The 55,916-nt window shown below is 60.5% G+C and carries 54 protein-coding genes and 2 pseudogenes (1 of these 56 running past the window's edge); 26 read left to right on the forward strand and 30 right to left on the reverse strand.

The window, feature by feature from the left end:
- Positions 1-431: 431 nt before the first annotated feature.
- A complete protein-coding gene (locus AC3WP7_RS25980) occupies positions 432-1,067 on the reverse strand; it encodes a type VI secretion system amidase effector protein Tae4 (RefSeq protein ID WP_256579961.1) in 636 nt (211 codons plus the stop codon).
- 155 nt (positions 1,068-1,222) lie between these two features.
- Between AC3WP7_RS25980 and AC3WP7_RS25985 the strand changes: the two are divergent.
- The 3 genes and pseudogenes from AC3WP7_RS25985 (at position 1,223) to AC3WP7_RS25995 (ending at position 3,176) form a co-directional block, all read left to right on the forward strand.
- Positions 1,223-2,386: pseudogene (locus tag AC3WP7_RS25985) on the forward strand (S-type pyocin domain-containing protein).
- A gap of 15 nt (positions 2,387-2,401) precedes the next feature.
- Positions 2,402-2,689, forward strand: a complete 288-nt coding sequence (locus AC3WP7_RS25990) for a colicin E3-like toxin immunity protein (protein ID WP_071496423.1) — start codon at positions 2,402-2,404, stop codon at positions 2,687-2,689.
- 145 nt (positions 2,690-2,834) lie between these two features.
- Complete coding sequence (locus AC3WP7_RS25995) at positions 2,835-3,176, forward strand: hypothetical protein (RefSeq protein WP_306459258.1); 342 nt, start codon at positions 2,835-2,837, stop codon at positions 3,174-3,176.
- 3 nt (positions 3,177-3,179) lie between these two features.
- Here the strand turns inward: AC3WP7_RS25995 and AC3WP7_RS26000 are convergent, their stop codons facing one another.
- The 3 genes from AC3WP7_RS26000 to AC3WP7_RS26010 all read right to left on the reverse strand — a co-directional run bounded on the left by AC3WP7_RS26000 (position 3,180) and on the right by AC3WP7_RS26010 (position 6,291).
- Positions 3,180-3,746, reverse strand: coding sequence for a hypothetical protein (locus AC3WP7_RS26000; RefSeq protein WP_092249296.1), 567 nt, complete (start codon positions 3,744-3,746; stop codon positions 3,180-3,182).
- A 67-nt stretch (positions 3,747-3,813) separates the two neighbouring features.
- Entirely contained in the window at positions 3,814-5,913 is a 2,100-nt protein-coding gene (locus AC3WP7_RS26005; RefSeq protein ID WP_256579959.1) for a hypothetical protein, read from the reverse strand.
- Positions 5,914-5,916: 3 nt separating this feature from the next.
- Entirely contained in the window at positions 5,917-6,291 is a 375-nt protein-coding gene (locus AC3WP7_RS26010) for a c-type cytochrome (RefSeq protein ID WP_071489217.1), read from the reverse strand.
- Between the two features lie 183 nt (positions 6,292-6,474).
- On the opposite strand from AC3WP7_RS26010, the gene AC3WP7_RS26015 reads away from it, so the two are divergent.
- The 3 genes from AC3WP7_RS26015 to AC3WP7_RS26025 all read left to right on the forward strand — a co-directional run bounded on the left by AC3WP7_RS26015 (position 6,475) and on the right by AC3WP7_RS26025 (position 9,904).
- Positions 6,475-6,855, forward strand: coding sequence for a response regulator (locus tag AC3WP7_RS26015; RefSeq protein WP_092249305.1), 381 nt, complete (start codon positions 6,475-6,477; stop codon positions 6,853-6,855).
- A 194-nt stretch (positions 6,856-7,049) separates the two neighbouring features.
- Positions 7,050-7,664, forward strand: coding sequence for a biliverdin-producing heme oxygenase (locus AC3WP7_RS26020; RefSeq protein WP_092249308.1), 615 nt, complete (start codon positions 7,050-7,052; stop codon positions 7,662-7,664).
- The gene (locus tag AC3WP7_RS26025; protein WP_102592570.1) at positions 7,661-9,904 is read left to right on the forward strand and encodes an ATP-binding protein; all 2,244 of its coding nucleotides are present in this window, start codon (positions 7,661-7,663) and stop codon (positions 9,902-9,904) included. The genes AC3WP7_RS26020 and AC3WP7_RS26025 overlap by 4 nt, the downstream gene beginning before the upstream one ends.
- Positions 9,905-9,966: 62 nt before the next feature.
- On the opposite strand, the gene AC3WP7_RS26030 is transcribed toward AC3WP7_RS26025, so the two are convergent.
- Positions 9,967-11,286 (reverse strand): ATP-binding protein, encoded by a 1,320-nt coding sequence (locus tag AC3WP7_RS26030; protein ID WP_102592569.1) that lies wholly within the window; start codon positions 11,284-11,286, stop codon positions 9,967-9,969.
- Positions 11,283-11,993 (reverse strand): response regulator, encoded by a 711-nt coding sequence (locus tag AC3WP7_RS26035; RefSeq protein WP_093128324.1) that lies wholly within the window; start codon positions 11,991-11,993, stop codon positions 11,283-11,285. The genes AC3WP7_RS26030 and AC3WP7_RS26035 overlap by 4 nt, the downstream gene beginning before the upstream one ends.
- Positions 11,994-12,159: 166 nt before the next feature.
- On the opposite strand from AC3WP7_RS26035, the gene AC3WP7_RS26040 reads away from it, so the two are divergent.
- From AC3WP7_RS26040 to AC3WP7_RS26050, 3 genes are all read left to right on the forward strand, one after another.
- A complete protein-coding gene (locus AC3WP7_RS26040) occupies positions 12,160-12,957 on the forward strand; it encodes an MlaA family lipoprotein (RefSeq protein WP_102592568.1) in 798 nt (265 codons plus the stop codon).
- Positions 12,958-13,390: 433 nt separating this feature from the next.
- On the forward strand, positions 13,391-15,283 hold the full coding sequence (locus AC3WP7_RS26045; RefSeq protein ID WP_102592567.1) for an alkaline phosphatase D family protein: 1,893 nt from the start codon (positions 13,391-13,393) through the stop codon (positions 15,281-15,283).
- Between the two features lie 136 nt (positions 15,284-15,419).
- Positions 15,420-16,433, forward strand: coding sequence for a diguanylate cyclase domain-containing protein (locus AC3WP7_RS26050; RefSeq protein WP_092249328.1), 1,014 nt, complete (start codon positions 15,420-15,422; stop codon positions 16,431-16,433).
- Between the two features lie 11 nt (positions 16,434-16,444).
- Here AC3WP7_RS26050 and AC3WP7_RS26055 read toward each other — a convergent pair whose 3' ends face one another.
- Positions 16,445-17,473 carry an amino acid ABC transporter substrate-binding protein gene (locus AC3WP7_RS26055; RefSeq protein WP_102592566.1) on the reverse strand — a complete coding sequence of 343 codons (1,029 nt, stop codon included), beginning with the start codon at positions 17,471-17,473 and terminating at the stop codon, positions 16,445-16,447.
- Positions 17,474-17,617: 144 nt separating this feature from the next.
- Here AC3WP7_RS26055 and AC3WP7_RS26060 point away from each other — a divergent pair, with 144 nt between their 5' ends.
- Both AC3WP7_RS26060 and AC3WP7_RS26065 read left to right on the forward strand, forming a co-directional pair.
- The gene (locus AC3WP7_RS26060) at positions 17,618-18,517 is read left to right on the forward strand and encodes a LysR substrate-binding domain-containing protein (protein ID WP_102592565.1); all 900 of its coding nucleotides are present in this window, start codon (positions 17,618-17,620) and stop codon (positions 18,515-18,517) included.
- Positions 18,518-18,600: 83 nt separating this feature from the next.
- Positions 18,601-19,848, forward strand: a complete 1,248-nt coding sequence (locus tag AC3WP7_RS26065) for a 2-aminoadipate transaminase (protein ID WP_093513863.1) — start codon at positions 18,601-18,603, stop codon at positions 19,846-19,848.
- Here the strand turns inward: AC3WP7_RS26065 and AC3WP7_RS26070 are convergent.
- A pseudogene (locus AC3WP7_RS26070) lies at positions 19,845-19,928 on the reverse strand (hypothetical protein); the annotation flags it as partial. The gene AC3WP7_RS26065 and the pseudogene AC3WP7_RS26070 overlap by 4 nt on opposite strands.
- Positions 19,929-20,181: 253 nt before the next feature.
- Between AC3WP7_RS26070 and AC3WP7_RS26075 the strand changes: the two are divergent.
- A complete protein-coding gene (locus AC3WP7_RS26075; protein ID WP_093128306.1) occupies positions 20,182-20,901 on the forward strand; it encodes a hypothetical protein in 720 nt (239 codons plus the stop codon).
- A 310-nt stretch (positions 20,902-21,211) separates the two neighbouring features.
- Here AC3WP7_RS26075 and ptaA read toward each other — a convergent pair whose 3' ends face one another.
- From ptaA to hmpA, 8 genes are all read right to left on the reverse strand, one after another.
- On the reverse strand, positions 21,212-22,297 hold the full coding sequence (gene ptaA / locus AC3WP7_RS26080) for a pyoverdine biosynthesis transaminase PtaA (protein WP_102592564.1): 1,086 nt from the start codon (positions 22,295-22,297) through the stop codon (positions 21,212-21,214).
- A 144-nt stretch (positions 22,298-22,441) separates the two neighbouring features.
- Complete coding sequence (cyoE, locus tag AC3WP7_RS26085) at positions 22,442-23,329, reverse strand: heme o synthase (RefSeq protein WP_003194050.1); 888 nt, start codon at positions 23,327-23,329, stop codon at positions 22,442-22,444.
- An 11-nt stretch (positions 23,330-23,340) separates the two neighbouring features.
- Positions 23,341-23,682: a cytochrome o ubiquinol oxidase subunit IV gene (gene cyoD / locus AC3WP7_RS26090; protein ID WP_016979640.1), complete on the reverse strand. Its 342-nt coding sequence runs from the start codon at positions 23,680-23,682 to the stop codon at positions 23,341-23,343.
- The gene (locus tag AC3WP7_RS26095) at positions 23,682-24,308 is read right to left on the reverse strand and encodes a cytochrome o ubiquinol oxidase subunit III (RefSeq protein WP_058426759.1); all 627 of its coding nucleotides are present in this window, start codon (positions 24,306-24,308) and stop codon (positions 23,682-23,684) included. The genes cyoD and AC3WP7_RS26095 overlap by 1 nt, the downstream gene beginning before the upstream one ends.
- 3 nt (positions 24,309-24,311) lie before the next feature.
- Positions 24,312-26,330 carry a cytochrome o ubiquinol oxidase subunit I gene (gene cyoB / locus AC3WP7_RS26100; RefSeq protein ID WP_071489204.1) on the reverse strand — a complete coding sequence of 673 codons (2,019 nt, stop codon included), beginning with the start codon at positions 26,328-26,330 and terminating at the stop codon, positions 24,312-24,314.
- A gap of 3 nt (positions 26,331-26,333) precedes the next feature.
- A complete protein-coding gene (cyoA, locus tag AC3WP7_RS26105) occupies positions 26,334-27,275 on the reverse strand; it encodes a ubiquinol oxidase subunit II (protein ID WP_071489203.1) in 942 nt (313 codons plus the stop codon).
- A 791-nt stretch (positions 27,276-28,066) separates the two neighbouring features.
- Positions 28,067-28,573, reverse strand: a complete 507-nt coding sequence (locus AC3WP7_RS26110) for a disulfide bond formation protein B (RefSeq protein WP_058426762.1) — start codon at positions 28,571-28,573, stop codon at positions 28,067-28,069.
- Positions 28,574-28,786: 213 nt separating this feature from the next.
- Positions 28,787-29,968, reverse strand: a complete 1,182-nt coding sequence (gene hmpA, locus AC3WP7_RS26115) for an NO-inducible flavohemoprotein (protein WP_092249340.1) — start codon at positions 29,966-29,968, stop codon at positions 28,787-28,789.
- 147 nt (positions 29,969-30,115) lie between these two features.
- Between hmpA and norR the strand changes: the two genes are divergently transcribed.
- A complete protein-coding gene (gene norR / locus AC3WP7_RS26120; protein WP_093128297.1) occupies positions 30,116-31,639 on the forward strand; it encodes a nitric oxide reductase transcriptional regulator NorR in 1,524 nt (507 codons plus the stop codon).
- Positions 31,640-31,750: 111 nt separating this feature from the next.
- Here norR and AC3WP7_RS26125 read toward each other — a convergent pair whose 3' ends face one another.
- Entirely contained in the window at positions 31,751-32,653 is a 903-nt protein-coding gene (locus AC3WP7_RS26125) for a DMT family transporter (RefSeq protein ID WP_093128295.1), read from the reverse strand.
- A 138-nt stretch (positions 32,654-32,791) separates the two neighbouring features.
- Between AC3WP7_RS26125 and AC3WP7_RS26130 the strand changes: the two genes are divergently transcribed.
- Positions 32,792-33,667, forward strand: coding sequence for a helix-turn-helix domain-containing protein (locus AC3WP7_RS26130; RefSeq protein WP_102592563.1), 876 nt, complete (start codon positions 32,792-32,794; stop codon positions 33,665-33,667).
- Here AC3WP7_RS26130 and AC3WP7_RS26135 read toward each other — a convergent pair.
- The 8 genes from AC3WP7_RS26135 to AC3WP7_RS26170 all read right to left on the reverse strand — a co-directional run bounded on the left by AC3WP7_RS26135 (position 33,664) and on the right by AC3WP7_RS26170 (position 43,886).
- Positions 33,664-36,159 carry a LuxR C-terminal-related transcriptional regulator gene (locus AC3WP7_RS26135; RefSeq protein WP_102592562.1) on the reverse strand — a complete coding sequence of 832 codons (2,496 nt, stop codon included), beginning with the start codon at positions 36,157-36,159 and terminating at the stop codon, positions 33,664-33,666. The two genes, AC3WP7_RS26130 and AC3WP7_RS26135, sit on opposite strands and share 4 nt — an antisense overlap.
- 160 nt (positions 36,160-36,319) lie before the next feature.
- On the reverse strand, positions 36,320-37,678 hold the full coding sequence (locus tag AC3WP7_RS26140) for a DUF1329 domain-containing protein (protein ID WP_071489197.1): 1,359 nt from the start codon (positions 37,676-37,678) through the stop codon (positions 36,320-36,322).
- 26 nt (positions 37,679-37,704) lie between these two features.
- The gene (locus tag AC3WP7_RS26145; protein ID WP_058426769.1) at positions 37,705-39,495 is read right to left on the reverse strand and encodes a DUF1302 domain-containing protein; all 1,791 of its coding nucleotides are present in this window, start codon (positions 39,493-39,495) and stop codon (positions 37,705-37,707) included.
- 471 nt (positions 39,496-39,966) lie between these two features.
- On the reverse strand, positions 39,967-40,887 hold the full coding sequence (locus AC3WP7_RS26150; protein WP_102592561.1) for an SDR family oxidoreductase: 921 nt from the start codon (positions 40,885-40,887) through the stop codon (positions 39,967-39,969).
- A 117-nt stretch (positions 40,888-41,004) separates the two neighbouring features.
- Positions 41,005-41,907, reverse strand: a complete 903-nt coding sequence (locus AC3WP7_RS26155) for an alpha/beta fold hydrolase (protein WP_092249352.1) — start codon at positions 41,905-41,907, stop codon at positions 41,005-41,007.
- On the reverse strand, positions 41,907-42,689 hold the full coding sequence (locus AC3WP7_RS26160) for a class II aldolase/adducin family protein (RefSeq protein ID WP_093513857.1): 783 nt from the start codon (positions 42,687-42,689) through the stop codon (positions 41,907-41,909). Before AC3WP7_RS26160 ends, AC3WP7_RS26155 begins: the two co-directional genes overlap by 1 nt.
- Before the next feature lie 149 nt (positions 42,690-42,838).
- Entirely contained in the window at positions 42,839-43,525 is a 687-nt protein-coding gene (locus AC3WP7_RS26165) for an LrgB family protein (protein ID WP_071489193.1), read from the reverse strand.
- Positions 43,515-43,886: a CidA/LrgA family protein gene (locus AC3WP7_RS26170; protein WP_102592560.1), complete on the reverse strand. Its 372-nt coding sequence runs from the start codon at positions 43,884-43,886 to the stop codon at positions 43,515-43,517. Before AC3WP7_RS26170 ends, AC3WP7_RS26165 begins: the two co-directional genes overlap by 11 nt.
- 98 nt (positions 43,887-43,984) lie before the next feature.
- Between AC3WP7_RS26170 and AC3WP7_RS26175 the strand changes: the two genes are divergently transcribed.
- Complete coding sequence (locus tag AC3WP7_RS26175; RefSeq protein WP_102592559.1) at positions 43,985-44,881, forward strand: LysR family transcriptional regulator; 897 nt, start codon at positions 43,985-43,987, stop codon at positions 44,879-44,881.
- Here AC3WP7_RS26175 and AC3WP7_RS26180 read toward each other — a convergent pair.
- Positions 44,862-45,317, reverse strand: a complete 456-nt coding sequence (locus AC3WP7_RS26180) for a flavodoxin (protein WP_092249360.1) — start codon at positions 45,315-45,317, stop codon at positions 44,862-44,864. The two genes, AC3WP7_RS26175 and AC3WP7_RS26180, sit on opposite strands and share 20 nt — an antisense overlap.
- A gap of 133 nt (positions 45,318-45,450) precedes the next feature.
- Here AC3WP7_RS26180 and AC3WP7_RS26185 point away from each other — a divergent pair, with 133 nt between their 5' ends.
- Both AC3WP7_RS26185 and AC3WP7_RS26190 read left to right on the forward strand, forming a co-directional pair.
- Complete coding sequence (locus AC3WP7_RS26185) at positions 45,451-45,918, forward strand: PAS domain-containing protein (protein ID WP_071489189.1); 468 nt, start codon at positions 45,451-45,453, stop codon at positions 45,916-45,918.
- A gap of 63 nt (positions 45,919-45,981) precedes the next feature.
- Entirely contained in the window at positions 45,982-46,587 is a 606-nt protein-coding gene (locus AC3WP7_RS26190; RefSeq protein WP_071489188.1) for a hypothetical protein, read from the forward strand.
- A gap of 4 nt (positions 46,588-46,591) precedes the next feature.
- Here AC3WP7_RS26190 and AC3WP7_RS26195 read toward each other — a convergent pair whose 3' ends face one another.
- Positions 46,592-47,542, reverse strand: a complete 951-nt coding sequence (locus tag AC3WP7_RS26195) for a MerR family transcriptional regulator (protein ID WP_102592558.1) — start codon at positions 47,540-47,542, stop codon at positions 46,592-46,594.
- Positions 47,543-47,759: 217 nt separating this feature from the next.
- Here AC3WP7_RS26195 and AC3WP7_RS26200 point away from each other — a divergent pair, with 217 nt between their 5' ends.
- From AC3WP7_RS26200 to AC3WP7_RS26225, 6 genes are read left to right on the forward strand one after another with little or no spacing between them, the layout of a single operon-like run.
- A complete protein-coding gene (locus tag AC3WP7_RS26200) occupies positions 47,760-48,320 on the forward strand; it encodes an antibiotic biosynthesis monooxygenase (RefSeq protein ID WP_102592557.1) in 561 nt (186 codons plus the stop codon).
- 57 nt (positions 48,321-48,377) lie between these two features.
- Positions 48,378-49,088 (forward strand): dihydromonapterin reductase, encoded by a 711-nt coding sequence (gene folM, locus AC3WP7_RS26205; protein WP_092249366.1) that lies wholly within the window; start codon positions 48,378-48,380, stop codon positions 49,086-49,088.
- Between the two features lie 20 nt (positions 49,089-49,108).
- A complete protein-coding gene (folE, locus tag AC3WP7_RS26210; RefSeq protein ID WP_024077360.1) occupies positions 49,109-49,669 on the forward strand; it encodes a GTP cyclohydrolase I FolE in 561 nt (186 codons plus the stop codon).
- Between the two features lie 2 nt (positions 49,670-49,671).
- A complete protein-coding gene (gene folX / locus AC3WP7_RS26215) occupies positions 49,672-50,043 on the forward strand; it encodes a dihydroneopterin triphosphate 2'-epimerase (RefSeq protein WP_003194073.1) in 372 nt (123 codons plus the stop codon).
- 23 nt (positions 50,044-50,066) lie between these two features.
- The gene (locus tag AC3WP7_RS26220; protein ID WP_092249369.1) at positions 50,067-50,363 is read left to right on the forward strand and encodes a DUF1244 domain-containing protein; all 297 of its coding nucleotides are present in this window, start codon (positions 50,067-50,069) and stop codon (positions 50,361-50,363) included.
- Complete coding sequence (locus AC3WP7_RS26225; protein ID WP_071489183.1) at positions 50,356-50,697, forward strand: HopJ type III effector protein; 342 nt, start codon at positions 50,356-50,358, stop codon at positions 50,695-50,697. Before AC3WP7_RS26220 ends, AC3WP7_RS26225 begins: the two co-directional genes overlap by 8 nt.
- Positions 50,698-50,760: 63 nt before the next feature.
- Here AC3WP7_RS26225 and trxB read toward each other — a convergent pair whose 3' ends face one another.
- Complete coding sequence (gene trxB, locus AC3WP7_RS26230; protein WP_003176041.1) at positions 50,761-51,723, reverse strand: thioredoxin-disulfide reductase; 963 nt, start codon at positions 51,721-51,723, stop codon at positions 50,761-50,763.
- A gap of 282 nt (positions 51,724-52,005) precedes the next feature.
- Between trxB and cysZ the strand changes: the two genes are divergently transcribed.
- The 3 genes from cysZ to AC3WP7_RS26245 all read left to right on the forward strand — a co-directional run bounded on the left by cysZ (position 52,006) and on the right by AC3WP7_RS26245 (position 54,292).
- Positions 52,006-52,773 (forward strand): sulfate transporter CysZ, encoded by a 768-nt coding sequence (gene cysZ, locus AC3WP7_RS26235; RefSeq protein ID WP_071489181.1) that lies wholly within the window; start codon positions 52,006-52,008, stop codon positions 52,771-52,773.
- Between the two features lie 54 nt (positions 52,774-52,827).
- Positions 52,828-54,006 carry a glycosyltransferase family 4 protein gene (locus tag AC3WP7_RS26240; RefSeq protein WP_102592556.1) on the forward strand — a complete coding sequence of 393 codons (1,179 nt, stop codon included), beginning with the start codon at positions 52,828-52,830 and terminating at the stop codon, positions 54,004-54,006.
- Positions 54,007-54,112: 106 nt separating this feature from the next.
- Positions 54,113-54,292 carry a hypothetical protein gene (locus tag AC3WP7_RS26245; RefSeq protein ID WP_092249378.1) on the forward strand — a complete coding sequence of 60 codons (180 nt, stop codon included), beginning with the start codon at positions 54,113-54,115 and terminating at the stop codon, positions 54,290-54,292.
- Between the two features lie 49 nt (positions 54,293-54,341).
- Here the strand turns inward: AC3WP7_RS26245 and AC3WP7_RS26250 are convergent, their stop codons facing one another.
- Both AC3WP7_RS26250 and AC3WP7_RS26255 read right to left on the reverse strand, forming a co-directional pair.
- The gene (locus AC3WP7_RS26250) at positions 54,342-55,445 is read right to left on the reverse strand and encodes an NADH:flavin oxidoreductase (RefSeq protein WP_092249381.1); all 1,104 of its coding nucleotides are present in this window, start codon (positions 55,443-55,445) and stop codon (positions 54,342-54,344) included.
- Positions 55,446-55,609: 164 nt separating this feature from the next.
- Positions 55,610-55,916, reverse strand: partial view of a glutathione peroxidase gene (locus AC3WP7_RS26255; RefSeq protein WP_071489177.1) — the 3' portion only. It continues 176 nt past the right edge of the window; only the last 307 of its 483 coding nucleotides appear in the window; its start codon lies beyond the right edge, outside the window; its stop codon occupies positions 55,610-55,612.

The raw sequence follows: 55,916 nt of genomic DNA on the forward strand, positions 1-55,916 counted from the left end.
GGCCAACCTGGTGAGAATTAGGGCCTGCCTGACGGCAGGCCGTTACCGGCCCGCACACAAAAAATCTGACAGTCCCTCATGATGCAACTCCGGTGTTTCGAAATTCAGTTGAGACCAAACCTAAACGAAACAAACGAAAATCGCAATATTCGAAACACCAACATCGGGCGCTACCGAATCGGCTCCTACTTCCGCTTGGTAAGCTCATCACCTCCTTCGCAGAAGCCTACGATACCAACCCACCCCACCCGTCACTGCCCCGACAACAACCACCCCATTCCCCACCAGCCAAAGCCCAAAATTCCGACTCTGCTCCGCATCCCCCTCATAAAACGGTCCAAAATACGCCGATAGCACCACTACCACCCCGTTAAACACCCCAAGTGCCACCGCAACCACCAGCACAACAAACACCACCCCCTTAACAACTTTCAGGCAACCTTCCAAAACCATATCTCCCTGGACTCGTGATAATCCGAGAACGTCCCTTCAATCGAAAATCCCAGCTGAATACGCGGGTAGCTCAACCAGTCCGTCAACCGCCGCCCGTTCCATAAGTCGATGTGATCACCACTGCGATTACCAAACGTTTCGTTTCCCCGGCGCCAAAAGTCTTTGAAGAAGATAATGCCTTGTTGCCCAGCCAACTCATCTTCGAAGCTTTCGGGTTTTATCTTCTTCATGCTTCGTAAACCGGGAATGATGACGCGGCTTAATGCATTGGCCATTTCCTCTGCGGCCAGTATGTGCCCCTCGCTTTTGGGATGCTGCCAACAATAGCGCACGCTGCTTAGTCTGCTCAGGTCAACGCCAGATCTACGCAGTGCCACACCAAGATTGATCGCGCATTGATCACTGAAATTCTTGGCACCGTTGGTTCTGCATGGCGCCGCGTCGCCGAAGATTTCCGGGTGGTTTTTCCATAGGGTATTGAATGTCAGCATTCTGCTTTCCATGCGTATTTTTTCCGCGACCGTAGCAAACACGGTGCGGATAAAGAGAACGCCAGAGCGAATCCAGAACGGTCCTACGCAAGACATAGGCTTGGCTTGCAGGACAATACGCACAAGCCTGTCGCGTGTGGATCAAGGCGCTCAAACGCTCGCCTTCTAGAGCGCTGACAACCTGTTGCCTTTTCCCACGCCAGCCATCGAACAAAGCCAATACCTACCATCGCTCCGCCTTCGTAGGCTCACCTCCTCGCACAAGGAAGTGAGCCGTCATGCCAGAACGCTCTTACCCACCCACCGAAGAAGAGTTACGCAAACAACGCATCCTGACGCCGCAGCCATCGCGTGCGCCGTATTCGCCATCGGTTGATTTTTTCGAGCCATCCCCTGCCCCAGCCCCTACGCGAGCCAAACCTCCCGGCTGCGTCTTCATGAAGCCTTGCCAACTGCCTGACGGCATCACTCATTACTTCGACCCGGCCGGGTATGTCCCGCTGGAGCTGATCAAGGAGTATGGCCACTTAAGCCTGCTGGGTGGGCGTGAGGCGGATAGCAGGGGCGCGATTGCCTAGCGCAAGATCGGCGGCAGCACATTGCCCGCGGGCTTGGGGCAGTTGGCGTTGCGGTCGGCGGTTTGGGAGTCGGCGGCAACTGCCGTTGGACCGGTCGCCGGGGGCCTGCTGACGGGCTTGGTGGCGCTGGCCTGGCCGTCAGAGCTGGGTGATAGCGCGCTCTACAGCGAGGAGCAGTTGCGTTCGATGCAACGGGCGCGGTCGCAGATGCGGTTGCATATCGAGCAACGCGAGGACGGCACGCTCAAGGGGTATGGGTTCTACACGGGCAACCATGCCGATTGGCAGATGATTGATGTGGTGCAGTTCCAAAACCGTAGCGATCAGTTTGTAGCGGATTTGGGTGAGGGTGTGGAGTTGATCTGGACACCCGCCGTTGATCCCAGCGACACGCTGGGGATTCCGCCATTGGAGGCTGCGCCGCAAGCGCCGATGATCTGGATTTATCCGCCGACGGAGAAAGCGGCGCAGATTCTGGTGAACCCGGTTTATCCGCCGGAGTATCGGGATTTTATTCTGGTGTTCCCGGTGGAGTCGGGGGTACGGCCGCTGTATGTGGTGGTCAACAAGCCAAGGAAAGGGCTCAGAAACCCAGACCATGACTACTTCCCAGCCCCCAAAGCCGAAGATATAACAGGCTTCCCTGGTCTGATTCCGCAAAGGCCTGTGACGCCAAGAAGAGGGGGCGTTGGCTTACGCGAACGTTGGATAGACGCAAAAGGAAAAAGAATATTTGAATGGGATTCCAAGAAAGCCGAGCTGGAAGTCTATCGAAAAAGTGACTTGGAACACCTCGGTGCATTTGATCCTTATACCGCCGAGCGTCGAGGACCGGCGGACCCGAAACGTCGAATTTATAGATAAAGAGGAATTCTGAAAATGGTGATGAAAATCAGACTGCGATGGTACGAAAAGCACAGCAATGACTTGAAAGCGGATGAATACTCAGCGGATATCGCTGACCCAGACAGTATTTTTGAAGCATTGGGCTTAAGCGAAGAGACCGCGATATATGCCGACGTATTCAACGTCCAACCCAATTGGATAACGCTAATTCAGCCGTACTTCCAGCACGTGATCCAACCCAACCGCCTCGACTACCAAATCTCCTTCCGCTACCAAGGCGCCTGGCCACCGCCTCCAAAACAATCCAAAAAGGCGTCGTGATGCAATGAAACCCACATCGCAAAAGCCCCTTCTCTACCGCTCAGTCAACACCCGAACCCATGGCGTGCGCCACGGCAGTTGTCGCGCCTACCGGTATGAGCGGCACACCAAAAGCGAAAAAGACAAACAATCAAACCGCGGTTCGATGCATAGCCATCAACGGCATGGCTTTGATTACACCCCGCTATTCCGCTTTCTACTTTCCAAAGTCGGTCACCCATGGGATCAGGTGTTCAGCGAAGCCAACGCCCGCCTGGATCGTCCGGAGCCGATGTTCTGGATGGTCGCGCAACATGAAAGCGACAAGCAGGATTACGTGAGAACGGATGAAAACAGCTACTACAGCGGCTTGTGGGTCGACGAAGGCGGCCTGCTGCAAAAGGTCAACCCACAGCTGACGCCCGAGCAGATGAAACCCTTCTGCAACTGCTGCACCCACACTTTCAACGGTGTGGTATTCCCGCAGGGTCTACCACACCACGGCTAACCCTCAACCCGACTTACCCCCACTCCCCGCCTCAGCCACCGGTACCCGATTTGCCGGGTCCGTCACGTCATACACATGCTGCTCACACCCCGAACCCTTGAATTGGAATTCCACCAGATACACTTTTGCCTTCTCCGGGCTAAACGTATTCATCTCCGGCCCGCAGGTGTAGTAGTAACCAGTACGGGTGTCGTTCGCGTAACCCGATACAGTGAGTTTCTTGCCGGGGTCGGCCTGGATTTCCAGTTGTGGGAAACGCTTGAAGCCCGCACTGGCCACGGTCTGGTTGAGCTTGGCGATCCAGTTGAAGACCTTGCCTTCGCCGGTGTCCATCACCGTGCCGAGGGCTTCCATGCGTGAGTCAGGATCGCCTTCGCGACTGATCGAGAAGTCGACGGCGGGGGTGCCGCCACTGGACTTCATAATGACTTTGGCGTGTTCCGCATCCACAGCCACGGTTTTCTGGCGAAACTGAATGCCGTCCTTGAACAGGCTGGATGATGAGTCGCGTTGGTTGGATTGGCAGGCGCCCAGGGCCAGAGCGAGGGAGAGCAATGCGATTCGCTTCACGGAGGATATCCTTATCGAATGAGGGTGATGAAGAGACTAGGGCTCACAGGGAATGTTCCAAACCTTATCACCTGTCAATTTTGCGCAGTTTGCCGCCTGAAACCGACTGTGCCACGGCCAATTGTTCCTCGAAGCTGAAACCCGAAAGCTCGTAGAACAGACTCCGCACTGGCTGAGCCTGTTCGCCCCGCAGGGGGTACCTGTGCAGCCGGGGCTGGGCCATGGTTCGGTAGACCCTGATCAGAGCCGGGTTCGCGGCATAACCTGCGAACTCACGCTGCGCACTTTCCACATCGCTATATAAGGCATAGCCGTAGTCGTGAGCGGTATCGGAGTCCGCGCGTCCTCCAAACCGGACTTCGCCATCCTTGAGAAAATGCCTGAGCAAGTGAGGATCCAGAATGGGCACGTCGTCATATGCAAAACCGGCGTGATAAGGACCACTGACGATCACCAACGGCAGCACGGTGACTTCGGACGCGTCGCTGAGGTGAGGAAAATACTGGCTGCAAAATGCCCCCAGTCCTTGCTGAATATGCTGGGCTTTTCGCCGCGCCTGGCGGGCTTTATGGATGATGCCATTGTTGTCGGAAAAATCGTTGTGGTAATCCAGCGGTGTTATCGGTGCTCGACGACTGCGCAATTCACACACCACCAGCAGACTGCCAAACGAGAACACAAGGTCGATCTCCTCGACAACCTTGGACGGTCCTCTGAACTTCACCGCCCCCAACCATGTCAAGCCCGCCATGATCGGGTTGGTTTTGCGACAATCTTCCAACACCGCGAGCAGGTAACGTTCAAACAGTCGTCCGCGTTGCTTCCCTTTGGGGTCGATGATGCTGAGCCAGATATCAAAATTCCTGGAGATGCTGGCCGTCAACGGCGCACTGATCGGAATCAGTACGTCTTCATCCACCTTCACCAACGGTCGCGACCACAGGTCGTGCTGCAGGCTCTTGGCCTCGTAAAGGAGCAGATCAATGGCCGCGTTTACCTGTTCAACTGCAAGCCCCGTGGACTCTGCAAGCCGTTCGACAAGAGTGTTGCGGGAAAACCGCGGACACAGCTTGAGCAGGTCTTCCCACTGTCGAGGCGCAGGCATCTGACCATAGCGCTCTTTGAGTTGCGCCGCGATCACCGCAAGGTGCAGCCAGATATGCAGCAGGTTTTGGCACTCGGTACTTTTTACAGCCGGGTCGGGAGAGGCATCGAACAACGGATGCAGGTACTCGTCGATCATGTAATACGGCGACAGATACGCATAAAGCGCGGCTGTCTGGACGCTGTCGCTTAATTCAGACCAGTTGCCGATCGACAACACGTCAGTGCCGACGCATTGGATATAGCGCTGCCACCCGAGCCGGGGCACATAGGTTTGGCGACCCTGATGAAGGTCATTGGAAATTCTCAGACCGTTGGTACCGTTGTGGTGATCACGGCGGTATTCATAAATCACTTTGACCAGATCCAGATGCTCCGACGCAGAGGAGAGCAGTACGCCTTTGGAGTCGGCAAAAAACTCCATGCCGCCGTACAACAACTCTTGCCAGATTTTTTTGAAACTATGGGTCAGTTGAACCAGGTCGCTTTCATAGGCAAAAAAGTTGATAGCGCTGAGCATATGCGGGCAATTGTCGGGGAACAGCACACGCAGGTCATGGCGGTTTTGATAAAGATCCCAGATCGGCCCGCAGAGCGAATCCAGCCGCAGCATGTTGAGGTGATCCGGTGGCAGGCCGGACTCACCGTTGGTCAATGAAGAACGGAATGAAAGGTGCTCTTCAAGGGATGCTGTCGGGTTGGCCTCGACGGCGTGCAGGGCCTCGGCGGACATTGCGCAGAAGAAGTGATTGGCCGACCCGATATGTGCGCTGATCAGCGCGTCATACGTCAGCGGCTCATCTGTACTGAACGAATAGTGCAGACGGCTGCTCTTCACCCGTTTAAATTGGGTGTTCAGCCAGCGTGCACCTTCCAGGAAGCCTCTTTCGATGCTGTGCCCAGGATAAAGCGCCTGGTATTTCACAATCCAATCGTTGATGTCGAACTCGTCGAGCATCGCGGGGTGTGCCAGTTGTTTGTTGCGGGCGAGCTTGAGCAGTTGCCGGTCCATCAGCGTGCCTCTGGTTTTTTTAAGGTAAAGCCCGCAGGCTTCGATCGACACCAATCACTTGGGCTGGAAGGTTTCCAGATACGCCAGGATGTTTTCAATTTTCTCCTGGTCGCTGATACCCCAGAAGATCATCCGCGTACCACTCACCACCTTCTTCGGCGCCTCGATATAGGCCGCGAGCTTGTCACGGGTCCAGACCACACCGGAGTTTTTCATCGCGTCGGAATACTGATAGTCCGTGGTCGTCGCGGCGGGCCGGCCGATGATGCCGTTGAGTTGCGGGCCGAAACCGCCGCGCGCGCCTTCGCCGATGCTGTGGCAGCCGCCGCAGGTCTTGGTGAAGAGCTTGCCGCCCGCCTCGGCGTCGCCGGCCGCCAGAGCGGGGCTTGCGTTAAGGATCAGGGCGAGGGTGAAAAAGGCGTATTTCATCAAAGGCTCCACAGCCGGCAACGGTAGGCCGATTATGCCTGTATCAATTTCCCTCCGCCGCTTCTGGTAACAGCCCGGGAAGCGCTCTGAAACGACCATCCATCGCCCGGTACACATCCAATCGAACCTATTCCAACCCATCCCACTCCACCTTACTGAATCCCTGATGGTGGAGTAAGGATCATGGCTCAGCCATCGATTTTGGTGCTGGAAGACGACGAAATCATTCGGGCGTTAATGGTGGATGTACTGGAGGATTTCGGCGCGCTGGTGACGTCGTTTCCTTCGGCGGATGAGGGGATGATTTATCTTGAGCGGGCCGATGATCCGGTCGACCTGATTGTCAGCGATATCCAGATGCCGGGCCTGCTCAATGGCTATGACCTGAGCAAGGTGGTGGCCCATCGTTGGCCGACGGTGCCGGTGGTGTTGACCTCGGGGAATACCAAGTTGGCGGCGCAGTTGGGCGGCTCGGTGCGGTTTTTGCCCAAACCGTGGAGCACTGAGCATTTGATTGAGTGCGTACAAACGGCGTTGACCCAACAAGGCTTGTCAATGCACTGATAGCGTCACGACATCATTCAGATCGAACTTCATGGCGCCGTCCAGGGTCATTATGCAAGCAAGGAGCGACTTTTCTGATCCGCTGGTCAGCCTTTTCGCCTTGCGCGTACAGCTGCCCGCCATGAGTTGTGTAGAATTGTCGCCCGTTTAACGCGTCATTCATGGCCGAGAGGCCCACAGTTCGAGCTCACTGAATGCATTCACAGGCCCATGACGTTGGTGCGCCCTCTTTGCTGGAAACGTTGCGCACAGGCACGGCCCTGCTGCATGTGGCGCTGGAGAAGCGCCTGCCGTTTTTCTCTGAGCATTTGGATGCCGATTGGTATCAGCGCTTGCTTGAGGCGTACTACGGTTTTTATGGACCGATGGAAGCGGCGCTGTACGAATGTGAGTTGATCCCTGAGGGCTTCGATCAGGGGGCGCGTACGAAAACCCCGACGCTACTGCACGATCTGGATGCACTGGGCCTGAATGAACAGGCTATCGGCGCCCTGCCCCGCTGCGCCGAACTCCCGACCCTCGACACCCCCGCCGCCTGCCTCGGAGCCCTGTACGTGCTGGAAGGCGCAACCCTCGGCGGCCAAGTGCTGCGCCGGGAAATGGCCCAGCGCCTGGACGTCAACGCCGACAACGGTGGGGCGTTTCTCAATGTCTACGGCGCCGAGACCGGTCGACGCTGGAAAGACTTTCTCGATTACCTGGGCCGCCTGCCGCTGGATGCCCCCGCCAAACAACGCGCGGTAGAGGCAGCCCGTTCAACGTTCCGCTGCTTTGAGCAATGGCTCGACAGCCAGGAGGTACTGCTATGAAACCCGAAGATTTTGAAGAGCTGCTTGCCAACTGTGCCGACGAGCCGATTCGCTTCCCGGGGGCGATCCAGCCCCATGGCGTGCTGCTGACATTGTCCGAGCCCGAGCTGACTATCATCCAGGTCAGTGCCAACGTGGGCAGCCTGTTCGGCCATGCGCCCGAGGCGCTGCTGGGCCAGCCACTGCACACGCTGATGGGCGCCGAGCCCGCCCAGGCGGTTGCCGCCATGGCCGAAAACAACACGTTTTTTGACGCGCCACCGCTGCACGTTTCCTTTAACGGCGCAGAGTTCGAAGGCCTGCTGCACCGCCATCAGAATGTGCTGGTGCTGGAATTCGAGCCACGTCTCAAAGACTTCCGCCCACGGGCACTGAACGGGCGCACCAGTGACCTGGGCAAGATGCTGCAACGTTTGCAGTCGGCGAAAACCCTGCAAGCGCTGTACGAAATCAGCGTGACTGAAATCCAGGCCATGACCGGCTACGACCGCGTGCTGATCTACCGCTTCGAAGAGGAAGGCCACGGCCAGGTGATCGCCGAAGCGTCGGCGCCGTCCATGGAGCTGTTCAACGGGTTGTTCTTCCCCGCGTCCGACATCCCGGAGCAAGCCCGCGAGCTGTATCGCACCAACTGGCTACGCATCATCCCGAACGCGGCCTACGAGCCGGTTCAACTGTTGCCCAAGCTGCGCCCGGACACCGGCCAGCCGCTGGACCTGAGCTTTGCCACGCTGCGCAGCGTGTCGCCGATTCACTGCCAGTACATGCAGAACATGGGCGTGTTGTCGTCCATGAGCATCTCGCTGATGAAGGGCGACAAACTCTGGGGGCTGATCAGTTGCGGCAACCGCGAGCCGCTGCTGGTGCCGAACGAGCTGCGCACCACCTGCCAGACCATAGGCCAGGTGCTGTCGTTGCAGATCAGCGCCATGGAGGCCCTGGACCTGAGCCGTCAGCGCGAGGAAAAAGTCGAGGCCCTGGCGTTGCTCGACCAGGCGATGAAACGCTCGGAAGATAACGTATTCGACGGCCTGGCCCAGCAACCGCAGGTACTGATGGACCTGACCCTGTCCGGCGGCGTGGCGATCATCGAAGACAAGCAGTTGCACCGCTACGGCAACTGCCCGGAGCCGGCGCAGATCCGCGCCTTGCACAAGTGGCTGCAAGGGCGCAGCGAGCCGGTGTTTTCCAGCCATAACCTGGTGTCGGTGTACCCGCCGGCCGCCGAATTCCAGCAGGTGGCCAGTGGCGTGTTGGCCATGAGCCTGCCCAAGCCGGTGGATAACGCTGTGCTGTGGTTCCGTCCGGAAGTGAAAGAGAACATCAATTGGAGTGGCGACCCGAAAAAACCGCTGGACCTGGAAAACTCCGACGCTGGCCTGCGCCTTCGCCCACGTACCTCGTTTGAAATCTGGAAAGTGGAGATGGCCGGTATCTCCACCAAGTGGAGCCATGGCGACCACTTTGCCGCCAACGACCTGCGCCGCTCGGCCCTGGAAAACGACCTGGCGCGCCAGGTGCTGCGTGAGCAACAAGCGGTGCGTGCGCGTGATGAACTGGTGGCGGTGGTGTCCCACGACCTGCGTAACCCGATGACAGTGATCTCGATGCTGTGCGGCATGATGCAAAAGGCCTTCAGCTCCGATGGCCCACACACCTCGCGACGAATTTCCTCGGCCATCGACACCATGCAACAGGCGGCCGGGCGCATGAACGTACTGCTGGAGGATTTGCTCGACACCTCGAAAATCGAGGCCGGGCGGTATGTGGTCAAGCCGGTGGCACTCGACGTGACCCAGATCTTCGAGGAAGCCTATTCCCTGCTGGCACCGCTGGCGATGGATAAGGGCATCGACCTGTCTTTCAACGCCGAGCCGGGCCTGCAGATCAATGCCGACCCGGAGCGTCTGTTCCAGGTGCTGTCGAACCTGATCGGCAACGCGATCAAGTTCACTCCGCGCCAGGGCAACATCGGCATCAGCGCCATGAGCAATGGCGAAGAGATTGTGTTCTCTGTGCGCGACTCCGGCGAAGGCATTGCGCCGGAACAACTGCCGTACGTGTTCGATCGCTACTGGACCCAGACGGAAAACAACCCGACCGGCAGCGGGTTGGGGCTGTACATCACCCAAGGCATCGTCCAGGCCCATGGCGGCAAGATCGTTGCCGAAAGTGAAGTGGGTCGGGGAAGTGAGTTCCGGTTTACGGTGCCGAAGGTGATCGACGACTCGCATACCTGACTGAACGTCCCGACTGTGAAGGTCGAGACTTTTGTGGTGAGCGGGCTTGCCACAAGCCATGTTTAAACGGGCAACACCACCACCGCTTCCAGCCCTCCGCCCTGGCGCTCAGCCAGGGTCACGGTGCCGCCATGTTCCAGCACAATCGCCCGAGCGGTCGAGAGTCCCAAGCCGACACCGCCCGTGCTTTTGTTGCGTGAGCCTTCCAGGCGATAGAACGGTAGGAACACCTCCTCCCGATATTCGGCCGCAATGCCCGGCCCGCGATCCAGCACGCGAATCACTACCTCGTCCTGTGTGTGCTGCAACTCGATCTCCGTCGCGATGCCATAGTGGATCGCGTTGTCCACGAGGTTGGTGATCACCCGCTTGAGGCCCAGGGGCCGGCCGAAGTACACCAGGCGTGGCGGGCCGCGAAAGGTGATGTCGATCGCCTGATCGCGGTAGTCGTCGATCAGGGTTTGCAGCAACTCGGCCAGGTCCAGTTGCGTAGCCTGCTCCAGCCGGGCGTCATCGCGGAAGAATTCCAGGGCGGTGTTGATCATGGCCTGCATTTCATCGACGTCGCGAAACAGCCGCTGCTGCTGGTCGGCATCTTCGATGAATTCCCCGCGCAGGCGAAGGCGCGTCAGCGGTGCGCGCAGGTCGTGGGAGATGGCCGCGAGCATTTGCGTGCGGTCCTGGATGAAGTGGCGTAATTGCGCCTGCATGCTGTTGAACGCAAGGATCGCCTGGCGGATTTCATGGGGCCCCACCGGCTCGATGGGCGGTGCGCGAAAGTCTGCACCAAAGCGCCGCACGCCCTGGGCAAAGTCCTGCAGCGGCCGCGCCAGTCGCCGAGTGGCCACCAGGGTGACCAGTGCGGTGGAGATCAGCACCATTAACACCACGATCACACTGCGTGCGCCCTCGTCCAGGCCCCAACTGCGGGCAGGCGCGGTAAACATCAGCCAGGACTGATCGGCCAGTTGCATCAGCAGCAGGTAGTGGCCATTGCCGTCGGGCCAGTCAGACGGTTCATAGGCTTCCATGGGACGGATCGGGCCGTCCAGCAGGTGCTCGAAGGCCTGTTCTCCCGATTGGAAATCCGGGTCATTCAGCACGGGTAGATCAAAGGCGGTTCGCTGCGCCGACCACCTCACGCTGAACGCGTCATCAGCCATGACCTCGGCCAGACGCGGTCGTTGCACCGGCTCCGACGCTTCGATCACACGCACCACCACGGCGATCTTTTCCAGCAGCCCGGTCTCGGTGAGCGGCGGCCGTGCCCAAACCCCCGCCAGTTGCACGAACAGGGCGTTGAACGCCAATGCGGTGAACATCGCGACCAGCACCGTCAGGGCGATCCAGCGCGCCACGGTGTCGCGTGGGCGGCGACTCATGAACGGGTCACGCTGACGGTGAATTGGTAGCCGCCATTGCGCACCGTGCGGATCATCGCCGGGCGTTTGGTATCGAATTCCAGCTTGCGACGCAGGCGGCTCACTTGCACGTCGATGCTGCGGTCAAAAGCGTCGTGGCTGTGGCCTCGCGCCAGGTTCAACAACTGCTCACGGGTCAGCACGCGCTGGGGGTGTTCGGTGAACACCAGCAGCAGGTCGAACTCGCCGGACGACAACGGGATCATCACCTGGTCGGGCGAACGCAATTCGCGGCGTGTGAGGTCCAACTGCCAGCCGGCAAAGTGGATCCGGGGGCGTGCCACCTCCCCCATAGGCAGTCGCGTTTCGCCCGCCCGACGCAAGACCGCGCGCACCCGCGCCAGCAATTCGCGAGCATCGAATGGTTTGCTCAAGTAGTCGTCTGCGCCCATTTCCAGGCCTACCACACGGTCGCTGAGTTCGCCCATGGCAGTGAGCATGATCACCGGCGTCGCATATTGCTGGCGCAGGCGCTGGCACAGCAGCAGGCCGTTATCACCGGGCAGCATCAGGTCGAGGATGATCAGGTCAGCCGGCTGGCGCTCCATGGCCGCCCACAACTCGGCGCCACTGGCAGCCGTCTCGATCCCATAGCCGTGTTGCAGGAAAAATTTCTTCAGCAGGGCGAGGACTTCAAGGTCATCGTCCACAATCAACAAGTTGCTCACCGACGGTCTTCACTGGGTGGGTTCGAGGCGCTATCTAAAACCATTCGGCGCGGTCCGTCATATATTTCAATCGTGCAATAAAGCGTCAACGCCGCAATAAACCAGACATCTTTGCGCAAGGTTGCACTGCCAGGATCGGCCTCCCTTTTTTGCGGAGGCTGTGCCCATGCGCTCGTTGACCTACCCCCGGCATCTGGCCCGCCAGGCCGTGCTGTTGCTGACAGTGTCTTACCTGACGGGCTGCGCAAGCCCAACCCAGGTGGCGCCACCTGCTCGCTGTGCGCAGGTGAATTACCCGGTGTATGACCCGGCCGAGCCAGTCAACCGTGGCGTGTTTGCGTTCAACCGTATTGTGGATAACTACGCCCTGGCGCCGATAGCACGTGGTTACCGTGACCTGCCGGATTTTTTCCAGCAGGGTGTGCATAACTTTGCGAGCAACTTCGGCGAGCCGGCGGTGTTTATCAACGACCTCATGCAAGGCAACCCGCGACGCTCGGTCAATACCCTGGGGCGTTTCGCCGTGAACACGACGGTGGGCGTGGTGGGGCTGTTCGATGTGTCGGACCGCCTGGGCATCTCGCGCCATACAGCCGACTTCGGCCAGACGTTCGGCGTGTGGGGGATCGGCAATGGGCCGATTGTCGAACTGCCGTTGCTGGGCACCAGCAATAGCCGGGATGCGGCGGGCAAGGTCTTGAGCTTCCTGGTTTCGCCACTGGGCGACAGCGATACCGTGCAAACCCTGGGCACCATCAGCCTGGTGGGCGGCACGGTCGATACCCGTGCATCATTGTTACCGCTCACCGACAGCCTGCAGAAACTGCCGGATTACTACAGCGCGTTGCGTAATGTATTGGCGGAAAATCGGGCGGCTTTTGTGCGCGAGGGCCAGGCAGGCGCGACATCTCCTGCGCTGGACAGTTGTGCGAACAGCGCTTCGGATGACTTCAGAGCGCGGTAGCCAACCATGTAATCTCTTGCAGCAGTGGGTTTATAGCCTACTCGCTATGCCGTCATTATGTTTGGCCTCACTTCGCTGCAACAGGCGAAGTCATCCTCTAAACGCTATAAGGAAACATCCATGCCAAGCGCAATCAATCACACACTGGGCAGCTTTTACCCCCCACTGCAGCAGGATGATGCAGAGCCCCAGCGCAGGAAGCGCAGCATTGACGTCACACACTCGCAACTGAACGCCGCCGATCCTGGGAGCACGGCCGCCAACGACCGTCGCAAAAGCGGAGGTGGGCTAGACACACTGGGTCAAGGCAGGTTGCTCTAACCCGCCTTGATACGAAGGGCAGTGCACGGCCCTTCGTACTCCTGCTTAACAAAACCATGACATTCACTGGGCTAACCTTGCCGGTTAAACCCAGCGTGGAACCATTACCTGCATGCCGCACCTCGATAAACTGCCCGCCGTATTGGCCGGCCCACTGCTGCGCCGCCTCGAACCCCGGCGCCTGGTACTGTGGCTGGTGGGCAGTCGAGCCCTGCAACTGACCCTGCAGTTGCATCTGCCCGCCCAAACCCTGGAGATCAACCTGGATCATTGCCAGGTCGTTCCGGTGGGGCGCCATGCTTTTATCCACTTGATCGATGTACCGCTGGACGATGCCCTGCCCCAGGACATAACGATCCGTTACGACCTGCTGTTCGACAACACCGGCATCGCCGACTGGGCGCCACACCTGCTGTACGCCAACGCCCAATACCCAAGCTTCGTTTTGCACAGCCGCATCCACCAGTTGGTACACGGCTCATGCCGCAAACCCCACCACAGCGCCGATGAAGGCCTGCTGTGTGTCGACCGCCTGCTGGCCGATGCCACCACTGCCGCCGAGCGTCCGGCCCTGCTGATGATGAGCGGTGACCAGGTGTACGCCGACGATGTGGCCGGGCCGATGTTGCGCGCCATACATGCATTGATCGCACGCCTGGGCCTGTTCGATGAATACCTGGAGGGCGCCGTGATCGATGACAGCGCCAGCCTCTACGGACATCGTGCCAGCTACTACCATCGCGCCGACCTGCTGCCGGCACTGGACAGCAACGAAACCCTGCGTGAACGCTTCTTTGGCGGTGTGAAAAAGCCGATCTTCACCAGCAGCACTGCCGACAATCACCTGGTGACCTTCGCTGAAGTCATCGCGATGTACCTGCTGGTATGGTCGCCGACGCCGTGGGAACTGATCGCGCCTGAAGCGCCGCAACTGAGCACAGAAGAACAGCCGCGCTACCTCCGCGAACACGTGCAACTCGAGCGATTCCGCAATGGCCTGCCAGGCGTCGCTCGGGTGTTCGCGCACCTGTCCACCTTGATGATCTTTGACGATCACGACATCACCGACGACTGGAACCTCAGCGCCCAATGGGAAGCCACCGCCTACGGCCACCCGTTCTCCAAACGCATCATCGGTAACGCTCTGCTGGCCTACCTGCTCTGCCAGGGCTGGGGCAACCAGCCGGATGCGTTCAACGAACTGGTCAGCCAAACCCAGTCGCTCACCTGCCAGCCCCAGGCCAACCACCTGCAAGCCGCCGCCCAGGATGATTTGATCCAAGCGCTGCTCAACTTCCAGCAATGGCACTACGTGCTACCCACTACCCCGGCCCTGGTGGTGCTCGACACCCGCACACGCCGGTGGCGCAGCGAGTTCACCCTCAAGCAACCGTCCGGCCTGCTGGACTGGGAGGCGCTGAGTGAGCTGCAACAGGAACTGCTCGACCATCCTTCGGCCATCATTGTTTCCCCCGCCCCCATCTTTGGCGTGAAGTTGATCGAGACGGTCCAGAAGATTTTCAGCTGGTGCGGCCACCCGTTGCTGGTGGATGCGGAAAACTGGATGGCCCACCGTGGCGCTGCCCAGGTGATCCTCAATATCTTTCGCCACTCGCGTACACCGGGTAACTACGTGATCCTTTCAGGTGACGTTCACTATTCATTCGTCTACGAAGTGCTGATCCGCCATCGCAACGCGGGCCCCAGGATCTGGCAGATCACCAGCAGTGGCATCAAGAATGAATTCCCCCCACGCCTGCTGGAATGGTTTGACCGGCTCAACCGTTGGCTCTACTCACCCCGCTCGCCCCTCAACGGGTTCACGCGCCGTCGCAGTATGCAGGTGGTGCCGCATATTCCCGAGCACGCCGAAGCCGGCGAGCGGTTGTGGAATTCGGCGGGGATCGGCCAGGTGTTTTTCAACGAGCAAGGCCAGCCTGAAACGATCTACCAGCACAACGCTGATGGGAAGGGGCGGACGGAGATGATGGCACCTGATCAATAGCCATTAGCCATCAACCTTTAGCCGTACATCTGCCCTATTCAAAGCACCCAGGCCCCGTTGTACAGTAGCGCCAGCCACGGAGTATCGGCGTCAACAACGGCAGGCCTTGAGGCCTGCTCAGGCAAGGAATGCGCACATGGTCGATAACTCCGACAACAACCCGTTGGAACAGGACTTCTCTCACTTCAACGCCGACATGCTGCACACCGTGCTGGAGTTGGTCAGCGACGGGATCTGGGACTGGAACGCCAACACCGGGTTCGTCTACCGCAACCCAGGCTGGTACGAAATGCTGGGTTATCCCCGCCACGCGCTGGAGAACAGTGTATTCACCTGGGAAAGCGTAATTCACCCGGACGACTATGCCCAAGTGATGAAGTTGTTTGACGATTACATCCACCGGCGTGCCCCTTACTACCAGGCCGAGTACCGCTGTCGCAAAAAAGACGGCAGCTACTTGTGGATCGAAGACCGTGGCTACGTGATTGCGCGTAACGCCGACGGCTCGGTCGCAAGGATGGTGGGCGCCCATCGCAACATTCATCTGCGAAAATGCTCCGTCGAACAGTTGGAAAGACGCAATCAATCCCTTGAGGCGCTGGTGGCCGAGCGCACACGCGAGCTGTCGCGGGTCAACCAGCAGTTGCAGCTACAGCTGGATGAAAACCGCTCGCTGGCCGAACGGGATGCCCTGACCCTGGTCGCCAACCGCTACCGCCTGGAGAAAGTGCTGCTGGAAGAATGCGAGCGCGCCCAACGCTTTCGCCTGCCGCTGACGCTGATCGCGATGGATATCGATGACTTCAAGCCGATCAATGACCGTTTCGGTCATGGCGTGGGCGATCAGACGCTGGTGCAGGTAGTGGAATGCCTGCAACGCTGTATTCGCCGTGGGGATCTGTTGGCCCGATGGGGCGGCGACGAGTTTGTGCTGGTCCTGCCCAAGACCTCGCTGGACAGTGCGAAGGCACTGGCAAAGAGCATCCGCCAGCAATTGAAACACAGCTCGCACGGCGGCGACTTCAGAGTCACCTTGAGCCTGGGTGTAGCCGAGCGCGAACAGGATGAGTCCCCCGCCGCGCTGATGGCGCGTGCCGACCAGGCGTTGTACCGCGCCAAAGCGGCGGGAAAAGATGGAGTATCTGAATAACAGCCCCCGTGCTATCGAACCGGCGGTGCGTACTGGATGCCGCCGTTGTTCCATAGCGCATTGAGCCCGCGCTTGATCTTCAGCACGCTGCCCTGGCCGATGTTGCGCTCGAACACCTCGCCGTAATTACCCACCTGCTTGACGATCTGCACCACCCAATCCTTGCGCAGCTTGAGGTCCTTGCCGTACTCGCCATCAGCTCCCAGCAACCGGGCAACATCCGGGTTCTTGCTGCTCTTGGCCTGCTCCTCGACGTTCTGCGAGGTGATGCCCATTTCCTCGGCATTGAGCATGGCGAACAAGGTCCACTTGACGATGCTGAACCACTCATCATCGCCTTTACGCACCAGCGGCCCCAAAGGTTCCTTGGAGATCACTTCCGGCAACACCACGAACTCGTCCGGGTGGGCCATCTTGATGCGCTGGGCGTACAGACCCGACTGGTCGGTGGTCAGCACGTCGCAGCGCCCGGCTTCCAGGCCCTTGGCGCTTTCGTCGGCGGTATCGAAGGTGATCGGCGTGTACTTCATGCCGTGGGTGCGGAAGTAATCCGAGACGTTCAGCTCGGTGGTGGTGCCGGCCTGGATACACACGGTCGCGCCGTCCAACTGCCTGGCGCCGGTAACGCCCAGTTTGTTGTTCACCAGAAAGCCGATGCCGTCGTAGTAGGTCACGCCGGTGAACACCAGGCCCATGCCCGAATCGCGGGAGCTGGTCCAGGTGGTGTTGCGCGAGATCAGGTCGATTTCACCGGATTGCAGTGCGGTGAAGCGCTCCTTGGCGGTCAACTGGGTGAACTTCACTTTCGATGCGTCGCCGAAGACCGCCGCCGCCACCGCATGGCACACGTCCACATCGATGCCGGTCATCTTGCCCGTGCTGTCCGGTACGCCAAAACCCGGCAGGCCGTCGCTGACACCGCACTGGATGAAGCCTTTCTTCTGGATGGCGTCCAGGGTCACGCCCGCCTGCGCGCTGCTCGCCAGGCCCAATGCAGCGGTGGCGCCGATCACGGCCAAGGTGGTTTTGAATGGGTTCATGCAAGGCTCTCCCTGTCATTCCTTATTATTCGGCGTCGTGCAGCCCGCGCCGGTTTATAGTGCTGCCGGGCAGTATCAACGGCTTTGCGCCGCTGCCACAAACGACCTTTAGGCAAAGGCTCCTTCCGATTTGGAATGAAGTGCATGATTTCAAAACGCTTGACCCCTTCGATGACTGCCCTGCAATGCTTCGAGGCAGCCGCCCGCCACTTGAGCTTTACCCGTGCCGCCGAAGAGCTGCACCTGACCCAGAGTGCGGTGAGCAAACAGGTCGCGCAGTTGGAAGAGATGCTCTGCCACAACCTGTTCGACCGGGTGCGCCAGCGTTTGTACCTGTCGCCGGCCGGGTCGCTGTACCTGGCCGAAGTGCACAAAATCCTCACACAGGTGGACATCTCCAGCCGCTACATCCTCACCTACGGCGGCGAGACCGAAGTGCTGCGCATCGCCACCCAGCCGACCTTCGGCGACCGCTGGCTGGTGCCCAAGCTCAAGGATTTTGCAGCGAAGCATCCGAACATCCACCTGGACGTGCGCAACGAGCTGGAGCCGTTCGATGTGTTGCAGGCGAAGGCAGATATCGCGTTTTTCTTCGGCCAGGGTTCATGGCCGGGAGCGACCTGCATCGAGCTGTTCCGTGAGGCGGTGGTGCCGGTGTGTGCGCCGGGTTTTGTCGCCGAAGGCAGTGATGCTTCGTCACGTCACACCCTGCTGCAATGCACCTCGCGCCCGGAGGCCTGGCATGCGTGGTTCCTGGAACAGGGCCTGCACTCGCAGAACAGCTACCACGGGCCGCGCTTCGACACGTTCTACATGTGCATTCGTGCGGCGCAATCGGGCTACGGCGTCGCGTTGGTGCCGCAGTACCTGGTGGCCGAAGAACTGGCCCAGGGCAGCCTGATGATTCCATGGGACTATGCGATGCCCAGCAGCGGCGCGCACTTTATCGCCCATGCCGAACATGCCGGCGAGATTCCCAAGGTGAAGGCTTTCCTGAGCTGGATGGTCGACTATGTAGGCGCACATCGCGATTTTCAGTCATGACCCGGCGACTTTATTTCGTTTGCGACGAGGGTAGGTGCCCGGCTTAGATAAAAAGACGCCCGTCACTGCCGAGTCTGCGATTCATGAGCCACGAAACCATCAGCCAGTCGATTTCCATCGTTCACCCCATCAGCCTCAGCCACGGTAAGAACGCCGAAGTCTGGGACACCACTGGCAAACGCTACATCGATTTTGTCGGCGGCATCGGTGTGCTCAACCTCGGTCATTGCCACCCGGGCGTGGTCGAGGCGATTCGTGACCAAGCCACCCGGTTGACTCACTACGCGTTCAACGCCGCCCCGCACACACCCTACATCGAACTGATGGCGCGGCTGACCACATTCATCCCGGTGACCTACCCAGTCAGCGGCATGCTCACCAACAGCGGTGCGGAAGCCGCGGAAAACGCCCTGAAGATCGTACGCGGCGCCACTGGCCGCACGGCGGTGATCGCCTTCGACGGCGCCTTCCACGGCCGCACGCTGGCCACGCTCAACCTCAACGGCAAGGTAGCGCCCTACAAACAGAAGGTCGGTGTGCTGCCGGGTCCGGTGTATCACCTGCCCTACCCGAGTGCCGACAACGGCGTGAGCTGCGCCGAGGCGTTGAAGGCCATGGAGCGCCTGTTCAGCGTGGAAATCGATGTCAACGATGTGGCCTGTTTCATCATCGAGCCGGTGCAGGGCGAAGGCGGTTTTCTTGCGCTGGACGTTGAGTTTGCCCAGGCGCTGCGACGCTTTTGCGATGAACACAACATCCTGCTGATTGCCGATGAAATCCAGTCAGGCTTTGGCCGTACCGGCCAGCGCTTTGCCTTTTCGCGGCTGGGTATCGAACCGGACTTGATCCTGCTCGGCAAAAGCATCGCCGGTGGAGTGCCGCTGGGCGCCGTGGTCGGGCGCAAGGCGCTGATGGACAACCTGCCCAAAGGCGGTTTGGGTGGGACCTATTCCGGCAACCCCATCGCGTGTGCGGCGGCCTTGGCCACGCTGGATGCGATGACCGACGAACACCTGCACGCCTGGGGCGCACAGCAGCAACACGCCATCGTCAGCCGCTATGAGAGCTGGCGCGCGCAAGGCTTGCCATACCTGGGCCGCCTGACCGGTGTCGGTGCTATGCGCGGCATCGAGTTGGCCAACGCCGACGGCACACCCGCACCGCAACAGCTCGCTCAACTATTGGGCCTGGCGCGGGGCGCCGGGTTGTTGCTGATGCCCAGCGGCAAGTCGCGGCACATCATCCGTTTGCTTGCGCCGCTGACCATCGAACCCGTAGTACTGGAGGAAGGCCTGGATATCCTTGAGGCCTGCCTCAAGCAGTTGGACTAGTAGCGCGCATCCACGGGCCTGCCGCCGTTCGGCCAGTCCTTGACCGTGTCGGGGAAGTCCGGGCGCGGTTGACCCGAGAACATCGCAATATTTCTTTAAAACCTGACCTGGAGTGGTCTCCTCGGTTCAGGTGTGCAATTGTTTTTATGCGTCATCAGGCAGATCACCAGGGCCAGCCAAGCCCCAGGCTTGTTGTCGCGAAATTCCCCAAGCAGCCACTTGATATGGATCAGCGGAACCTCAAAGGCAGTGTGCTGCCTTGACCTGACCTCCCGCCCCCCTGAAAATGCCCGACGCTTTTTTGTCCTCGTTTACTGAAGTAGTGAAATTTCAATGTCCGATTCTTACACCGAACAATCTGCCACCGAAGAATCCGTCGTCGCCTTGCACGCCAAAGCCGAATACGAAAACGCCATCAATCTTTCACAGCATCTGCCCGCCGCCAAGATCATCAGCGAGATGGTGCTGGACGCGTTCCACACCTCCAAGGAAAGCGACCAGATCCGCGAACTGCGCGTGGCCATCCGTCAGGCCCACGATGCCTTCGACGACGACAAGGCCTACGACCTGATGGGTCAGCTCAAACAGCTCAAGGACGCCGAGGCCGCCGACAATGCCGCCCTGGAAAACTTGAGCAGCCAGTTCTCCATCAGCCGCATCCTGTCCTGCTTCAAGGACGACCCCGAGTTCCAGGAGCTGGTCTACGGCCTGGCGTTGAAAGTGCTGAACCAGAGCCACCAGGCCATCAGCAACCCGAGCGCCGGCAAGAGCAAGGCATCCCGCCCGAAGAAAGAAGCCGAAGTGTTTGTGATCAGCAAGGATGGCATCAGCGTCACCCTGCCGCTGCGCACGCCGCGCTCGAAGCTGAACATTGACCGTGAGGCGTTCGAGTTCCTGGGCTTCAGCTTTGTGGGTGAAGGGGATGAAGCGGAGCTGGAAGTCGAGAGCTTTGTGGATAACGCCGGCGCCGAACAGCCTTTGAACCGCAAGAGCGTGATTACTGCGTTGCAGCAGCAGACGGCGTTTGATGGGTACAGCATCGCGCAGCAGTAACCCTTAATCCCAGCCCTTTCAAGGTCTTTAGGTAGAACAGGCGATAAGTACTCTGTGGCGAGCGGGCTTGTCCCGCGTTGGGCTGCGAAGCAGCCCTGAAACCCGCGGCCGAAGAATGCCTGACTCACCGCATTCCTCCTTCAAGGGTCGCTTCGCAACCCAACGCGGGACAAGCCCGCTCGCCACAGTTGCAGTGTTCGCCCTTAATGGAGTGGTATCAGCCAGATAGGGTCGGTTTTTCAAAGACCTTGAAAGGGATGCCAAGTTATGGTCATCAAGACAGTTGCTCCCACATGTGTTCGGCGTCGCGTCAACTGACCTGCTGCGCAAACACCTCGCGAAACCGCGCCATATCCTGCTTGTCCCCCACCGTCACCCGTACCCACTGCGGCCAGCTTTCAAACACCCGGCCGATCATCACACCTTGCGCCGCCAGCTTTTCGATCACCTGCTCCGCCGGTTGCTTCACGTCGATCATGAAGCAGTTGGCCTGTGACGCGGTGCAGGTGAAACCCCGGCCTTTCAACCACGCCACGGTCTCATCACGCAGTTGATTGTTGAGGGCCTTGCGTTGCGGCAACAGCTTCACGTCCTCCAGGCTGGCTAGGCCGCCCAGCAACGTGCTGCCCGCCGGGACGTTGTCACCGCCAAACACGGCCAGGCGTTCCAGCAGCGCCGGATGACCGACCGCCAGGCCCAGGCGGGCGCCGGCCATGCCGTAGATTTTCGAGAAGGTGCGCAGCACCAGCAGGTCATCGTGGTCCTTGACCCAACTGACCACGCTGGGCGTGTCGGCGAAGTCGATATAGGCCTCGTCCACCACCAACACGCTGCCTTCGGGTTTGTGTGCCAAGGCCTGGCGGATGGCGTCGGTGGGCGTCACGGTGCCGGTCGGGTTGTTGGGGTTGCACAGGTAAAGCATGCCGGCCTGGGGGTCGGCGGCGAGCATGGCCGGGATGTCATGGCCGTGGTCGGCGTTGAGGCTGACTTCCTTGACCGAGGCCTTGTTCGCCTGCGCCGCCTGGCGTGGCACTTCGTAGGATGGCGTAGCCATCACCAGACCGCGGGTCTCGCTGGTGAATGCCAGCACTGCATAGCGCAGTGCAGCCATGGAGCCGGCAAATACCGCCACCTGTTCTTCGGCAATCCCCTGCTGCTGGGCAAACAGCCCGGCCAGGGCGTACATGTGTTTGTAGGGATAACGCCCGGCTGTGGCGATTCCCTTCTGCATGGCTTCGCGGGCGACCTGAGAGGGCCCATAGGGGCTTTCGTTGTAGTTGAGCAGCACCTTGTCAGTCTTGGTCGGCGGCGGGCTGGCAACCGCCCAATCGAGGCGCCCCAGCAGAGGCAGGGCGGCGCCCAGGGCGAGAAGGGACCGACGACTTACGCTGACCATAGGGCTACTCCTTGTAGGCGGGTGATGGATTCGCACAGCACGTACTGAGGGGTATGACGATAAACGCAGCCGGGGATTTAAACCCCGTCCAAGAAAAAGCCCCGCGCTTCTCTCGAAGGCGGGGCTTTTTCACTGCAGGACCACTCAGTGAGCGTAGGTCAGCAGCAGCTCTTTCGGCACTTGGAAATCCAGGGACATCATCACGCTCAGCGCGGTGATGGTGAAGATCGAGAACACGAACAGCTTGCGCGCCCAGACGGTGTCATCCACCGCCTTGTAGCCGGTCCAGGCCATGTACAACCAGTACATGCCCATGGCGGCGGCAACGGCAAGGTAGCTCATGCCGGCGTAGCCACTGAAGGTCAACATCAAGGTCGCCACGAGGAAGGCCAGGATGTACAGCAGGATGTGTTTCTTGGCGACCTGGATACCCCGTTTTACCGGCAATACCGGAATCGAAGCAGCCAGGTAGTCGTTGAAGCGGAAAATCGCGATGGCGTAGGAATGCGGCATCTGCCACAGGCTGAACATCACCAGTAGCGTCAGCGCGGCCATGTCGAAGCTATTGGTTACAGCCACATAACCAATCACCGGCGGCATCGCCCCCGACAGACTGCCCACCAGCGTGCCGTGAACCGACTTGCGCTTGAGGTACAGGCTGTAGAGGCCGACGTAGATGACAAAACCGATCACGGCAAACAGCGCCGCCAGCGGGTTGGCCACCTTGTACAACAACGCCACACCGGCAACACCCAGGACGGTCGCATAGATCAGTGCCAGTTTCAGGGAGATGAGGCCCTGGACCAGCACACGATTCTTGGTGCGCTCCATCTTGATATCGATGTCACGGTCGATGCAGTTGTTGAACACACATCCGGAAGCTACCACCAGGGACGTGCCGATCATTGCAGCCAGGAAGATGGCCAGATCGACATGTCCCTTGGAGGCCAGGAAGAAACCGCCCGCCACAGAAAGCACGTTACCGAAAATGATCCCCGGTTTGGTGATTTGGATAAAGTGCTTAAGCGACATCGGGTCTTACCTCACTTCGCCATCATGAACGTATGGATGCTGAACATGATCCATATCGACAGGCCAACCAGCAGTACGATTACGATCCCTGCGAACACGAACGCAACCACGTTGTCGCGCTGCTCCTTGGAACGGTCCAGGTGCAGGAAGTACACCAGGTGCACCAGAACCTGAATCACCGCGAATGCCAGCACGATCATCAAGGTGATCGACTTCGGCAGGGTCGGGTACATCACCAGACCGAACGGGATGAGCGTCAGGATTACCGACAGGATGAAGCCGATGGCGTACGACTTGACGCTGCCGTGGCTTGCATCATGGCTGTCATGGTCATGGGAGTGTGCATTAGCCATTACAGAGTCCCCATCAGGTAAACAACGGTGAAGACGCAGATCCAGACCACGTCCAGGAAGTGCCAGAACAGGCTCAGGCAGGTCAGGCGAGTCTTGTTGGTGTTGGTCAGGCCGTGCTTATTGACCTGATACATCATCACCGCCATCCACAGCAGGCCGGCAGACACGTGCAGACCGTGGGTGCCTACCAGCGTGAAGAACGCGGACAGGAAGCCGGAACGGTGCGGGCCGTAGCCTTCGGAGATCAGCAGGTGGAACTCGTTGATCTCCATGCCGATGAAGCCCAGGCCGAACAGGAAGGTCAGGGCCAGCCAGCTCAGTACGCCTTTCTTGTTGCCCTTGTAGAAGGCCAACATGGCGAAGCCGTAGGTGATCGAACTGAACAACAGCAAGGCGGTTTCGCCGAGCACGTAAGGCAGTTCGAAGATGTCGTGGCCCGACGGGCCACCCGCTACGTTGTTTACCAGTACCGCGTACACCGCGAAGATCGACGCAAACAAGATGCAGTCGGTCATCAGGTAGAGCCAGAAACCGAAAACGGTCATCGGCCCCGAGTCGTGGTGATGGTCATCGTGCCCATGGTCATCGACATGGGCGTGTCCAGCATTGGTCACTAAGTTCGACATGGTTTAAGCCTGTTCCAACGAGGTTTCAACACGGTTGGCCGGGATCTTCTTCTCGGCTACCAGGCGAGCGTGCTGCTCGGCTTCGATGCGCTCGATCGTCTCGACCGGCACCATGTAGCCTTGATCATCACGGGCAGCGTGAATGATGAAGTAACCGATAGTGCCCACCAGGCTCACGATTGCCAGCCACCAGATGTGCCAGATCATCGCGAAACCGAACACGGTCAACAACGCGCCCATCACCACGCCAGTGGCGGTGTTGTTTGGCATGTGGATCGGTTCGTAGTGCTTCGGACGCTGGTACGCAGTACCGTCTTCCTTGGCTTCGGTGAACGCATCAATGGTGTTCGCGGTAGGGATCACGGCGAAGTTGTAGAACGGCGGTGGCGACGAAGTCGACCATTCCAGGGTGTGGCCATTCCATGGGTCGCCGGATTCGCAAGCGTTCTGCTTACGGTCACGGATACTCACGTACAGCTGGATCAGCTGGCAGGCGATACCCACGGCGATCATCACCGCACCGAACATGGCGACGTACAGGTACGGCACCCACTCAGGGTTGGTAGTGGCGTTCAGACGACGGGTCATGCCCATGAAGCCCAAGGCGTAGAGCGGCATGAACGCGACGAAGAAGCCCGAGATCCAGAACCAGAATGCAGCCTTGCCCCAACCTTCGTGCAGCTTGAAGCCGAACGCTTTCGGGAAGTAGAAGCTGAAACCAGCGATGTAACCGAATACCGCACCGCCGATGATCACGTTGTGGAAGTGAGCGATCACGAACAGGCTGTTGTGCAGGACGAAGTCAGCACCCGGGATGGCCAGCAGTACGCCGGTCATGCCGCCGATGGCGAAAGTCACCATGAAGCCCAGGGTCCACAGAACCTGGCTGGTGATACGCAGACGGCCGTGGTAGATGGTGAACAGCCAGTTGAATAGCTTCACCCCCGTCGGGATGGAAATCAGCATCGTCGCCAGGCCGAAGAAGGCGTTGACGCTGGCGCCCGAACCCATGGTGAAGAAGTGGTGCAGCCACACCATGAAGCCCAGTACGGAGATCGCGCCCGATGCGTAGACCATCGAGTGGTGACCGAACAGGCGCTTGCCGGTAAAGGTCGAGATCACTTCGGAGAAGATACCGAACGCTGGCAGGATCAGGATGTACACCTCAGGGTGACCCCATGCCCAGAACAGGTTCACGTACATCATTGGATTGCCACCAAGTTCGTTGGTGAAAATGTGGAAATCCAGGTAACGGTCAAGCGACAGCAGCGCCATGGTGGCTGCCAGGATCGGGAACGAAGCCACGATCAGGACGTTGGCCCAGGTGCAGGTCCAGGTGAAGATCGGCATGTCCATCAGTTTCATGCCAGGGGCGCGCATTTTCAGGACGGTGGCCAGGAAGTTGACCCCCGTCAATGTCGTCCCGAGCCCTGATAACTGTAGCGCCCAGATGTAGTAGTCCACACCCACGCCCGGGCTGTACTGGATACCCGACAATGGCGGATACGCAACCCAACCGGTCTTGGCGAATTCGCCGACGCCCAGGGACACGTTGATCAGCACAACACCGGAAACCAGCAGCCAGAAGCTCAGGGAGTTCAGGAACGGGTAGGCAACGTCACGGGCACCGATCTGCAGCGGCAAGGCAAGGTTCATCAGGCCGGTGAAGAATGGCATTGCCATGAAGATGATCATGATCACACCGTGGGCGGTGAAGATCTGGTCATAGTGTTCAGGTGGCAGGTAGCCAGGCGAACCCTCGGTGGCCATGGCCAACTGGGTACGCATCATGATGGCGTCGGCAAAACCACGCAGCAGCATGACCATGGCAACGATGACGTACATGACGCCGATTTTCTTGTGGTCGACGGACGTCAGCCACTCGGTCCACAGGTAGGTCCACTTCTTGAAATAAGTGATTGCTGCAAACAGTGCCAGACCACCCAGCGCGATCATGGCGATGGTCACCATCACGATCGGCTCGTGGAACGGGACCGCATCCCAACTTAATTTACCAAACATCGTTTACTCCTCTGCCCCAGCAGTTGAATGCGAGCCCGTGTCAGAACCTTCAACCACGGCCACTTCTTTCTTCTCGTGCTTGACCGGCTTGCCTGGCTTCATACCTTCGTACTTGTCGACGATTTTCTGAAACAGGTTCGGCTCATACGCGGAGTACAGGGCGACTGGGTTGTTCTGGCTCGGTTTGGTCAGGGCATCGTATTCAGCTTGATCAAGCTGTTTAGGTGCGGCCTTGACTTCGGCTACCCAGGCGTTGAAATCTTCCTGGCTCGTCGAGATCGCTTTGAATTTCATGCCGGTGAAGCCAGCGCCGCTGTAGTTCGCGGAGATGCCTTCCATTTCAGCTTTTTCGTTGGCGATCAGGTGCAGGCGGGTCTGCATGCCTGCCATCGCGTAGATCTGGCCACCCAGGGCAGGGATGAAGAACGAGTTCATCACAGCGTCGGAGGTGATCCGGAAGTTGAGCGGGGTGTGCTCGGGGAACTTGATCTCGTTGACCGTGGCGATACCCAGGTCCGGGTAGATGAACAGCCACTTCCAGTCCAGCGCGACCACTTCGATGTTGATCGGCTTGACGTCGGACTCCAGCGGACGGTACGGGTCCAGCTCGTGGGTCGACTTATAGGTGATGTAACCCAGGGCGATGATGATGAGGATCGGGACCAGCCACACCGCGATTTCGATCTTGGTGGAGTGCGACCACTTCGGCGCGTAGGTCGCGCTGGTGTTCGACGCGCGGTATTTCCAGGCGAAGGCGAAGGTCATGATGATCACAGGAACCACGACCAGCAGCATCAGCAGGGTGGCGGTGATGATCAGGTTTCGTTGATCCAGACCGATCTGTCCTTTCGGGTCCATCAAGGTCCACTTGCAGCCTCCCAGCATTAACATCATGCCAAGCAGCGGCAAAAAGCCTAGTAATCGGGGGTACCTGTTTTTACTCATCTCACGACCTCTAAAGCAGCTTGCGCAATGCAGTTGGGTTTTGATCGCCAACACTTCACCCTGCCAAGGGTTGGCATTTCTCTTCGATTGAATAAGAGCCTGCCCATCACGTCATAAGGGAACGTTTCACGGACCTGCGGTGAGTTCTTATTCGATTTCGTGGTTAAAGGCCTTGTTACAGACCAATTCCATTTGGTGCGGATAGTTGAAAGGCTGCCGGAACCTTGGGGTCGCACAGAGCCGTCCATCTGCCCTTCGACCGCTCCAGTGCTCAAATATTGAACAGCACCGGACATTCAGTGCGGGCGATTGTAGTTAGCTAGCGATGTATAAACCATGTCTTATAAAGAAATAATTTTTATCGATTACAGCAATAATCCTTCACCATTATTGCAACGGTTCGCGATCTTATCGTGTTCGATTCTCAACAAAAACCACAAAAATTGCCGTGTTATAGGGCAGCCTGCCGCCCCCCTTACCGCATGTAAGGGGCTGCCAAACCGATGCAACCCCCCATAAAACAAGGCATTCGGACATCACCAAATCCCTGACGCGGCGCGAGGTGCGCGGCCCTCCCAGCACCACGAACTGACAGCACATCTTGGCGGTTTTATGCAAATTTAAGCGGGTGTTCGGCGGGTCAGAATCGTCCTGCGGCGGCTTCCGTGTGACAACATGTCGCACACTGGGCGCACCCAAAATTGTCCGGCGTCACGTTCCGTTCACAAATTCCCACACGCAAAAACGCCCCGGCCTTCATGAAGAAGCGCCGGGGCGTTTGAGTGAATGATTCAGGCTTTGCGCTGGCGATTGCGATAGATGCCCAGCGGTACCAGGATCACGGTCAGCACGAAGGCCACCAATGCCCATTGCGCCAGGGAAAGCCCCAGTACGGGCGGGTACGGTGTGCTGCAGAAGCCATCGACCTGGAAGCCCAGGGGGAACACCTTGGCCAGCGGCAGGTCATCGACGATCGGTTGCAGCACATCGATGCCGCAACTGACCTGGGGGAAGAACTGGGTGTACACGTGATGACCGGCGGCGGCGACACCGCCAAGGGCGCTGAGCACTACCAGGCCTTCGAACAGCGTGATCGCACCTTTTTTACGCATGGCCGCGCCGATGAACGCGAAGATCGCGATCAACAGCAAGGCATAGCGTTGCAGGATGCACAGCGGGCATGGCGCCTCGCCGAGTACCACCTGCATGTACAACGCACCGCCGATCAACGCCAGGCAGATGATGCCCAGCAACACCAGAAAGCGCCGCTCCCTGCCTAAACGCAATTCGTCACTCATCCCCGTATCCCTTTGTTTGGTTGTGCCAATGGGCGCAAGTTTACACACAGGCCACCGTTTAAACAGAGGGGGGTTAACAGCGGATTAATCCAGAGAAATGTTGTGACGGGGCGGACGCCATCGCGGGCAAGCCCGGCTCCCACAGAGGAATGCGATCCCCTGTGGGAGCCGGGCTTGCCCGCGATGATGCCGACCCGGTGTATCGGCTAAACCCTATTCCAGCGCCGCAGCCGGGCCAAAGAATTCGTAGCGGCTTTGCTGCTCAGGCACGCCCAGGGCCTTGAGGTGGCGCTTGATCGCGACCATGAAGCCTTTAGGCCCGAGGAAGTAGGCGTCCAGGTCGCGCTGCTCGGGCAGCCAGGCGGCCAGTTGTTCCTGGCTGAGCAAACCCACCTTGTCCGCCGCAGGGCTCACCCCATCGTCTTCGGTGTAGCAGTAGAAGCGCTTGAGTTGCGGATGCTTCGCCGCCAGGGCGTCCACCCAGTCACGAAACGCATGTACGCCGCCGTTACGTGCACAGTGGATAAAGTGCACCGGGCGCTCGGTGGCCAGGGCGGCTTCGAGCATTGGCAGGGTGGGTGTGATCCCTACCCCGCCGCTGATCAGTACCAGCGGCTTATCGCTGGCCGCCAGGGTGAACTCGCCCGACGGCGTGAACAGGTCGATGGTCGCACCGACATGCACTTGGTCGTGCAGGTAGTTGGACACCCGACCACCCGCTTCGCGCTTGACGCTGATGCGATACATCCCGCTATCGGTCAACGCCGACAGGGAGTAGTTGCGGCGCACTTCCTCACCGTCGAGCACCAGCTTCATGCCGATGTACTGGCCCGGCGCGGCCGCGAGGATCGGGCCATTGTCCACAGGGGCAAAGTAGAAGGAGATGATCTCGTCGCTCTCGACCACGCGCTTGACCACGATAAACGGCCGCGCCCCCCGCCACCCACCGGGTGCCTGGGCTTTTTCGGCGTAGATCGCAGCTTCGGCGCCGATCAGGATATCCGCCAGTTGGCCGTAGGCCGCGCCCCAGGCACTCATGACTTCAGGGGTGGCAATCTCGCTGCCCAGCACTTCGCAAATCGCACGCAGCAGGCAGGCACCGACGATCGGGTAATGCTCCGGCAGGATCTGCAGGGCCACGTGCTTGTTGATGATCTTGGCCACCAGGTCGCCCAACTGGTCGAGCTGGTCGATATGTCGCGCGTACATCAACACGCCATTGGCCAGGGCACGGGGCTGGTCGCCGCTGGCCTGGTGAGCCTGGTTGAACAGCGGGCGGACTTCCGGGTACTCGGACAGCATCATGCGGTAGAAATGGGTGATCAGCGCTTCACCGCCGCTTTCCAGCAGGGGCACGGTGGATTTGACGATGGCACGGTCTTGGGCACTAAGCATGGGAGCCTCCTGGGCTTCTTTACTGATTGTCTTTATCTACTCAGTATTCGTGCCAACAAAGAATCCGTTTATTTTCAATGAGTTAATTAATATGTAGTCAGTATGACCTCCTACAGCTTATAGTCATTAGGACTACAAGGAGTCATTATGACTGCGCAATCGCTGCTCACCACCCTGCTGCCCCTGGTCGCCGACCTGTCCCGCGAACTGCCCGAGGGCGAACGTTACCGCCGCCTGCTGCAAGCCATGCGCGCCCTGTTGCCCTGCGACGCCGCCGCGCTGTTGCGCCTGGACGGCGAGTGGCTGGTGCCGCTGGCGGTGGACGGGCTCAGCGCCGACACCTTGGGTCGGCGCTTCAAGGTCAGCGAGCATCCGCGCTTTGCCGTGCTGCTCGGCAGCCCCGGCCCCACGCGTTTTGACAGCGACAGCGAATTACCCGACCCCTACGACGGTCTGGTCGATGGTTTGCACGGGCACCTGGAAGTACACGACTGCATGGGTTGCCCACTGTTCGTCGACGACCAGCCCTGGGGCCTGCTGACGCTGGACGCCCTCGATACCGAGCGTTTCGAACGCGTGGAGCTGGACGCCCTGCAGGCGTTCGCCAGTCTCGCTGCCGCCACCGTGAACGTCGCCGAACGTATCGAACACCTGGTCCTGCGCGCCGAAATCTACCGCGAGGCCAGCGGCCAACAGCACAAGGAAATGATCGGCCAGAGCAAACCCCACAAGCGCCTGGTCGAGGAAATCAAGCTGGTGGGCGGCAGCGACCTCACCGTGCTGATCACCGGTGAAACCGGCGTGGGCAAGGAGCTGGTGGCCCAGGCCATCCACGCCGCCTCAACCCGCGCCGACAAACCGCTGATCAGCCTCAACTGCGCCGCCCTGCCGGAAACCCTGGTGGAGAGCGAGTTGTTCGGCCACGTACGCGGCGCCTTTACCGGCGCGTTGAACGAACGTCGTGGCAAGTTCGAACTGGCCAACGGCGGCACGCTGTTCCTGGATGAAGTGGGCGAACTATCACTGACCGTACAGGCCAAGCTGCTGCGCGTTTTGCAAAGCGGCCAGCTGCAACGCCTGGGCTCGGACAAGGAACACCAGGTCGATGTGCGCCTGATCGCCGCCACCAACCGCGACCTGGCCGACGAGGTACGCAACGGTCGCTACCGCGCCGACTTCTACCACCGCCTCAGTGTGTACCCGCTGCAGGTCCCGGCGCTGCGTGAGCGCGGACGCGATGTGTTGCTGCTGGCCGGTTTCTTCCTGGAGCAGAACCGCTCGCGCATGGGCCTGGGCAGCCTGCGCCTGACCAGCGATGCCCAGGCGGCACTGTTGGCCTATAACTGGCCGGGCAATGTGCGGGAGCTGGAACACTTGATCGGACGCAGCGCACTCAAGGCGCTGGGTAACTGTCGCGAGCGTCCGAAGATTCTCAGCCTGAACGCCCAGGACCTGGACCTGCCCGATGTCAGCGCACCGCTGGTTGAAGAATCCTCCGAGGCGGTCGCCCCGGTGACCGGCGACCTGCGCCAGGCCACCGAACACTTTCAGCGCCAGATCATCAGCGCCTGCCTGGAACGCCACCAGCACAACTGGGCCAGTGCCGCCCGCGAGCTGGGCCTGGACCGTGCCAACCTCGGGCGGATGGCCAAGCGCCTGGGCCTCAAATAACCCAGGCAACTGGTTCACATGTGGGAGGGGGCTTGCCCCCGATGGCAGGGGATCAGTGCTGGATGGGCTGGCTGTGACACCGCTATCGGGGGCAAGCCCCCTCCCACATTTTTAGATTGCCTTTGCCTTGAAGGCCGGGCTCGCTGGCTTGGGCTTACGAAACACCAGCACATTGCCCAGCATCACCAGCACCAACCCCGCCAACGCCGGTGCGGTCCACTGATACCCCTCGGCAAACGCCGACACATTCAGCGCCACCACCGGGAACAGCACGGTGCAATAGGCCGCACGTTCCGGCCCCATGCGCCCGACCAGCGTCAGGTACGCGGTAAAGCCGATCACCGAACCTGGAATCACCAGGTACCCCAGCGCACCGATGTAGCGCGCACTCCAGTCCATCTCGAAGGGAATCCCGCGCACCGCGCAGTAAGCCGCCAGCATCGCCGATCCATAGGCCATCCCCCAGGCATTGGTAGTCAGCGGCTTGAGCCCGGCCTTCTGCTGCAGGCTGGACAGCATATTGCCGGCCGAGAAGCACATCGTCCCCAGCAACGCCAAGCCCAGGCCAAGCAAGGTCTGCGGGCTGGCGGTGTGCCCCACCAGCTCCGGCCAGAACAGCAGGCCCAACCCCGCCAGACCGAGGCCGCCGCCCATCAACACATTGCGCGCCACCCGCTGGCCAAAAAACACCCGGGCGTTCAGCGCGTTCCACAGCGTGGCCGTGGAAAACACCACCGCCACCAACCCGCTGGGGATCCATTGGCTGGCCGTGAGGAAGCACATGAAGTTCACGCAAAACAGGCACAGCCCCTGGGCCAGACAGATCAGGTGCCCGCGTCGGTTCATCACCTGCAACCTGCGGCTCACCAGCAACAGCGCAAACAGCACCAACGCCGCCAGGGCGAAGCGATAGACGATGGACACAGGAATCGCCACCACGCCCAACTGCCATTTGAGGGCGATCCAGGTGGTGCCCCAGATCAGCACGGTGAGTAAATACAGGGAAAGGTTCATAGCGGGCTCCATCGGTTGAGCCACAGTGTGGCCCCCGGCCTGGGATGCGCTCTTGCACAATCTTGCGCTTTTGTCGGCCAATGGGATCACAGCAACAACCGCGCGGAGTAGGATGCAAGGCGTCGGAGAGTACGAACCATGCCAGATCTGGAATCCCTGCAAGTCTTCCAAGCGCTTAACCGTTCGCCCAACGCACGCCTCGAAGCCTGCGCCGAGCTCGGTGACGGCTTGTCTGCGGCGCTGTGGAGCAACCATCACGACTCGCAGGACTACCAGGCCCCCAGCCATCACACGTTATCCTGCTACATCGGCGGCGGCACCGGCACGTTTCGGCGCGACCAACCCGGCACCAAGGGCGGCCCCGACAAACTGTGCATCCTGCCCGCCGAACACCAGTCAGCCTGGGTGATCAACGGCGAGATCCGCCTGGCCCACGTGTATTTCAGCCCGGAGCAATTCGCTCTCGGTTGCGTCACCCTGCTCGACCGCGAACCGCGCGCCCTGCAATTGCGCGAAAGCACCTTTCTGGAAGATGCCGGCCAGGCGCGACGCTTTCACCAGCTGATTGCGCTGAACTGGCAAGAACCCGCCGAGCGCCTGCTGACCAGCAGCCTGGCCCATGAAATGCTCAGCCACACGCTGCTCAGCCAAGTGGGCGCACGCGACGGGCTGCGCCTTAAAGGCGGGCTGGCGGCGTACCAGCGGCGGCTGTTGGTGGAGTACATCGACCAGCACCTGGAAGACCCGATCAGCCTGGGCCAACTGGCCGGCCTGTGCGCACTCTCGGAATACCATTTCGCGCGGATGTTCCGCCAGAGCTTCGGCCTGCCGCCCCATCAGTACCTGCTGGCGCGCCGCCTGAACCGCGCCCAGGCGCTGCTGCGCAGCGGCGCCCTGCCCTTGAGTGAAGTCGCGTTGATCTGTGGTTTCTCCAGCGCCAGCCACTTCACCCATCGCTTCCGCCAGGCCATGGGTGCCACCCCCGGCGAATATCGCCAGGCCTTCAGCGCCTAAGTCATCAACCCCAGGGTCTTGGCCTTGGCCACCGCTTGCGTACGCCGCTCCACCCCCAGCTTGCTGTGGATGCGCCGCGCATGGGTCTTGACGGTGTGCAGGGAGATAAACAGGCGGTCGGCGATTTCCAGGTTGGAGTTGCCCAGGGCGATCAACTGCAGCACTTCCAGCTCGCGTTGGCTCAGGGGATTCTCCGCCGTGCCCGACACGGCGGCCTGGGGCTCCATGCCCAACTCACTGAGCAACCCCGGCGAGCGCAACCGCAGTTCGCGAATCGCCTGCTGCACCTGGCAGCGCGCCGCCAGCTCAAGCCCGGTTTGCAGCGAGCGGCGCGCCTGACCTGGGTCGCCGACTTGCCAGGCGACCTCACCCAGTACCAGGTGCAATTCGGTTTCCAGGCAGAGCATGCCGCGTTGATGGGCCGCCTCCAGCAAAGCCGTCATACGCGCCACCGGTTGCTCGGCGCAGCCCAGCTTCACTTCCGCCAGCACCAGCAAGTATTCCAGGCGCGGGATCAGTTCCAAGGTGGCCGGCGGCGCCTGTTTGGCCTGGGGACCACGAAAGTGGCGAAGCACACGACGCACCGCTTCCACCGTCAACTCGGCGCGCCCCTGCTGCAACCAGAAATGCCCGCTGACCAACAGCAGCACCGCGCGGTACACCGTGTCGGGGACCTGGCGCTGTTGCATCAAGCGTTCGGCCTCGCGCAGTTGCACAAAGGCCCCGGCGTAGTCACCACGGTTGGCGGCCAGCAGGGCCAGGCCGAGAAACCCGTAGAGCACGCGCTTGTCCTGGCTGTGCAGGCACATCTTCATGCCGCTCTCGAAGCACTCGGCAGCCAGGCTGTCCTGGCCCTGACGCAGCGCCAGGTGCCCGCGTCGCAGGGCGATACGCCCCACCAGCGGCCCGGCTTTCAGGCGTTGCTTGAGCAACATCGCCTGCACATTCTCCAGCAGGCTCTGCGCGCGATACGGGGCGCCGCGCTGCTCCAGCAACTGCGCGTGATCCAGCTCAAGCAAGGCCTCGAGCAGCAACGATCCATGGGCGCGGGCCAGGCATAACGCTTCGCGGCTCAGCGCCTGGGCCACGTCCAGTTCGCCGCGCAGCAACGCTTGCTGGGTGAGGCCCGACAGGCACATCAGCCGCGACGTCCAGGCGCTGTCGGGCAAGGCTTGCAGCGCTTCGAGGAAATGTTCGCGGGAGCGCTCGGCATCGCCGCCCAAGTGCAGCAGCCAACCCCACTGCGCCTGCCAGCGCGCCAGCAGGTAGCGTTGTTGCACCGCCGTCGGTTGCGGCGCAAACCGTGCCAACTGGTCGATGCATTGCGCGGCCTGGTCGAAGCGCCCGGCGAACAGCAACGCCGCCGTCACCAGCCCCACCAGTTGCGCCGAGCCGAGCATCAACTCTTCACCATGCTCTTCATGCAAGCGCAGCATCAATACGGCGTTCTGCTGGCGGAACAGGTCTTCGAAACTGAAGTGCTGTAGCAGGCTGACCGCCACCTCGTATTCTTCGGCCAACAGCGCGTGCTCGAACGCGGCCTGCCAGTCCTGTTCGGCGGTGAACCACTGGCAGGCACGCCGATGCCAGGAACGCTTGGCCGGCCAGGGGTCATCGCGTATCAGCCGGGCAAGCGGCGGGAAAACCTGCAACCACTCGGTATCTTCCCAAGGCTGGATAAAGGCGCCGAGGGCCTGCAGCTCGCGCAGGTAGTGGTCACCGTCGCCAAAGCCGAACAAGTGCTCGCACAATCCCGGATTAAAGCGTGGCATGTGTGCCAGCACGCGCCAGGCTTCCGTCAGCTCGGGCGGCAAAGTGCTGAACAGTTCGTGCTGCAAATAATCGAGCAAGGTTTTCTGCGGATGGCCGTCCCCCAGCAACGCAATGCGCACGCCGGCACACCAGCCGGCGCTGAACTGCAACACGCTGTCCGGTGACTGCCCCAGCGGGAGCAGTTGCTGAATTTCTTCAAGGGTGAACGCCAACTCAGTGCCGCCCTCCAGCAACTCATCGTCGAGCAGCAGGCGCGGCCAGTTGCAGGCTGGACGGCGCCGCGCCCCCAGCCACCAGGTCAACGAGGGGCTGCTTGCCGTGAGCAGGCGGTCGAGCAAGGCATCGGTTTCGGGGGTGGGCAAGCGGCAGAAATCATCGAGGAACACCCATGCCGATGTTGGCCAGCGGCCAAGATCCGACAGCAGCGTGGCTTCGTCAGTGAACGCCAAGCCGAGGTTTTGCGCCAGGCGCCGGCAAAGGTCGAGGGGGCTCAGGGCGACGCCATTGAGCGGCAACCAGTACACCTGGCATTCCGCGGGCGCCTGCAACGCGCATTCGGCCAGCAACGCACTCTTGCCACTGCCGCCGGGGGCGCACAGCAACTTGACCCTGACCGGCGCGGCGAGCAAAGGCTCGGCCAGGCGTGGGCGCAACAGATGGTGGGCGGACAGCCGAGGCATGAATCCAGGACGGTCCAGGCAGCGTGTCATGGCGGTCATTGCTGCATCCTGCGTTCTTATTGTTATGCAACGTGACGCCTACCCTAGTCCTGTGGTTGGTGGTTGTTGAAGAAGTATTCAGCGGGGTGATTTCCAGCCATGCATAAAACCCAATGTGGGAGAGGCTTTCCCCCTCCCACATTTTGATTTCACATCGGGATCAGCGAACGCCTTCGGCCCTCAGCGCAGCCGGGGTGTAATCCGCCGCCTTGGCATTGAACCCGAACACGAAGCTGCTCTTCTCCTCGTTCTTCATGCCCAGCGCGATGTAGCGCCCGGCGATGATGTCGTACAGGGTTTCCACGGTGTAGGCCGGGGTCTGGTGGTCGTAGTAGAACTGCGCATGGCCTTCGGCGACCCGCCACAGTTGGCCACGGCCGTCGTAGTGATCCACCAGCGCCACCTGCCAGCTGTCTTCGTCGATGTACATGTGGCGCTTGGCGTAGATGTGCCGCTCACTCGGCTTGACCGTGCCGACCACTTCCCACACGCGGTGCAGCTCATAACGGGTCAGGTCCTGGTTGATGTGGCCGGCCTTGATGATGTCGTCGTACTTGAGCGTCGGCTGGTCCAGCTTGTAGCTGTTGTAGGGGATGTACATCTCCTTCTTGCCCACCAGCTTCCAGTCGTAGCGGTCCGGCGCGCCGGAGAACATGTCGAAGTTGTCCGAGGTGCGCAGGCCGTCGGAGGCGGTGCCCGGCCCGTCGTACGCCACTTGCGGCGCCCGGCGCACGCGACGCTGGCCGGCATTGTAGATCCACGCCAGGCGTGGCTCCTTCACCTGGTCGAGGGTTTCATGCACCAGCAGTACGTTGCCCGCCAGGCGCGCCGGCGCCGTCACCGACTGCTTGAAGAAGGTCAGTACGTTGGCCGCCTTCGCCGGGTCCATGTCGGGGATCAGTTGCGGCACCGCCACCTCTTCCTCGAAGCGGATCGGCGTGTAGCTGCCGTTGGTCTGCGGGGTGGCCTGGGTGATGATGCGGCGCAGGTTGCCGCCGTGGTAACGAGTGATGTGGTTCCACAACACCTCCACGCCGTTCTTCGGAATCGGGAACGCGTAGTAGCGGTTGCCGGTGAACCCTTCGAGGCCATTGCCGTCGTTGATCGGCTTGACGTTCAACGCGCTGCGCTTGATCGACTCGTAGATCTCCGGCGGCAGGTTGACCGTGCGGTGAGTCGGGTACACCGGGATCTTGTAGGTCTCGGGGTAGCGCTTGAACATCGCCACCTGGCCGTCGGAAAGCTTGTCCTTGTATTTGTCGACGGTGGCTGCGGTGATCACGAACAACGGTTTTTCACTGGCGAACGGATCGGCCAGGAAGCCCTTGCTGTCCACTGCGCCGGCGTTTTTCGGGATGCCGCCGGTCCAGGCCGGGATCGAGCCATCGGCATTGCCGGCTTTTTCGGCGCCCACCGGGGTCAGGGTGGTGCCGAGCTTGGCCGCCTCTTCCGGCGACACCGCCGCCATGACGTGGGCCGCCAACAGGCTGAGGGCCATTACCGCAATTATCTTACGCATAGAGTCTTGTCCTTCCTTAAGCCAGATCAGAAGTTCGCGCCGAAGCTGAGGGCGATGAAGTCGCGGTCGGTGAGGGTGTTGTAGTCGCCGCCGAAGAAGTCGGTGTAGCTGAGGCTGGCGGTGTAGGTGCTGCGGTAATCCGCATCCACGCCGACGCTGATGGCCTTGGCGCCTTTGTTGAACAAGCCGTTGGGGCCGTAGCCCGCCACGTCATGGGACCAGGACAGGTTGGGCTTGAGGTTCACCCCGGCAATGGCGTTGTTGTAGTCAAGGATCGCCCGGGCGCGGTAACCCCAGGAGTTGGCCGTGACAAAACCGTCGGTGTCACCCTGGAAGCCATAGGCGCCGTACACCGAGTCGCGGCCATAACGCAGCTTGGATTTGTCTTCCAGCCCACCAACGTGCACGTAGGCCGCTTCGCCTACCAGCGTCAGGCGTTCGGCGCCCAGCACCTGGTCGAAGAACTGGGTCATGGTGCTTTGGATCTGGGTGATTTCCTTGCGCCGGTAGCCTTTGTTGTCGTCACCGAAGTTGCTGCGGATCGGCGAGGCCAGTTGCCCGGCGACCGGGTTGATCAGGGCCAGGGTCAGGTCGGTGGTGTTGAGTTGCACCGGGGCATTGGGGCGATAGCTGATCTCGCCGGTCCACGCCGTGCCGGTGGGCAAGGTGGTGGAGAAGCTCGCACCGAACAGGCGGATATCTTCCGGGTAGTCCAGGTAGTACTGGCCACGACCGAGCATCAGGCTCTGGACCAGGCCTGCGCCGGAGCCGGGCGCGATGCCATTGGCTGCACCGGCGATCGCACCGAGCCGGGCCAGGCTCGTATTGTTGGTGATGGTGCCCACGGTCGGTGTGCGGCTGTGGTAGTTCATGAAGTACAGGCCGTATTCGGTGTCATCCCCCAACCAACGCAACGCCGTACCGAATTGGCCACTGTCACGGGCGTCACGATCCTGTGCACGCTGCACGATCACCCCTTCACGGGTCACTTGAAAGCCTTGCCCGAACGCGGCGGCGACGGGCTGCAATGGCGCAATCGCCGGGTTGCCCACCGTGTAGTTGTCATTACAGCCATGGGCCGCCACATCCCCACCAAAGAAGGTGCCGCAGTTATCCAGCACGGTGTTTTCCCAGTTGAGCTGGTAGAAGCCTTCCACTGTCAGTTGGTTGGTCAGGCTTTGGGAGGCGAACAGCATGTTCACCGGGATCAGCCCTTCCTTGATCTCTGCACCAGGGCGACGGAAAGCCGAAACGTCGATGGGGTTGATGCTGTTGATAGAGTTACCGATAAAGGTGCTCTCACCCCAGCTGACCACTTGCTTGCCGAGGCGCACGTTGCCCGGTTGATCGCCGATGGAGTAGTTGTGATAAACGAAGGCATCGAGCAATTCATAGCCCGAAGAACGCGCGCCCTCGTCACGATGGTGATTGCTGATCTGCTTGAACTCGCGGTCTTCGTCCTGCAACTCGAAGTCGTACCAGTACTTGCCGCGCACGAAGACGCCGCTGTCACCGTACTTGAGCTCCAGGTCGTGAATACCCTTGAAGATCTTGGAGAAGGTCTCGCCCTTCTTGAAGTTCAGGCGTCCGTCATCGCCGGTGGACGCCTGGCCAGTACCGCCGTTGACGGTGCCCACCAGCTTCTTGTCGGCGTCGCGCATGCCCCAGCTCGCGCCCACCGACAGCGAAGAATCGAATTGCCCTTCGATCTCGCCAATGTTGAACGAAACAGCCTGTGCCTGGGCACAGCACCCCAACGCAACCGCAGCGGCCAGCGCCTGTGGCCTGAAGATGGCGCGCATTGTTGTTCTTGTCATGCGTCTTCCCCGGTGAGTGACAGAAGGCCCCACCCTACTGCCGCGTCTCAGGAGCGATAAGCGCACCAAGGAGGGATTCGTGTTGTCGCTCGAAAGGATGACAAGGCGCTCTGGCCGGGGTTTGGGCGCGGGCATGCAGCGGGTGGATAAGGGGTTATCAGGAGAATGGATGACGCGCAGCCCAACTATTGCTGTTTTGGTAACAGTCCTTGTCACGAACCGGCATTACTCATCCTGTTACAAACGACTATTCTTACCGGGCTTTCAGGGCAGACGGCCCGCTTCCCCGACCGGAAGAAAAGCCAGATTCAAATGGATTGAGGACTGCTTTCAATCTGTTACCGGTGTTCACTGACGTTGATTTGTCGCTCCTTGATCCAACGTCTGACTTCAGCCGCTGCGTTTGCAGCGGCATTTTTTTGCCCTGAATAAAATGGGGCGCCATCAGCGCCCCGCAGGATTAAAGCTTTTTCAAGCAACGATCACAGGCTGTTTCTGCAAGTTGGCCATCATTTCCTTCAACGCCTCGATGTTGTCCTTGGGGTGAGCGGCGCCTTCGAAGTCACAGATCTGCTGCCAGTGCGCAGCCACGTCTTCGGGCGAAAACCCCGCCTCCGGATCAAAGCCAACGCCCAGGCTGCGTTCCCAGCGGGTCTTGCCGATCCAACCGCCGCCCACTTCAAACAACCCCGAGGTTTCCTGGCATGCCTCGCTGCCCAGGTACACCACCAGCGGGCTGACCAGCTCCGGCTTGAGGCGCTCGAACACTTGCGGCGGGATCAGGCCTTCGGTCATGCGGGTGCCGCCGGTGGGGGCGATGGCATTGACCAGGATGTTGTTCTTGCGCCCTTCCAGCGCCAGGGTGCGGGTCAGCCCATACAGGCCGAGCTTGGCCATGCCGTAGTTGGACTGGCCGAAGTTGCCGTAGATACCCGAGGTGGACGCGGTGAAGATCACCCGGCCATACCCTTGCTCACGCAGATGGGGCCAGGCAGCGCGGGTGACTTTGTAGGCGCCTTCGACATGCACCCGATAAACCAGGTCCCAGTCGCTGTCCTCCATTTTGTGGAACGTCTTGTCGCGCAGGATCCCGGCGTTGTTGACCACCACATCGATACGCCCGAACGCATCGAGGGCGTTCTGCACGATCTTGTCACCGTCGGTGACAGAGTCGTGGTTGGCCTCGGCGATACCGCCCGCTTCGCGAATCTCGGCCACCACCCGATCGGCCGCCGACGCATTGGCGCCCTCACCTTGGGTGGAACCGCCGAGATCGTTGACCAGTACTTTGGCACCGTGCCTGGCGAACAGCAGCGCATGGGCCCGGCCCAATCCGCCGCCGGCGCCGGTGACGATCACGACCTTATCCTGGAACTGCACTGACTCACTCATACCGAACTCCAATGGCGACGATGGGAATGGGTCGAGTGTCAGGCACGGGGACGCAGGTCACAATAAAGCCGGCCAGGGCTGAATGGTGCTCGATAAGGCGCAGGGATAGTCGTCAGCTCAGGAATAGGCGATTCGCGAAGTCGGTCGCCCGATCCGCTCACGAAACGCCAGGTAATGCTTGAGCACCTGCACCGGCGCCTCGATCTGCGGGTAATGGCCGATATTGGCCAGCAGCACTGTGTCGGCGTGGGGCACCAGCTCGCGGTAACGCGCCACCATGTGGGCGCCAGAGATCGGGTCGATTTCGCCATCGATCACCCGCAGCGGCACTTCAGCCTGTTGCATCGCATCGACCCAGCGATCGCGCAGACGTCGTCGCTGGGGGATGTAGGCAATGAGTTTGTGCAGGATGCGCGTGCCTTCATGAGAGTCGATCAGGCTCCAGAAATCATCCAGGGCACTCTCGCTGGGGCGAGTGTCGGGCCCGAAGATCTGGTTGAAACTGTCCGCCAGGGCATTGCGCCCAAAGGCACGACCGATCATCCAGCCCAGTGGGCTGAGCAGCAGCTTTTGCACCAGCGCCGGACGGTGGGTTTCCGGGAACAACCCGCCGTTGAGAAACACACAGCTGGCCATGTGAAAGCGACCTTCGTAGTGCCGGGCCAGCAGTTCCTGCGCGACGCTGTCGCCGTAGTCGTGGGCGAGCACGTGCACCGGCTGGTCCACGCGCAGGTGCTCGAGCAACGCCTGTTGCAGATCCGCCTGTTCCAGCAGGCAATAACCGTGGTCGAGGGGTTTGGCCGAATCGCCGAAACCGAGCATGTCGCAGGCGATCACCAGGTTGCGTTGGGCCAGGGGCTGCCACAGGTAATGCCAGTCCCAACTGGCAGTGGGAAAGCCATGGATCAACAGCAACGGCTCACCCTGCCCCGCCACCCAGTAGCGGATAGTGCGGCCGTTGAAGTCGAACGTCTGGCTGCGTTTGCGCCAGACACTCAGCGGGATCTCGGCAAGAGGCATCAGGTTTTATACCCGGGATCGAGGCTGTCCAATTTACGCAGCAACGCCGGCCACGCCAGCGCGCCCCCCATACCTTGAGCACTCTTTGTGACAGCTGCCACCATCGCCTTGGCACCGGCGAGGATCTGTGGCCCGATGGGGATCAATTGCGCGCCGCCACTTTGCGCCAACACCTGGATATCGCAGGCGCGCTGGAAGGTAAACATCATCAGAAACGTATCGGCGATGGTGCTGCCGCAGGTCAGCAGACCGTGGTTGTGCAGCATCAGGAAACTATTTTGGCCAAGATCGGCCTGCAACCGGGCCTTCTCTTCGTGGTTCAGCGCCACCCCTTCGTAGGCGTGATAAGCCAGGCTCGACAGCACGAAGATCGATTGCTGGCTGATCGGCAAGACACCCTGCTTCTGCGCCGCCACCGCCACACCGGCGGCAGTGTGGGTGTGCAGGACGCACGTCACGTCGTGGCGCACTTCATGGATGGCGCTGTGGATGGTGTAGCCCGCCGGGTTGATCTCGTAGGGGCTGTCCATCAGCTTGTTGCCGGCCTGGTCGACCTTGACCAGGCTCGACGCGGTGATCTCGTGAAACATCAGCCCGTAGGGGTTGATCAGGAAGTCGTCGGTGCCCGGCACCTTGGCCGAAATATGGGTGAAGATCAGGTCATCCCAGCCGTGCATCGCCACCAGGCGGTAGCAGGCTGCCAGGTCGACGCGGGTCTGCCACTCGGCGGCGCTGACCTGATCTTTGACATTCTGTGGCGATGGAACGGGGGCTAGGCTCACGGCAACGACCTCCTTGGCGCACTTTCTTATTATTTTTTGAGTGATGGGCCAGTCTAGTCAGACGCCCTGGCCGCCGTAGTTGCCTTGGCAGCCAGCTTGATGACCGTACGGGTCAGCTTTGAGAATAGTTTAAATCCGCGCAACCGACGTCAGAGAAGTGCCGCCAATAAAGGCGCGGCAAACAGGTTGAGCAGGCCGGTCAGGACCATCACCAGGCCTGCCACCGAGCCCTCTTCGCCGCCCACTTCATGGGCCCGGCTCACGCCCGCACCGTGGGCGCCCACGCCAAACAGCGCACCGCGCGCCAGCGGCGTACGCAGGGGCAACCACTTGAGCAGCACGCCGCCGAGCATCGCACCGAATACGCCGGTGAACATTACGAACACCGCCGTCAATTCCGGCACGCCACCCAGGTCAGAGGACACCGGCATGGCGAACGGCGTGGTGATGGAGCGTGGCACCAGGGACATCGTCACCGAGCTGTCCAAGGCCAACGCTTTGGCCAGGCCGAATGAGGTGGCGATGGACGCCACGCTGCCGGCCACCATCCCCAGCAACAATGCCGACCAGTAACGCGCCAGCAACCGCCGCTGCTGCCAGATCGGCACGGCGAACGCCACGGTGACGGGGCCGAGTACCAGCATCAGCCAGTGGGTGTCGGCAGAGTATTCGGCGTAGGCCGTGTTCATCGGTACGGCCACCGCCAGCAACAGCACGGGCACCAGGATCAGCGGCGACAACAGGTAACGCCCGGTGCGACGGTAGATCCAGCGACTGAAAATATAGGTGCCCAAGGTCAAGGCGAGCCAGAACACCGGCATCAGTTCAAGCTTCATGGCGCAGCCTCCAGCGGCACACCAGTTCCACCGTGAATGCGGTCACCAGCATCACGGTCAACGTGCTCAAGCCGATGACCAGCAGGATGCGCCATCCCTCATTGCGCAGCAGGCCGCCGTAGTCGAGCAGGCTCATCAGCGCCGGAATGAAGAACAGCAGCATCTCGGCCATCAGCACGCCGGCACCCAATTGCAGGGCCGCCGGTTTGACCAGGCCGCTGGCGAAGGCCATCAACAACAGGCCCAGGCCCACCACACCGCCGGGAATCGGCCAGGCCAACCACATCGCCAGTTGGCAGCCGAACAGGTAAATGGCCAGTAGCACGACCAGTTCAATCAACAGACGGGTGAAACGTTTCATGGGCTTTGGGTCCTCGCAGGCCTTCATTTTAAAGAGGCATGCCCCATCCCCACAGCGAATTGTTAGACTGCCAGTTATTCCAAACTGGAATTTCGCACATGGAATTCAAACAGCTGCGCAGCTTCGTCGAAGTGGTTCACCGGGGTGGCTTTACCCAGGCCGGCAAAACCCTGCATATCAGCCAGTCCGCCGTCAGCAAACAGGTTGCGCAATTGGAGCAGAGCCTGGGCACGCCACTGCTCGACCGAATCGGCTCGCAGATCCGCCTGACCGCCGCCGGCCGAGTCGTCCTGCAACGCGCCGAAGCCATGCTGCGCCTGCAAAACGAGTTGCTCAGCGAGCTGGACGATATGCACCAGTTGACCCGAGGCGAACTGCGCCTGGGCCTGCCGTTGTTGGCCGGGGATACGTTGTTTGCCGGACTGTTCGCCGAATACCGCCGGCGCTACCCGAACGTGACCATCCAATTGCTGGAGGGCGGCAGTCGCAATATCGAGCAAGCCATCCTGAGCGGTGAACTGGAAGTGGGGGGCAGCCTCAGACCCAGCGACCCGGCGTTTGCCTGGCAAGCGTTCTGCGATGAGCCCCTGGACGCGCTGTTGCCGATTGATCATCCCCTGGCGGAAAACGCCCAGGTACGCCTGGAGGAACTCGCCGACACGCCGTTCCTGATGTACCAGCGCAGCTTCGTGCTCAACGACCGCCTGCTGCAGGCGTGTGAACAGTTGGGTTTTACGCCGAAGGAAATCGGTCGCAGCGGCCAGGCGGACTTCCTCGCCGCATTGGTCGCCGCCGGCCAGGGTGTGGTGCTGCTGCCCAGCGTGGTCGCCCGTGGGCTGGTGCGACCCGGGGTGGTGCGCCTGACGCTCAAGGCGCCCGACTACCTGCGCTGGGACATTGCCTTTATCTGGCGTAAGGGCGCCTACCTGTCGAAAGCCGCCCAGGCCTGGCTGGCGTTGCTGCGTGAGTTTCCGGTCAAGCGCGCAGTGCAGTGACCAGTTCAGCCAGCCACGGCTCGGCGTCGGCTTCCGGGGTCACACTTTCGCTGGCATCCAGGCGCAGCATCGGCAGCACTTCACGCACGCCCAGTTCGCCAAACAGCTCGCGCATCTGCTCGCCACCGCCGCAGAAGGTGTCGCCATAGCTGGCGTCTCCCAGGCCAATCACCGCGCCGGGCAGCCCGCGCCAGGCGGCGGGCAGTTGGTCGCGAATCGTCGAGTACAGGGGTTGGAGATTGTCGGGCAATTCGCCCATGCCGGTGGTGGACGTCACCGCCAGAAATGCGTCCGGCGCAAACGCCTGCACGTCGGCCAGGCTGGCGCGAGGGTTGTGCCAGGCCTCGAAACCGGCCGCGTTGAGGATATCGGCAGCGTGACGAGCGACTTCTTCAGCGGTGCCGTAGACCGAGCCGGAAAGGATGGCGACTTTCATCAATCTGATCCTGTAGTTGAGCGAAAGCGTGGGATATTAACAGCTTGAACGCCGCTACAAAAATCGCCATACCGGGTGGAAAATGGAGCGCGGTGCCTTAGACTTGCAGCACCCAAATGGATGGATCCCCCGCATGATTAATGCTCACTTGATGCAAATGGTCATCGACGCCTCGAATGACGGTATCGTCATCGCTGAACGGGAAGGCAAGGACTTGCCACTGATCTACGTCAATCCCGCCTTCGAGCGCCTGACCGGCTACACCCGCGACGAAATCCTCTACCAGGATTGCCGCTTCCTGCAATCCGGTGACCGCGACCAACCCGCCCTGATCGCCATTCGCGAAGCCCTCGCCGCGGGCACCCACTGCCGTGAAGTCCTGCGCAACTACCGCAAGAACGGCACGCATTTCTGGAATGAGCTGTCGCTGTCGACGGTCTACAACCCGGCGGATAAACAGACTTATTGCGTCGGCGTGCAAAAAGATGTGAGCGTCCAGGTCAAAGCCCAGCAGCGCGTGGCTCAACTGGAGGCGCAAGTGGCCGAACTCAAGGCCGAACTGGCGGCACTCAAGGCGACCAGTGGATCTAACAAAGATTAGAAATAACGGTCATTAAGAGGATAATGGCGTTTTAATGCCTTCCCACATTCGTTGAGCAAGCCCATGCAACGCGATGCACTCCTGACCCAGGACGAGCTGGATTTTATCCAGACTATGCAGCACAACCCGCAATTGAACCTGCGGGATGCGTCATCGAGCCTGACAGTCAACGGCGGTGCGCAGATTCGCGATCTTCTCACGCGCCTGGCGGCCCACGATCACGTCACCATCCAGGCACAGTTCGACAATCAGCAACTCACCTTCCCGCTGCACCTGGTGGAAGATGAGTTTCATGCCGTGCACCTGCGCCTGGGCGTGCCGAGTATTTTCGAGGATGGGCCGATGATCCGGCCGTGGCGCCTGGCGCTCGAAACGCCGGTGGCCCTGGAGAATATCAAGGGCGGCACGGGCGCGTTGTGGGTGCATGAAGTGTCGTTCAAAGGGGTGCTGGTGGAGATCCGTGGCCGGCTCAAGCCACCGAAAACCTTTTCGCTGTGGTTCAGCCCTTCCGGCTATGAGCGCATTGCGCTGCGCGGAACGTTCGAACGGGAAACCGCACGCGGCCTGTTCGCTTACCGGCTCAGCCAGGACGACGTCGATGAAACCGAGCGCCTGCGCCAGTTCATCCTGCACCAGCACCGCCTGGTCCATCCCGAAGTGCACGCCTGAAACATCAGGTATCCAGGCTACCGCTCAGGAATTGCAGCAAGCGGCGCTGCATCAACCGTGCTTCGTTGCCCAGGCAGCCGATTGACGAGCCTTGCAGGCTTTCCTGGGCGAAGTCCGCGGCGTCACCGGCCAGCAGCAGCGGGCAATCCAGGGTCAGCGCCAGGCGTTTGAGCCGCAGTGGCAGTTCGCTGCCGGGGGCGCGGTTGGAAAACAGCACCAGCGCTTGCGGTTGGGTCTTTTCACAGACCAGGGTCAACTCATCGAGTGGCTGGCCTACTCCCAGTAGCTTCACGGCGAATTTCTCCCCCGTCAGCAGCAGGCCTGCGACCAACAATTCCAGCTCGCGACATTCTCCGGCTATGGCCGCCAGCAGCACCCGTGGCAGCGGCGAAGCGGCTATCACCTGCAGACGTTGCGCCGTGCGCGAACGCAGGAAATTATCGAAGAACAGCCATTCGCTGGCCTCGCCGAAGCGGCCTTGATGACGCAACAGTTCCTGCCAGAGCGGCATGAGAATATCCTGGAACGCCACGGCGAGCGGGTAGGCGGAAAATATCTGCCCGTACAGCCGATCCAGCTGGCGATCATCGAACGCGCTGATTGCACTGCGCAGTTGCCCGTGCCATTGGGCCCGCTCCACGCTGTCCCCGCCAGCCAGGCCGGGTTCGCCGATGCGCTCATCGCGCGCAAGCAGCCTGCCCACTTTGCTCACGGCGACGCCACGTTCGATCCAGTCGAGAATACGGTGCACGGTGTCGATATCGGTGCATGAATACAACCGGTGCCCACTTTCGGTGCGGATCGGCTGGATGAGGCCGTAGCGTCTTTCCCAGGCACGCAGGGTGACCGGGTTGACGCCCGTCAGCCGAGCGACTTCTCGAATCGGCAATAGATCATCGGAAACAGCGACGCGGTCAAGGGTCGTTTCGCGCTGCGGAGCAATAGTTTCGGGCATCAGAGGTCAAGAACATCCGTGTCGATTTGGATCCTATTTAACGCTTATTCGGTTGAACGATTCAAGCCACGAGGCGAACCGACAGAAGTGTCTGGCGTATTTCAGCAAAACAGGAATAATCCTTGCCTGCTTTTTCAAGGCGCAGCCGCATCACCCCGCAGTTGCACCTGGTGTCGTACCTACCCGGTCACGAGCGCCCACTATTTGGAGATACACAATGTCTACCTCTCCCGTCACCCTGATGGTTGCACGTCGCGTGGCCAAGGGTCGCTATGAAGAACTGATGGCCTGGCTGCGCGAAGGCGAGCAATTGGCCACGGACTTTCCCGGCTACCTGGGCTCAGGCGTCCTGGCACCGCCGCCCAACGATGATGAATTCCAGATCATTTTCCGCTTTGCCGATGAGAAGACCCTGCATGCCTGGGAGTTTTCCGCGTCGCGCAGTGCGTGGCTGAGCCGTGGCAGCGACTTGTTTGCCGACCCGTCGGAGCATCGCGTACGTGGCATCGATGGCTGGTTCGGCGCCGTGGGCGCGCGCCCACCTCGCTGGAAGCAGGCTGTGGCGATCTGGCTGGCGTTTTTCCCGGTGTCGCTGCTGTTCAACTTTATCCTGAACCCACTGCTGAGCGAACTGGACCTGGCACCGCGCGTGCTGGTCAGTACCATGGCGCTGACGCCACTGATGGTCTACTGGTTCATCCCACTGTCGACCCACCTGTTGGCAAACTGGCTGCATCCTGCCCCTACACCGCGCAAGGCTACCGAAGCTGCGGCGTGAATACAGGGGTGCTCGGTCGCTGGTATAGTTTCAACCTGCCAGCGACTCGAGCCTCCCATGACTGCAACGAACGCCCCGATCCTGATCACCGGCGCCGGCCAGCGTGTCGGCCTGCATTGCGCCCAGCGTTTGCTGGACGACGGCCACCCGGTGATTTTCAGCTACCGCAGCGAACGGCCCGGCGTGCAGGCCTTGCGCGAGCGTGGGGCGATCGCAGTGTTTGCCGACTTCTCCAGCGAGGCCGGTATCCTGGCGTTTATCGCTGAGCTGAACACCCATACCCAGAGCCTGCGTGCGGTTATCCATAACGCCTCTGCCTGGATAGCGGAATCCCCCGACGACGAAAGTCGCGCGTTTACCGACATGTTCAGCGTGCACATGCTTGCGCCTTACCTGATCAACCTGCATTGTTCACCCTTGCTGCAACGCTCGACACCGGCCGACATCGTGCACATCAGCGACGACGTGGTGCGCAAGGGCAGCCGCCAGCACATCGCCTATTGCGCCACCAAGGCCGGGCTCGACAGCCTGACGTTGTCGTTTGCCGCGCAATTGGCGCCGTCGATCAAGGTCAACGGCATCGCCCCGGCGATGGTGATGTTCAACGACGGCGACGACGACGCCTACCGCGCCAAGGTACTGGCCAAGTCCGCACTGGGCATCGAGCCCGGGCCCGAGGTGATCTACCAGAGCGTGCGTTACCTGCTGGATAACCCTTATGTCACCGGTACCACCCTGACCGTCAACGGCGGGCGGCATATCAAGTAAGCCGCTTTTGAGGATGTTGTATGACCTTATCCCTGCCCCACCATTACCGCGAGATCCTCAAGGGCTTGGGCGAAGACCCCGAGCGCGAAGGCCTGCTCGATACCCCCAAGCGTGCCGCCAAGGCCATGCAATACCTGTGTCATGGCTACGAGCAGAACCTGGAAGAAATCGTCAACGGCGCGCTGTTTGCCTCTGACAATGACGAGATGGTGATCCTCAAGGACATCGAGTTGTACTCGCTATGCGAGCACCACCTGCTGCCCTTTATCGGCAAGGCCCACGTCGCCTATATCCCGACCGGCAAGGTGCTGGGCCTGTCGAAGCTGGCGCGCATCGTCGACATGTTCGCCCGCCGCCTGCAGATCCAGGAAAACCTCACACGGCAAATCGCCGACGCCATCCAGGAAGTGACCCAGGCCGCCGGCGTGGCCGTGGTCATCGAAGCCAAGCACATGTGCATGATGATGCGCGGTGTGGAAAAACAGAATTCAACCATGAACACCTCGGTGATGCTCGGCGCGTTCCGCGAGTCGAACACCACGCGCATGGAGTTCCTGCAACTGATCGGACGGAGCAAGTAGCAATGCCACAACTTCAACCAGGCATGGCGCGCATCCGGGTCAAGGACCTGTGCCTGCGCACCTTCATCGGCATCAACGAGGACGAAATCCTCAACAAGCAGGATGTGCTGATCAACCTGACCATCCTGTACGCCGCCCAGGAAGCCGTGCGCGACAACGACATCGACCACGCGCTGAACTACCGCACCATCACCAAGGCGATCATCGCCCATGTCGAAGGCAATCGTTTTGCCCTGCTGGAGCGTCTGACCCAGGAGTTGCTGGACCTGGTGATGAGCAATGAGTCGGTGCTGTACGCCGAAGTGGAAGTGGACAAGCCCCATGCGTTGCGTTTTGCCGAGTCGGTTTCGATTACCCTGGCGGCCAGCCGTTAACCCCTGAGATTTGCGTGAACCTTATGAACGACCAACAACGCCTCGAACTCGAAGCCGCCGCCTTCCGCCGGCTGGTGGCGCATCTGGACAGCCGCAAGGATGTGCAGAACATCGACCTGATGAACCTCGCCGGTTTCTGCCGCAATTGCTTGTCGAAGTGGTACAAGGCCGAGGCCGACACGCGCCAGATCGAGCTGAGCCTGGATGCCGCCCGTGAAGTGGTGTACGGCATGCCGTACGCCGAGTGGAAAACCCAATACCAGAAAGAAGCCAGCGCCGATCAACAGGCGGCGTTCGCCAAAGGAAAACCCCATGAATGATTTGAATACCCTGCGCGCCAGCCTCAACAGCGGCGAACACGTTTTTGCCGATACCCTGGCGTTTGTCGCTGCCGGTTACGAGTACCAGCCACAGGCGTTCACCAATGGCGCGGTAGAGAATGCCGCCGGGCAGAACGAAGGGTCGTGCAAGACGCTGGGCCTGGCAGTGCTGGAAGGGCTGAGCGAGCAGGAAGCGCTGCTGGCGTTTGGTGAGCATTACCGTTCGGTGGTGGCGACGCCTGAGGGGAGTGACCACGGCAATATCCGTGCATTGATCGCAAACGGCTTGGCCGGTGTGAAGTTCACCGCCCAACCTCTGACTCGAAAATCCTGAGCCAGACCTGAAACAAAATGTGGGAGGGGCTTGCCCCCTCCCACATTTGTTGTGCGGCGTTGGTTAGAACGAAGCGTTCTGCAGGCCGTCGAGGTAACGCTCGGCATCCAGTGCCGCCATGCAACCGGCGCCGGCGGAGGTGATGGCCTGGCGGTAGACGTGGTCGGCCACGTCACCGGCGGCGAAGATACCTTCAATGTTGGTCGCGGTGGCATTGCCTTCACGGCCGCCCTGCACCACCAGGTAGCCGTCTTTGGCTTCCAGCACACCTTCGAACAGCGAGGTGTTCGGGGTGTGGCCGATGGCGATGAACACGCCGTCGACTTTCAGCTCGTCGAAGCTGCCATCGTTGTTCTTCAGGCGGGCACCGGTCACGCCCATGTTGTCGCCCAGGACTTCGTCCAGGGTGGCGTTGAGCTTGAGGATGATCTTGCCTTCGGCGACACGGGCATGCAGCTTGTCGATCAGGATCTTCTCGGCGCGGAAGGTCTCGCGGCGGTGGACCAGGGTCACGGTGCTGGCGATGTTGGCCAGGTACAGCGCCTCTTCCACGGCGGTGTTGCCACCACCGACCACGGCGACCGGTTTGTTGCGGTAGAAGAAACCGTCGCAGGTCGCGCAGGCGGAAACGCCCTTGCCCATGAACGCTTCTTCCGACGGCAGGCCCAGGTAACGAGCGCTGGCGCCAGTAGCGATGATCAGTGCGTCACAGGTGTATACGCCGCTGTCGCCGGTCAGGCTGTAAGGCTTCTTGGAAAAGTCGACCTTGTTGATGTGATCAAACACGATCTCGGTTTCAAAGCGTTCGGCGTGTTCTTTCATGCGCTCCATCAGCACCGGGCCGGTCAGGCCGTGGACGTCGCCCGGCCAGTTGTCGACTTCGGTGGTGGTGGTCAATTGACCGCCCGCCTGCATGCCGGTGATCAGCAGCGGCTTGAGGTTGGCCCGGGCAGCGTAGACAGCGGCGCTGTAACCGGCAGGGCCGGAACCGAGAATAATCACTCGCGAATGACGGGTATCAGACATGACTCACTCCTATCGACCGCCCGGACTACAAGGCGGCTGGAATAAAAAAGGGACCACGAAGCACTTGGGGAAGGCTTGAACTCGCAGGCCCTGAAAATAATGGGTGCAGCGTATCGAGGGGGGCAAGATTAAGGAAATACGGAATAACAATCCAGCTCATAGACGGTCACTATGTAGTTGGCCCGACTGATCGACAGGTTTGTTACGGCTGATGTCGCGGCTTTCGCCTGCGATGTAAAGCCGGTAAGGTCGGCGCGTTCGCCCTTTTGCTCGGAGTTCCCCATGCCCGCCCCTGCTCTTTCCGGCCCGCAATACCTGCGCGAAGGCCTCAAACTGGTGTTGAGCCCAGGCCTGCGTCTGTTTGTGCTGCTGCCACTGGCGATCAACCTGGTGCTGTTCGTCGGCTTGATCTATTTTGCCGGTCATCAGTTCAGCCTGTGGGTCGACCACCTGATGCCGACGCTGCCGAGCTGGCTGGGTTTCCTGAACTACCTGCTCTGGCCATTGTTCGTGGTGCTGGTGGTGTTGATGGTATTTTTCACCTTCACCATGCTCGCCAACATCATCGCCGCCCCCTTCAACGGCTTTCTCTCGGAGAAGGTTGAAGTGGTGGTGCGCGGCACCGATGACTTCCCAGCCTTCAGTTGGGGCGAGCTGATCGCGATGGTACCGCGCACCCTCGCCCGGGAGATGCGCAAGCTGGGCTACTTCCTGCCACGGGCCATCGGCCTGTTTATCCTGTCTTTCATCCCGGTGGTCAATCTGGTCGCCGCACCGCTGTGGTTGCTGTTTGGCGTGTGGATGATGGCGATCCAGTACATCGACTACCCGGCCGACAACCACAAGCTGGGCTGGAACGAAATGCTCGCCTGGCTGCGCCAGAAACGCTGGCAGAGCATGAGCTTCGGCGGGATTGTTTACCTGGTGTTGCTGGTGCCGGTGGTCAACCTGCTGATGATGCCGGCGGCAGTAGCCGGGGCGACGCTGTTCTGGGTACGCGAACAAGGGGCCGAGGCGATGGCGGCGCAGCAAAAAGTGACCCAGTCATAAATCCATCATCTCGATGACACAATGACGACATGCCCCACGGAGACACTGTGGGTCATGACGACAGCTTCGCTTCACATCACCCTCATCACCGAAACCTTCCCGCCAGAGATCAACGGGGTGGCCAATACCCTTGGTCGCCTGTGCGAGGGTTTGCGGGCGCGTGGCCATCAAGTCGAACTGGTGCGACCGCGCCAGGGCGTCGACCAGAGCCGCCCCAGCGACGACGCGTTATTGCTATGCCGTGGCTGGCCGCTGCCGGGATATCCGGGCCTGCAGTGGGGGCAGTCGTCGATGCACAAGTTGCTGCGGCGCTGGACCCGTCAGCGTCCGGACGTGCTGTACATCGCCACGGAAGGGCCCCTGGGCTTGTCTGCCCTGCGTGCCGCGCGTCGCCTGGGGATCAGAGTGGTCAGCGGCTTTCACACCAACTTCCAGCAGTACTCGAACCAGTACGGCTTGAGCATGCTGAGCCGGATGGTCACGCACTATCTGCGCTGGTTTCATAACCGCTCGACCCTGACCCTGGTACCCAGCGCCAGCCAGCGCCTGGAGCTGGAGCGCCGGCATTTCGAACGTCTGGGGATGTTGTCGCGCGGAGTGGACAGCCAACTGTTCCATCCCGCCAAACGCGACAATGCGCTGCGGGAAAGTTGGGCATTGAACAGTGAGCAAACCGCCGTGCTCTATGTGGGCAGACTGGCGCAGGAGAAAAACTTGGGGTTGCTCAAGCGCTGCTTCGAGACCTTGCAGGACACCTATCCACTGCGCCAGATGAAACTCATCATCGTGGGTGATGGCCCGCAGCGGGCGACGCTGGAGAAGGAATTGCCGGAGGCGATTTTCTGCGGCACCTTGCGCGGAGAGGAACTGGCGCGGCATTACGCATCGGGCGATGTGTTCCTCTTCCCCAGCCTCACCGAAACATTCGGCAACGTGGTGTTGGAAGCCATGGCATCAGGATTGGGGGTGGTGGCTTATGACCAGGCCGCTGCAAGCCAGCATATCCGCCACGGCTACAACGGCGTGCTGGCGATGCCCGGAGACGAGAACGCGTTTTGCGAGGCCGCCAATTGGCTGCTGGAGGACGCTGAAAGCCTGCGCCGCATGCGTCTGAATGCACGCCAGCATGCGAGCCGCCAGGGCTGGCCGGCGATTATCGAGCAGTTTGAGCATCAGTTACGCGGTGCATGTGATGAAAGTCTCGCGCTTCCTACACAGCCTTATGTGCGATGAATCAATATGTCTTTCCTGATATTTAAATCAGGAACTGCTTAATGCTGCACACCAATTATTGATACCTGCTATCTGAGCAGGGCTTTCAATAATGGAGGTACGGTACATGTCAGCTTACGGAATGGGTGTACGTAATGGCGTCAACATGCCAAACGCCGAATGGGCGCGCCAGCAACAATGGATGGATAAATCTCGGGCAGAACCTCGTGCCTACGGCCAACCGGGGCATAAAGACCCGAACAGAACCGATCACACAAAAGAACTGTACAAGGGGCCGCAGTACTAACTGCCCGACGGCATAAAGCTCCCTGTGTAATCACAGGGAGCCCAGCCACTCACACCAGCGTCATCAACGCCTCACGACTGAACGGCAGGATGTCGCCCTCGCGACCTTCGCGCACCTTCAACGCCCAATCCGGGTCCACCAACAGGGCACGGCCCACGGCGACCAGGTCAAACTCGTCGTTATTCAAACGCTCCAGCAGTTTTTCCAGACTGGCCGGTTGCGCGACCTTGTCGGTATTGACCATGAACTGCAGGAACTCACCATCCAGGCCGACGCTACCCACGGTGATGGTCGGCTTGCCGGTGAGCTGGCGGGTCCAGCCAGCCAGGTTCAGGTCGGACCCTTCGAATTCCGGCTCCCAGAAACGCCGAGTGGAGCAGTGGAAAATATCCACGCCCGCTTCAGACAACGGCTTGAGAAACTCGCCCAGCGCCTCGGGAGTTTGCACCAGACGCGCGGTGTAGTCCTGCTGCTTCCATTGGGAGAAGCGGAAGATGATCGGAAATTCCGGGCCGACGGCAGCACGGGTAGCCTGGATCAGCTCGATGGCAAAGCGCGAGCGGTTGGCCAGGCTGCCACCGTATTCGTCGGTGCGCTGGTTGCTGCCTTCCCAGAAGAACTGATCGACCAGATAGCCGTGGGCGCCGTGGATCTCCACGCCATCCATGCCGATGCGCTGCGCATCCCTGGCGGCTTGGGCGAAGGCGTTGATCACGTCCTTGATGTCTTGCTGGGTCATGCCATGCACGACCACGTTGCCATCCTTGAGTTTCTCCATCGGGCCGTAGGCCGGTACGCTCGCGTCAGGTTCAGTGCCGATACGGCGCACGCTGCCTACATGCCACAGTTGCGGGACGATCTTGCCGCCTTCGGCGTGTACCGCGTCGACCACTTTTTTCCAGCCGGCCAGGGCGGCTTCACCGTAGAAGTGCGGGACATTGGGGTAACCGTTGGAGGCCTGATGGCCGACCACGGTGCCTTCGGTGATGATCAGCCCCACACCGGCAGCGGCGCGGCGGCGGTAGTACTCAATCACTTTGGAGTTGGGCACGCCACCCGGCGAGAACGAGCGGGTCATCGGCGCCATGACGACGCGGGTCGACAGTTGCAATGCGCCGAGCTGGAACGGTTTGAACAAGGCTTGGACAGGCATGGGGGCACTCCACGGAAGACGGGATTTATGATGTGGATAATATGAGGAGTGCGACGTGCTGGGTAGCACTATTGATCTGGGTGATTAAGGGGTAAAAGTGATGGCCGGTCGGGGCTGCTTCGCAGCCCAGCGCGGGACAAGCCCGCTCATTACAACTGCAGCGCTTAGCTGAGGGCTTTTTCGATGGCCTGGACAATTGTCGGGTCATCCGGTGCAGTGCGTGGGGAAAAGCGCGCGAGCACTCGCCCATCCTTGCCCAGCAGGAATTTTTCGAAGTTCCAGGTGATATCCCCAGGAAACTCAGCGCCCTCGCCCGCCAGCAGGCGGTACAACTGGTGACGGTCAGGACCATTGACCTCAAGTTTGCTGCCCAACGGGAAGGTCACCCCGTAGTTCAGGCTGCAGAACTCCTGGATCTCTTCTTCTGTCCCTGGCTCCTGGCCAGCAAATTGATTGCACGGCAGGCCAAGC

The sequence above is a fragment of the Pseudomonas sp. FW305-3-2-15-C-LB1 genome (assembly GCF_058787615.1).

Excerpts from the sequence above, each read along its gene's own strand:
- AC3WP7_RS25990 (WP_071496423.1), top strand. The coding sequence starts at position 2,402 with ATGGTGATGAAAATCAGACTGCGATGGTACGAAAAGCACAGCAATGAC.
- AC3WP7_RS25995 (WP_306459258.1), top strand. The coding sequence starts at position 2,835 with ATGCATAGCCATCAACGGCATGGCTTTGATTACACCCCGCTATTCCGC.
- AC3WP7_RS26010 (WP_071489217.1), bottom strand. The coding sequence starts at position 6,291 with ATGAAATACGCCTTTTTCACCCTCGCCCTGATCCTTAACGCAAGCCCC.
- AC3WP7_RS26015 (WP_092249305.1), top strand. The coding sequence starts at position 6,475 with ATGGCTCAGCCATCGATTTTGGTGCTGGAAGACGACGAAATCATTCGG.
- AC3WP7_RS26020 (WP_092249308.1), top strand. The coding sequence starts at position 7,050 with ATGCATTCACAGGCCCATGACGTTGGTGCGCCCTCTTTGCTGGAAACG.
- AC3WP7_RS26025 (WP_102592570.1), top strand. The coding sequence starts at position 7,661 with ATGAAACCCGAAGATTTTGAAGAGCTGCTTGCCAACTGTGCCGACGAG.
- AC3WP7_RS26030 (WP_102592569.1), bottom strand. The coding sequence starts at position 11,286 with ATGAGTCGCCGCCCACGCGACACCGTGGCGCGCTGGATCGCCCTGACG.
- AC3WP7_RS26040 (WP_102592568.1), top strand. The coding sequence starts at position 12,160 with ATGCGCTCGTTGACCTACCCCCGGCATCTGGCCCGCCAGGCCGTGCTG.
- AC3WP7_RS26045 (WP_102592567.1), top strand. The coding sequence starts at position 13,391 with ATGCCGCACCTCGATAAACTGCCCGCCGTATTGGCCGGCCCACTGCTG.
- AC3WP7_RS26050 (WP_092249328.1), top strand. The coding sequence starts at position 15,420 with ATGGTCGATAACTCCGACAACAACCCGTTGGAACAGGACTTCTCTCAC.
- AC3WP7_RS26055 (WP_102592566.1), bottom strand. The coding sequence starts at position 17,473 with ATGAACCCATTCAAAACCACCTTGGCCGTGATCGGCGCCACCGCTGCA.
- AC3WP7_RS26060 (WP_102592565.1), top strand. The coding sequence starts at position 17,618 with ATGATTTCAAAACGCTTGACCCCTTCGATGACTGCCCTGCAATGCTTC.
- AC3WP7_RS26065 (WP_093513863.1), top strand. The coding sequence starts at position 18,601 with ATGAGCCACGAAACCATCAGCCAGTCGATTTCCATCGTTCACCCCATC.
- AC3WP7_RS26075 (WP_093128306.1), top strand. The coding sequence starts at position 20,182 with ATGTCCGATTCTTACACCGAACAATCTGCCACCGAAGAATCCGTCGTC.
- ptaA (WP_102592564.1), bottom strand. The coding sequence starts at position 22,297 with ATGGTCAGCGTAAGTCGTCGGTCCCTTCTCGCCCTGGGCGCCGCCCTG.
- cyoE (WP_003194050.1), bottom strand. The coding sequence starts at position 23,329 with ATGTCGCTTAAGCACTTTATCCAAATCACCAAACCGGGGATCATTTTC.
- cyoD (WP_016979640.1), bottom strand. The coding sequence starts at position 23,682 with ATGGCTAATGCACACTCCCATGACCATGACAGCCATGATGCAAGCCAC.
- AC3WP7_RS26095 (WP_058426759.1), bottom strand. The coding sequence starts at position 24,308 with ATGTCGAACTTAGTGACCAATGCTGGACACGCCCATGTCGATGACCAT.
- cyoB (WP_071489204.1), bottom strand. The coding sequence starts at position 26,330 with ATGTTTGGTAAATTAAGTTGGGATGCGGTCCCGTTCCACGAGCCGATC.
- cyoA (WP_071489203.1), bottom strand. The coding sequence starts at position 27,275 with ATGAGTAAAAACAGGTACCCCCGATTACTAGGCTTTTTGCCGCTGCTT.
- AC3WP7_RS26110 (WP_058426762.1), bottom strand. The coding sequence starts at position 28,573 with ATGAGTGACGAATTGCGTTTAGGCAGGGAGCGGCGCTTTCTGGTGTTG.
- hmpA (WP_092249340.1), bottom strand. The coding sequence starts at position 29,968 with ATGCTTAGTGCCCAAGACCGTGCCATCGTCAAATCCACCGTGCCCCTG.
- norR (WP_093128297.1), top strand. The coding sequence starts at position 30,116 with ATGACTGCGCAATCGCTGCTCACCACCCTGCTGCCCCTGGTCGCCGAC.
- AC3WP7_RS26125 (WP_093128295.1), bottom strand. The coding sequence starts at position 32,653 with ATGAACCTTTCCCTGTATTTACTCACCGTGCTGATCTGGGGCACCACC.
- AC3WP7_RS26130 (WP_102592563.1), top strand. The coding sequence starts at position 32,792 with ATGCCAGATCTGGAATCCCTGCAAGTCTTCCAAGCGCTTAACCGTTCG.
- AC3WP7_RS26135 (WP_102592562.1), bottom strand. The coding sequence starts at position 36,159 with ATGACCGCCATGACACGCTGCCTGGACCGTCCTGGATTCATGCCTCGG.
- AC3WP7_RS26140 (WP_071489197.1), bottom strand. The coding sequence starts at position 37,678 with ATGCGTAAGATAATTGCGGTAATGGCCCTCAGCCTGTTGGCGGCCCAC.
- AC3WP7_RS26145 (WP_058426769.1), bottom strand. The coding sequence starts at position 39,495 with ATGACAAGAACAACAATGCGCGCCATCTTCAGGCCACAGGCGCTGGCC.
- AC3WP7_RS26150 (WP_102592561.1), bottom strand. The coding sequence starts at position 40,887 with ATGAGTGAGTCAGTGCAGTTCCAGGATAAGGTCGTGATCGTCACCGGC.
- AC3WP7_RS26155 (WP_092249352.1), bottom strand. The coding sequence starts at position 41,907 with ATGCCTCTTGCCGAGATCCCGCTGAGTGTCTGGCGCAAACGCAGCCAG.
- AC3WP7_RS26165 (WP_071489193.1), bottom strand. The coding sequence starts at position 43,525 with ATGAAGCTTGAACTGATGCCGGTGTTCTGGCTCGCCTTGACCTTGGGC.
- AC3WP7_RS26170 (WP_102592560.1), bottom strand. The coding sequence starts at position 43,886 with ATGAAACGTTTCACCCGTCTGTTGATTGAACTGGTCGTGCTACTGGCC.
- AC3WP7_RS26175 (WP_102592559.1), top strand. The coding sequence starts at position 43,985 with ATGGAATTCAAACAGCTGCGCAGCTTCGTCGAAGTGGTTCACCGGGGT.
- AC3WP7_RS26180 (WP_092249360.1), bottom strand. The coding sequence starts at position 45,317 with ATGAAAGTCGCCATCCTTTCCGGCTCGGTCTACGGCACCGCTGAAGAA.
- AC3WP7_RS26185 (WP_071489189.1), top strand. The coding sequence starts at position 45,451 with ATGATTAATGCTCACTTGATGCAAATGGTCATCGACGCCTCGAATGAC.
- AC3WP7_RS26190 (WP_071489188.1), top strand. The coding sequence starts at position 45,982 with ATGCAACGCGATGCACTCCTGACCCAGGACGAGCTGGATTTTATCCAG.
- AC3WP7_RS26195 (WP_102592558.1), bottom strand. The coding sequence starts at position 47,542 with ATGCCCGAAACTATTGCTCCGCAGCGCGAAACGACCCTTGACCGCGTC.
- AC3WP7_RS26200 (WP_102592557.1), top strand. The coding sequence starts at position 47,760 with ATGTCTACCTCTCCCGTCACCCTGATGGTTGCACGTCGCGTGGCCAAG.
- folM (WP_092249366.1), top strand. The coding sequence starts at position 48,378 with ATGACTGCAACGAACGCCCCGATCCTGATCACCGGCGCCGGCCAGCGT.
- folE (WP_024077360.1), top strand. The coding sequence starts at position 49,109 with ATGACCTTATCCCTGCCCCACCATTACCGCGAGATCCTCAAGGGCTTG.
- folX (WP_003194073.1), top strand. The coding sequence starts at position 49,672 with ATGCCACAACTTCAACCAGGCATGGCGCGCATCCGGGTCAAGGACCTG.
- AC3WP7_RS26220 (WP_092249369.1), top strand. The coding sequence starts at position 50,067 with ATGAACGACCAACAACGCCTCGAACTCGAAGCCGCCGCCTTCCGCCGG.
- AC3WP7_RS26225 (WP_071489183.1), top strand. The coding sequence starts at position 50,356 with ATGAATGATTTGAATACCCTGCGCGCCAGCCTCAACAGCGGCGAACAC.
- trxB (WP_003176041.1), bottom strand. The coding sequence starts at position 51,723 with ATGTCTGATACCCGTCATTCGCGAGTGATTATTCTCGGTTCCGGCCCT.
- cysZ (WP_071489181.1), top strand. The coding sequence starts at position 52,006 with ATGCCCGCCCCTGCTCTTTCCGGCCCGCAATACCTGCGCGAAGGCCTC.
- AC3WP7_RS26240 (WP_102592556.1), top strand. The coding sequence starts at position 52,828 with ATGACGACAGCTTCGCTTCACATCACCCTCATCACCGAAACCTTCCCG.
- AC3WP7_RS26245 (WP_092249378.1), top strand. The coding sequence starts at position 54,113 with ATGTCAGCTTACGGAATGGGTGTACGTAATGGCGTCAACATGCCAAAC.
- AC3WP7_RS26250 (WP_092249381.1), bottom strand. The coding sequence starts at position 55,445 with ATGCCTGTCCAAGCCTTGTTCAAACCGTTCCAGCTCGGCGCATTGCAA.